The organism is Streptomyces sp. GDS52 (assembly GCF_052246875.1).
Classification (GTDB): domain Bacteria; phylum Actinomycetota; class Actinomycetes; order Streptomycetales; family Streptomycetaceae; genus Streptomyces; species Streptomyces cathayae.
In genome coordinates this window covers 57,672-113,956 of the sequence record NZ_JBQQCR010000002.1, presented here as the reverse complement: position 1 = coordinate 113,956, position 56,285 = coordinate 57,672, and the positions used below count along the sequence as shown (strand labels likewise).

Genomic DNA, 56,285 nt, shown 5'->3' with positions numbered 1-56,285 from the left:
CCCGACAGGGTGCGTGTCAGCGTCTCGAAGGCGTCGATCGAGCGGGCAAACGGGTCAGTGGTGCAGGTCGTGTCGTACTGTTCCATCCCAGGGCTCTTCTCTCCTGGTTCGTTTTGGTTGGCACCTTCGAATGTAGGGAGAAGAGCCCTGTATCTATGGGGAGTTGGACGAATCCGTCCGTCGGCGGCGGGCGGGGGTGAACAGGCCGGGATCGTTCTCGTCCAGCCAGCCCCGCTCGACCAGCCGTTTCAGCTTCGCCCGCGTGCCCTCGATCTTTCCCGACTGCACCGGCAGCCCGATCCTCGGCACGATCTGCTTGGCCCGCACCGGCCCCGGCGCATCCTCGACGACCTCCAGGATGTCCCGGTACTCCCGCGGCAGGACACCCACGTCCATGCCCGGCTGCCACTTCGGCACCGACAGCACTCCCACCACCCGCCGCTCGGCACCCGCATACGCCGACACCACCGGACTGCCAGCAGGCGAAGCCGCCGGCTCCGGCACCGGTGCCGGCGGCTCCATCTCGGCCAGCACCTCGGCCACCGTCTCCCGCGTGACCCGCAACCGCTCGAGAACCGCCCGGGCCTCCTCCAGACGCCCCGTCAGCTCGGCCAGCTCCGCCTCCAGGACATCCGCCCGCTCACGCGCGGCCGATTCCCGGGCCTCCAACTCCTCGAACAACGAGCCCATTCGCCACCCCTCCTCCACCACAACGGTAGAGACGAGCAGCCCACCCCACAGCCCGATCAGCGTTCTCCCAGTTCAGCCCTTCCCTCCAGAAGAGCCGCACCCAACTGCGTTCCACGATGTCGGCTGGATCCGGCACACCTACCCCTGAACAGGTCAACAGGGCCGTCCAGAACATCAGCATCACCACCGGCGACAACTCACCCGTCACCCTCACCGCTCCGCTCACTCACGCCGACCATGGCGCAACAGCCAGCACCTCAACCGGCGCACAACAGCGCTGGTGGCAACGGCGACGGCGCTAACCCCATGCCCGTCCACCGCAGAGGCTACTGTGGTGGACGGGTACCAACACTGCTCAGCCCCCGCACCATCGAGACTCGAGCGTTCGTCACGCAGCATCCGCTGCGGCTCCTCGCCGTCTACGCCAAAGTGGCCAAGTACCACGCCTCCCGCAGCGGCCCGGCTCGGCGCCGTGCACCCCGCTCCGCGCAGCGACGACGAGAAATGGGGCTGGTGTGAGCGCGACACAGAGCCGACCGGTTGTCAGCGGCACCTCCTACGTGTCCCGCGGTCGCCATTGCAAGCGGTAGTCCTCATGGCTGGTGTGCTCCAGGGCCAGGCGCCGGAATACCTCGTCCAGCACGGTTAGGACCGGGCCGCCGCCGATTCGCGTAAGCGCGTCGGGTGCCTGGGAAGCCTTCACCGCTCGGTCGTACATCTCGAAGAGGGCGTCCCATCCTCGCTCCTTTGGGAGTCCTCGCGATGGGTCGTTGGCGACGCGTTCAGCGCTCCGGTCGCGCAGGAACTGCACCAGGTCGTCTGTTTGCGTCATGAGCGCCCTTTGCTGTCGTCGGGACCGAGGCTGCGAGTAAGTTGGTAGCGGTCCGTGTGGCTCTTCTTCTTCAAACCGCCGGAGACCCCGGTGCCTCGGCACTTCATACGTGCCTCGGAGCCACAGGTCGGGCAAGAGACCTTCCGCGTGATCTCTTCGTCGGCTGCGAGGTATTGGTCGTCCTGGCAGCGTTGTCTCTCGGTCGCCTCTTCGTTCTCGCGCTTCCGGCCCTTCAGACCGTTGTACGCATCCATTGCTTTGGCTACGGCGATCGTCGAGTCGGTGCCAGAAGCCAACTCGTGAATCACCGTGAGAAACCGAGGGCAGCGGGGTCCTGGTGCTCGATCGGCTGGTACTCCTGCACCGAGTGTGCAAGGTCCGCCTTGAGAGTGGCGAGGTCGGAGGCGAACTGGAGAGGGTTGACTGGAGCGTCGGTCATGGCGGTCATCCTTCCGTACTGCGACGGTCCGTCAGTGCCGTTGTGAAGATCTCGCCGTACCACCGGTTGACGCCGCTTAACGTGTCGGGCTGGGGTCAGCGGCGGGGCTGGTCGGGCGTGCGGCTGCAGGAGAGGTCGGCACGAATACCCAGGTGATGGACAGACCAGTGAGCACCAGCACGGTTTCCGCGCCGACGCCGGCCCCTCGCGTGCCCGTGTACGCCCGCCGTGCACACAGGCGGCCAGGAACAGTTATGCCGGTTCTGTCCGAAGCAGGTGGCTTGATCATTACCAGCAGCGTGCAAGGGTTCTTTGTCCACCGCATGCGCGGTGGTAAGTGTTGCCTCGCTGTCCTGTGACGAGCACTCGGGGTAGGGGCGACAGGGGGAAGAGATGCTCGATGGTGACACCGAGGCGGAGTCGGCGCTTCCGCCGAAACTGATGCTGTCCGGCGCCCAGTTGCACTTCCCAAGCCAGCCGAGCCCGAAGAAGATGGTCTTCGCCTACGACCCGGACGAGTTCGAGGAGTTCGTCAAGGAGTGGGTCCCCGCCCTGGGTACACGGTACGCGCGCGTGGAACGGCACGGAGGTTCCGGAGACCACGGCGTTGACGTCGCCGCCTACCTGACACGGCAGGCGATGGAGGGGGAGTGGCACAACTACCAGTGCAAGCATTACGGTGACGCGCTGACCTGGTCGAAGGCGGCACCCGAGATGCGCAAGCTGTTCGCGGCCGTCATCCAGGGCCATTACACCCTGCCCAGCCGCTACATCTTCACCGCGCCCATCATCGGCCGGTCCCTGGTCCGGCAGTTCGCCAAGCCGTCCGAAACGCGAGCGAAGTTCCTCGACGAACTCGCTACCACCGGCGATACTGTCATCAGGTCCCTCGACCCGGCCCAGCGGCAGGCAGTGCGAGACCTCGCGGCGAACACGGACTTCTCCCGGTTCGAGACCATCGACATGGACGCCATGCTCGAGTTGCACCGCACCACCCCTCACTGGGCGGAACGGTTCAACCAGCCTCTGCCTGCCCGGCCGCAGATCATGGCGCCGCCCCACGAGCACACCCCTGACGAGACTCGCTACGTCCAGCAGCTTCTCGACGTATACCGGGAACGATGGGGAGACGAGGTTGGCACTCTGGAGAAGACCGTCGGCCATCCCCAGGCGCGCGACCATCTCCACCGGCAACGGGAGGCCTTCTACAGTGCCGAATCTCTGCGTTTGTTCGCCCGGGACTCGACGCCTGAAGGGCACTTCCAAGCCATCGTCGACGACGTGCACACCATTGTCGTGGAGGTGGCGGACGGCCTGCATCAAAACGGCTGGGAGCGTCTGCGGGCGGTGCTGACAGCGGCCGGTCAAGTCGCGCTGACGGAGACGATTCTCGCCAAACAGGTGAGACCTTTGGACCGGAAAGGGGTATGTCACCACCTGGCGAACGATGACCGGCTTACCTGGTGCCAGGGAGGTCACGCATGAACCCGCTCAACAGCCCGCTGGAGGTCGGAGTACGTGCGCTTGCTCTGCTCGCGGAGAGTCACCCCGAGCCGATGGACCTGACGCAGCTGGTGGTACTCGACTATGCCCTCCTGCACAGCGCCGAGTTCGACGGCCCCCCGAGCCTGCACCCGGACCTGCCTGCCCGCACCGGGGAACTCGGAATGAAACGCAGGCTCCTGGAACAAGGCTTGCTGGTCCTGATCCGAGCGGGCCTGGCTGGCATCGAAGCGCACCAAGACGGCCTGAAGTACCGGGCGACGGAACGAGGCCCGGCGTTCATCGACATCCTCGAAACCCCCTACGTGGAGCGTTTACGCGACCGAGCGGAATGGGCCGTCCACGAGTACGCGCCCCACATCGACACGGACACGGCCACCCGCGAGCTGATCAACCGCCCTGCCGAGAGCCGCCTGACGTCCGGGGCCACCCATGGCTGACCTGCGACTGCTCCACCTCACCTATGCCGGCTCCGGCAAGCCGACCGCACACGTATTCTTCGACGACGACATCACTGTCATCTACGGTGCCTCTGACACAGGCAAGTCCTTCATCGTCGACTCCATCGAGTACATGCTCGGCGGCGCCGACCTCACTCTCATTCCCGAGGCCGAGGGCTACAGCCAGATCCTCCTCGGGCTGCGCATGCCCGGCGGCAACCCCGTCACCCTGGTACGCCGTCCCGGCAGCACTGCGGTGCAGGCTCACTTCGCCGACCTCAGGGAGCTGGTGACCCGAACTCCCGACCGGGACCTGACAGCGGTCCACACCGCACGCAGCACCCGTAGCCTGTCGATGTTCCTCCTGGACGAGCTCGGGCTGGGCGAGGTCACCATCCGCAAGAACGAAGCTGGCGGCACCCGCGCGCTGACCCTTCCCGATCTTGCGTACCTGGCCGTGATCACCGAGACACGCATGGTCGACCCGCTCTCCCCAGTCCTGCGCTCCCACGCCTCCTCCATCAAGACCGCCGCCACGTCGGTGATCAAGTTCCTCCTCACCGGCGAAGACGACCCGGTCATCAGCACCGGACCCAACGCAGGTCAGCGCCGCGTCAACAAGGGCCAGATCACCCTCTTGGACCAGATCGTCCTCGACCTCACCGGCAAACTCACCACCCAGGAAAACGAGACACAACTCCAGCAGCGGCTGACACGCATCCAGACCACCGTCGACACCCAGTCGCAATCACTGCGCGTCATCAGTGACCGGCACGTCACCGTGGTCACCCGCCGCATGCAGACATCCCAGGAACTTGCCGCACTCGAAAGCCGCCTGACCGAAGTCACCGACCTCCTCACACGGTTCCGGCTCCTCGAACAGCAATATCGCTCCGACCTGGAACGCCTCGCCATGGTCAGCGAAGCTGGCAGCCTCCTGGGCTTCTTCCGCGTGGGAACCTGCGTCTTCTGCGGTGCCGAACCCGAACACCAGCACCCCGACCACAGCGCACAGGAGACCACCCAACTGCACGAAGCCGTTCAAGCTGAATCCGTCAAGACCACCACCCTGCTCGCTGACCTCCTGCCTACCATCACCGACCTGAGCACCCAATTCGACGCCCTCCGCGACCGCAGAGAAGAACTGCTGCGACAAGCCAGCCAGCTCGACACGGACATCGACATGGCTGAAGACCAACTCTCACCGCTACGCGCACATATGGACGAACTTCTCGCGGCTCGCTCGGCCGTCGAACGGGAACTCGAACTACACTCACGCATCAATGAACTGCAAGACCGCCGCTCGAAACTCGACGGCGAAGGCGCTGTCGCGTCCACCCGCCCGGCCGAACATATCCCCACCCGTGTGCTCAACGCCTTCGACACCGTGCTTCGGCAGACCCTGGAGGCGTGGAAGGTACCGGCTGTCGACTTCGCCGAGTACGACCAGTACGCGGCCGACATCCGCGCCGGGAGCCGACCCCGTGCCGGACGAGGCAAGGGCGTACGCTCGGTCCTGCACTCCGCCTTCACCACCGCCCTTGCCCGGTACTGCATCGAGCATGACCTCCCTCACCTGGGGTTCATCGTGCTCGACTCGCCAGTCGTCACCTATCGGGAGCCGGTGGGGGAGGACGTCGACATCACCGGACATGTCGTTGACCACTTCTACCGCCACATGGCTGTCTTCCCCGGCCAGGCAATCATCATCGAGAACGGCGACCCGCCGGCCGACGTGCTCTCCTCCGCCACCTCCTACCGCTTCACCGGCTCAGACGAGGGCAGGCTCGGCTTCTTTCCTGCAACGCACCCCGCGCCGCCGGACAACGGCTGATCGACGACGCTCCCGCGCGCCACACACTGACATGGGCGGTGCGTCTCGCGCCGACCAATGGGAAAGGACGCAGGCCATGGCGGGGCCTGAACGGACCTTGGTAGGAAGTCAGTCGGAGCCCTGGGCAGGGGCGCCGGGGTCGGCTTCCAAGGTTTTGTCGACGAACTCACTCACCAGGCGCCTGACCTGGAAGGTAGGTACGATCTGCTCCCACTGTTGCGGGGGCGTGTGTCCCCAGCAGTGGAGCCGGAAGCGGACCGAGCCGTCTTCCTGTGCTTCGCCCCATGCGGGCGGCTGTTGCGCGCAGGAACCGTGGGATTCGATGACGAGTCCGCGAAGCACGATGTCAGGGTGGTGTCGCGTGGGCACGGTCCGTTCACGCAGGCAGCCCTTGCACCGCAGGAGATGTTGCATCGCGCCCGGGCGGTCGATGAACCGGTAGCCGCCGCCTTCGTATGTGTTGCAGCTGGCGCACACCGGCCCGCGGACGAATCCGTGCTCGTGGCAGTGATCCCAGTACATGGCCTGCCGGGGACCGGTACACAGTACGCACAGGAACGCGTCCGGCTGTGAGTTCTTCGGAAGCGATGCATACAGCCTGCCCCGCAGATGGCCCTTGTACGGCCGGGCGGCGGCACTGGTGCACGACGGGCACAGTGTGGTGTAGCCGACGACGCTGGAAGTGCGCCACTCCCAGATGTCTCCGGTGGCGCCGCACCGGCTGCAGCGGGCAGCTTGTTCGGCGGACTGGGCGGTGATCTGATCCGCCCGGTCGAGGAGGGCGGCGTAGGCGCGCGGGACCATCCAGGTCGTGCCGGACCAGGTCAGCAGTGGCAGGGGCCTGGTGAACGCGATGGCCTGCTGGCCGTAGCGTGCCTCGACCTGTTCCCGGGTTGCCCCGCACCCCAGTCCGTGCTGGTTCGGCCGGGTGCGGCCGCAGGGTTGTTGGCCTTCGCAGTGGCAGCCGTTGGCAGACTGGTCCTCGTAGGCGGCGTTGACGAACCAGTTCAGGATCTGCGAACGCCACGTGCGCCCGTGTTCGGCGGATGGGAGACGTGCGTCGACCAGGTCGCCGAGGTCGATCGCGAGCGAGGCGAGCTTTTCGCCGGCCTTGCGGATGTCTCGTTCGTCCAGTCGCCACCGGTTCTTGTGCTTGTAGCCGCGGACGGCAACATCTCCGATGAGCACGTGGTCGCTGGTCTGGAAGGCGTAGCGGGACATCTCTGCAGGGGCCGCCGGAACGGGGCAGCCGGCGGTGAGTTCCTCTAGCAGCCGGCCCGCGTATTCGGGGCTGATCATCGGCATGGTGTGTCTTTCCTTGCACGTGTTGGGGGAGGAGGGCGGGCGGGGCTGTGCGGAGGGGCCCGCGGCGGTCCGCGGATGCCGGTGCTGCGCAGCCCGCGCTGAAGGGCCGGATGAACCTGCCGCGATGCCCAGAACGTCACAGACACGGTGCGGCCCCAGGCCGTTGTGGAGGCATCGGTTCCCATCCGCCGGTCAGGGAAGCGGCCCTGGCCTCCTCGACCACGGTGCGGGGGCGGCCGTCGGTGAGGAGACTGGCGCGGTCGCTGTACTCGGTAGGCCGCGCCGCAGCTCGGGCAACCGTCCACAGGCCGTCACCGCTGGTGCCGTCTGCTGCGGTGAGCAGCCACCGCCGCAGCGGATCCGTCTGTGCGGCTTCCCGGGGATGGACCCGGGTACGGGCACTCAGCCAGTCCGCGAGCCACGGCCTGCCGATCCGGCGGCCGACCTCCTGGAGGAACACCCCCGCTGCCGCGGCAGCTCCCGCGGCCGCGACGCTCGCGCGCAGGCGCTGCTGCCAGCGCCAGTCCCCGAGCAGCCGGGCGACGGCAATCGTTTCCGGATAGACCAGCAGCGCATGCGGCACCACCGCCACCGGCGTGCACCCCGTGACCGCGGCCAGCCGGCGCGCCCGGTTCCGCCAGATCGTCTCCGACTTCCATTTCTGCACCTGCCATGACCACACCACCGCTGCGGCGAGGGCCACCACGTCCCCGCCGCGCGGGTGAGTCCGCACGAGCGCGACGTGGTGCCGGTGAGCCGCAAGGATCTCGGGCAGGGGCTCCAGCGGGATATCCGCCGGCTTTCCGGCGTGCGCGAGAAGCCAGCGCCGATGGCGCCAGCAGACCTGACCGGCAGCTCCCGGGTACACCAGCACGGGCTGCTCGGGCCGCCAGGCCCGCCCGGTACACCTGAGGCAGGCCCCCACCCACGCCTCACACGGCACGGACCACATCGCTCGCGGCACCTCGTCGTCCACGAGCTGGCCGTGCGTGGCGGCGAGACCGGGCAGCAGACCGGTGAGCCGGGAGAGGGGGAGACCGGTGAACCGGGCCAGGGCTCTGCGCGCCGGCGCGTTGAGGAACAGTTCCCGACCGGTGCCCGGGGCGCCCGTCACCTGCACACGATGCGGGCCGCACAGGATTCCCCGTAGCAGGTCCTGGACCGGCAGTCCGTATGCGGCGGCCGTTCTCCGGATCCACGAGCCGGTCAGTTCCCGCGCCACGGGCGGGATCCGAACGAGCGTGGGCGCTGGAGCGGGGGAGTGCACCGGCATCGTCCTTTGCGGCAGACAGCAATGAGGGCAGGGCAAGGCGCCGACCATGGCCGGTGCACCCCGTAAAGAAGAGGGAAATGTGAGAAGAGACGAGGAGAGACCTCCCGGGCGGCGGGCACCCCGGGACGGTCGGCTAGCCGTTGCGGCGTTGCCGGCGGCTGGCGCGTGCCGCGTTCGTGGCCTGGATGTCGAGCACCACCTGCGACAGCTGCTGCTTCGTGATCGCGGTGTTCCCGTCCAGGACGGAACGGATCGCGGCCTCCCGGATGAGGTGAGAGAGGCTGGACATCACACCGCCGGTCAGCCGGTGGATGTAGTCGGCGTGGCGCGCCAGCGTTCCGGTCCGGTGACGGGCCAGCCGCAGGGCCATCTCCATATCCCCCAGCAGCTCGCGCCAGCTGGCCTTCTGTTCAGGGGTGCCGTTGAGGAGCGGGGGAGTGCGAAGGATCTTGCACCGGGCGGCGAGCTGGGCGCCGCGAGGCCCGGTCAGCAGCGGAGAGTTCTCCACGTCGACACCAGCCAGCACGAACGTCGCAGGCACCCGCTCTGCAAGCATCTTGAGCTGATCGGAGGTGTCCGCGCCGGGCCGGGTACGGGTGTTGAGCAGATGCACGTCGTCGATGAACACCAGCCGGGTACGCCGCTCGCACAGTACGTGGCACACCGCGTTGGTGATGGTGTTCTCGGTCATCCGGTCGTGGACGGGGATGCAGGCGAACCGGGCAAGGACCTGGACCAGACTCTTGGGCGTATAGGTGGGCGGGATGGAGGCGAACGCCACTGGCATGTAGCCCTCGTGGTCCGGCTGGCGGCGTCGTTCGCTCAGTTCGAAGGCCCGGCCGAGTTCCATGAGCGTCGTCGACTTTCCCGCTCCCGGCGGCCCGGACACAATGAGGCCGCGCCGGGCGGTTCCCCGCTGCCGGTTGTTCACCAGCAGCGTCAGCTTCAGCTGTGTCAGTGCCTGGTCCATGGAACGTGTCTTGAGGGTGACGAACTCGGAGTGGTAGTCCAACAGCCTCTTGCGGTTCCAGGACGGATCGTCCACCGGCGGCGCAGCCTTACGCGGGCGGGAGACGTCTGCCTGCCACAGGGCGCAGTTCGTGACCGCGCCGGGAGTGACGTCGTCGTCGAAGAAGTCGTCGCCTGCGACGGCGGTTACGGCAGCCATTGGTCGTCCTCTGGGTTCAGGTTGCTGACGATGAGCGACGGCTCATCGGGGAGACCGAAGATGTTGTCGTCCTCGTCGGGTACGGTCTCGTCGTCGACGTCGGGCGCCGCGTATACGCCGGCCAGCCCGAACGAGGGTGCGGGCACGTCCAGCACGTTGACCTCGCCCGCGGGCACCGGCACCGCGCCCGAAGCACGCGACTTCGCCACCACCCGCCGCTCCACGGCGGACAGCTTCTCCTTGCGGGCGGCCCGCCTGAGGAAACGGTCAAGGGCCAGAGCCAGTTCGGCCTCATGTTCCTCGCGTGAGCCGGTGCGCTCGACCACCTTGCAGATGTGCTCCCAGACATGATGCGTGAACGGGAGACTGACCGAAGTAGCATGGATCCACCCCACCTCACGAAACCCCTCCGGGAGCCGGACCCAGATCCGGACGGGGTCGTAGGGGTTGTAGTGCACCTCCCACAGGCCGCGCTTCGCCCGCACCCCGGAATCCTGTCCGCGGTGGCCGTTGAGGCAGGCGTCATCGTAGGTGCGGTAGCCGAACCGGATGCCGGCGTCGGTGATCGCCTGCCAACGCACCGGCAGCAGCTCCACGAAGTCCTCCGTCGACAAAGGCACCGGCACGTACCCTGTGACCGGCAGCAGCGCCGCCCACATCTGGTTGGGGGTGAGCGCCCTCTTCGGCATCAGTGGGTGACGCAAACCCGCATGCGGGCGGTGATGCCAGTGCACGAGGAACTCATCCCACAACGCCTGGAGCTCGGGCACGGTCCACAGCTGCTCCTGATCGACTTTGGAGCCGCGCTCACCCACGTTCGAACCGGTATAGCCGGGCAACCACTGACAGAACAGCGAATTGACCGAACCGAACGGCCGCTCCACATGCCCCTTGGCCGGCCCGTTGGCCGGAGGCACGGGCTGCACAGAGATCCCCAGGCTCTCGCACGCGGCCCGAGTGGCCGCCGATATGAACACCTTGCCCTGGTCGACCACGACCGTCTCGGGCATGATCACCGGCCGGGCCGCCGCATCCTTCAGACGCTCATCCACACCGGTCAGCCGCTCGTGCGGCACAACCGACGCGGCCATCGACAGCGCCGCAGACCAGCCGGGCCGCATCACCAGCGGTGTCATCATCTGGGCCAGCAGCACCGCCACGTCGGTCAGCTTGCTTCCCGCCGGCCGCAGCACCCCCCACATGCTGCGCGTCGCCACATCAACGGCGGTGGTCAACTCCAGCCGTCCCACCACGCCGTCGTCCAGGACGACCAGCACGTCCAGCGGCGTGCTGTCGAGCATCACCAACTCCCCCGGACGCAGCGCCAGCGTCGGCCGAAACGGCGGACTCGGACGCGCAGCGCGGGCACGCCGCTGCCTCACCGTCCCCTCCAAGCCGAGGGAAACCTCCACCGCATCGAGAAGCTTGTTGAACGTGGACGGCGGGGGAACCTCCACCACCTTCTCGCCGTGCCTATCCTCCAGCCACCACTGCACCTCCCGCCGCATCCGCTTCTTCCACCCCCGCGACCGAGAACGCAGAGCTTCATGGGGCAGAAGCGCACACAGCGCCTCCACGACCCGGTCATCGGCCCGTTCCAGCCGCGTCGAACCACGGCGCTTACGGACCAACCCCCATACCCCGTCCGAGTGGTAACGGGTGCGCCACCTGCGCACCGTCGCCCGACTGACGTTCTTCCAGCCCAGCGCAGCAAGTTCCCCCGCCTTGGCCTGCTCCCGCTGAGCCAGCGTCGTGGACGCAGGGTCGAACTCGAGCTTCCCCGGGCCGACACCGCCCGGGATGGGACACCCGGTCTCGACCTCACGGACGTGCTGCTCAATGGCGAACGCACGCCACTGCTCCGCTTCGGACACGGTCGACAACAACCCCATCTGCGGCACCCGCAGACGCCGCGGCCCGCCCGCCATGGCGAAGCCGGGATCGCCGAGCAACTCAGTCAGACCGAACACCGCCAAAGAACCGTCCCCGTCCTTGCCGGCCAGCCAGATCCGCGCACCGCCCGTCATGCATCCTTCGACCCCAGCGACGGTCCACTCCCGGCCGCCGTGCCGCACACCGATACCGATGTCGAGTACCGGCCGGCTCACCACACTGCCTCCGCCCCCGAGGCCACTGCGACGGTCCGCTCGTGCAGCACGCGCTCCAACGGCACACTCAGCACGCCGGCCCACAGGGCGTGAAACACCGACGGCCACACCGCAATCGGATCGCCCAGCCGCCGAACCCCCTCCAGCAAAGGCAACGGTGTGCGAAAGCACGCGGCGACCTCCTGCAACCGGCCCCCGGCACACCGCGGATGCCGATACCCGGCCAGCCAGCGCACATTGGCCTCCACCACGGGCGACGGCGGCCCGACCAACCGGTAGTGCCAGCCCGCCGCAGCGGCCGCAGCCTCAACGTGCGCAGCCCGCCGGACCAGCCGCCGGCCCGCCCCGGACTGACTCGCACAATCAACCAGCAGTCCACTGCCGTCCGTCAGACGTGCCATCAAATGGGGCGCGTGCGACACAACCTTTCCGCCCCGGCCACGCCACACCAACTCCACCGGCCGACAGGCCAACGCCGCAACCCCCGGGTCGTGGTCCAGCATCATGACCTGCGTGCGCATGGCCTTGAAGCCGTAGTGCACCAGGCGCCGGTCAGTAGCCGACCACCACCAGCCCGGCGCCGTGCGCCGGCCCTTGAGTACCGGAAACGCCCGTATCGGCAGACACCCCTCCAGCACACGCTCCCCGGCAGCCTCCAGCCACGGCACCTCACACTCGACTCCGGCAGGATCCACGAACCGGGCCGTCATACGCGCCGGATCAGCTGAGCGACGGCCGATGCCGAGTGCGGCCGTGAGTCCAGGCTGCTGCTGTGCTGCGGAAGACAAAGGGATCACGAACAACTCTCATGTACACAGGAGGAAATCAGGATGAAAGACACCGGCTGAGAGTCGAGGCAGCTGCCCAAGACACGGTGCCGCAGAAGAAACTGGCCCTGGCCCACGACGGCGAGTCATGGCCAGCACGCCGCGCTTACGCCCAAAAGCACCGCACGGCTGCGAGAAGAGAAAACAACGCGGCTCAGGCACAGGCCATTTCAACGCCGCGCAGTGGGGTCCTACCGTCGCCCGAAACATGGACAGGACTCCCACCCGAGTACCTGCAAGGGCACGCACAGCGCAGTGGCGCTCATGAGGAAGCTCTGCAGCACCCCGCTGGTCAGGCCCACCAAGAAGCCCAGCTGCCGCTCAAGCTCCTGGCCCGGCTCAGGTCACCCGGCAGGTCCTGTCGCGCAGTGGTCGTCGGCATGGGCGATCACGATAGGCACACGAAAGCCCGTTTTCGCTTACCTGACTGCCGTAGCCACAGTAGATCAGGACAGACTGCCAAAGAGCGTGTCCTGGACCGGGGGTGCATTGCGCGGGCGGGGGAGCGGGCGGCGTTGGCCCTCCGGCGGCGGGGGTGTGCCGACCGCGCCATCGGTCAGCGCGTACCGGCAGGCGGCGCGCAGATCGGGCAGCTCGAGCCGTGCGCCCATGAAGCCAAGGAAGTCCGCGACGTGCCAGTCGATGAGGGCGCCCTGGCGGGACAGGTACAGTGCCACGGATTCGATGGAGTAGCTGTCGCTGTAATCGAGCAGCAGGTAGCCAGCCAGCTGGTAGAGCGCCTCGCGGCCTATCCGCTCGGGGCGGATGGTGGCTTTGCAGTCGATCAGCTGCCGGTGGAGGATGAAGTCGGCGTCAGCCCCTCCCACATGCATGCTGCCGTCGAAGACGGGGCCACAGAGCCGCTGCGCTGCAGGCAGCTGCCGCAAGCTGTCGAAGGGCCCGGGATGTGCGGCCAACGCCATCTGCCGGCGGATGTCGTCAACGATGTAGGGAGGCACGGCATCGACGATTTCATCCAGCGTCGCTCCGGGCCGGGTGTAACCCAGGCTGTTGCCTTGCACCCACCCCCCGTTGCGGAAGATTGCCTCGAAGCTCGAGGCGACGTGGCACAGCCGTACCAGACGGTCCTCCGTCTCGGAGTCGAGTGCCAGCGGCTGGCCGTCGCTGCTTTCGTACCGGTCCAGTTCCTTCAGCAGCACCGCCCCCGCTGCCTGCACCGTGCTGATGACGTCGGGGGCCGGCCAGCAGTCGTCGTCGAGAACCGTCCGCACGACCCCGTCTTTGACCGGCTGACCGGTGGACGCTCCGAGACTGATCCGCAGCCTGTGGTCGATCGTGCGGCCCAGCATCCGGTACTCCGGTTGCCGTCCTGCACCGGCAGCGGGGCCAACCGGTGCCGGATAACGGGCCAGGCGCCTGCGGTAATCGGACAACAGGCCATCGACATCAGGCAGATGCTCGGTGAGGAACCGCGACAGCGCCGACGTCGGTTCCTTGAGGGACGAGGTGAGACTCATGGGTGCATCCTGGCGTACCTGTCCGGCAACGCTGCAGTGTCCGTCCCGGTACCGGGCGGTAGCCGAAACTTCACGCCATCCCCGCCGCGCCAGCCGCGCGGCCGCATTGTCAGACCCTACCTCTACAGTGCCCCGGCCCCTCCGTAAAGACGCGGGCCTGAGCTTGCACCTTGCTCGATAAAAGAGCGCTCTAACCTGCATCGATGGTGCTGTGAACAACAAGACGAGGCGAAACATCCAGCCGGTGGCCATCGGCGAGACGGACATCCAGCCAGGGCCCGACGACCGGAGGACAGACGGTGGACGACCGCTGCTACACGCGTTGAGTCCCGGCAATACATGGGAACAAATGACCGAAAGGATCGCGTCGCGCTGCGAGCCCGCTTTAAGTTCGAGACGTGTCCGACACGCCATCCGCGCCAGGCACATCAGGCCCGTACGCCGTCGGGCACACCTGCCCTGCTGGCGCCAAGGCCGCAACCACAACCCTTCGCATACGGCGCATCCGCCTACTCACCACCCGTGACAAGCCCGCCGCTGTGCACACCGATAAGACGCGAGGAAACCAATGGAAGCCGGCGAGGTGGGCGCAGGTATGACACAGGAGCCGTTCCGGCGAGGTGTGGGCCTCGGGCCGCAGCCAGCAGGTGACGTCGACAGTCAGGACCGGCCGGCCGTCAACGACCCGCGGCAGCGGCACTTGGGCCGGTGCTTGCCGCAGCCGGCCGGCATCGATCCGTCCACGGGCCACGGCGGCGTAGAACCTGCCGTGGCCCGTGGCGATGTTCGCCCGTCAGCGGCAGCTCGGCCAGCGACCTCGCCGGCCCGTCGCCGTACAGGACAGCATCAGCCAGCTCGAACAACGCGTCCGAACGAGCGGTGAGGCAGGAGGAGGACTCGCCCCGGAGGCATGACAGTTCCGCCAACGGTTCCCGCTGGGCATCGTGATGCAGCAGGCTTGTCCTCACGGCCCTCGTGCTGGACGTGTGTGTTCCTTGGTCGGAGCACATGTCCAGACGAAGACCGCCTCCGCGTATGCCGGTTACCGAACCGAGTGATCAAGTTCGACGCACCATTCGACGTCGGACGTTAAAGACCAAGCTGGTTGTCAGTGCCTATCTCTACCTTGTTGAAAGTGCATTACGTAAGGGAGGCGGGATGGCGGACAGGACGGCGGCCATGCAGGAGATGTGGCCGCAAGTGCTGGAAGCAGCGAAGGTACGGCGGCGGTTCACCTGGATTCTGCTGAGCCAGAACGCGGAAGTGGTCTCCTACGACGGCGCCACACTGATACTGACCTTGGTCAATCAGGGCGCATTGGACAACTTCGTCAGCTCGGACTCGCTCAGCGTGCTCGAGGAAGCGCTTGAAGAGGTCCTCAACCATCCGGTCTTCGTCGAGCCGGTCGTTGAGAAGGCACCACCTGCTCCCGGACATCCCACGCCGGAAAGCCCAGCGACGCCAGTACACTTGTCCGTCGCCGTCACGGCTCCTGCCCCGTCCCCGCGGCCGGAGGAGCCAGTGAAATCCACCTTGCATCGCGTTCTAGGCCAGACGGCGTTCCTGATGCATGAGCAGGGCAACAACCGGGCCGCTGCCTTCCTGGCGGATGTAGAGGACGTGGAACTAGTCCGCAAAAACCGGTCCGGGGACCGAGAAACCGCCATCCTCATCGTGCCGCCATACCTTGTTTCCCGGTTCACCGACGACGTCAACGCAGCCATCCAGCCGGTGTTCGAGCATGTGGCAAGGCGGCATGGCCTGGAGATCAATGGCATTACCGCCGCGCCTGCGCTTCCCGAGATCGGTGACGACTGGCGACAGATCCTGCAAGCGAGGCTGGCCAAGGAAGCGACATCCAGCCAGACATCTAAGACCCACGCCAAGCAAGCTTCCCCCACCCCTAGCAGCGAGGACGTCGTTGAGGGCTGGCTGTCAGGGTGCACCCGTTACGGCAAGACCACTGGTCGCCGATGCCGCCGCGCGGCTGCCGAATGGCCAGCTTACGACGACCTTCCTGCTCCTGTAGCCGCCTGCGCCGGTCACCTCACCTCTGAGGAGTGGGCGGCCTGCCAGCAGGCCCGCGACCGGTCCGGGACAGAGAACGGGGCCCGCTGGAGGGCAGAGCTCGCTGGGCGCGAGACCCACGGAGACATGCCAAAGCCTGCAGCGGATCTCAACTCCACGTCGCGGCCGTGCATCGGCGAGTGCATTTCGCAGGAGCGTGCATTGGCCCATGACTCCGACGGAGCCTTGGTGACGTGCGCAAATTGCGACGGGTGGGTGTGCGTGAGCTGCGGGCAAGCGCAGGTCGAGGGGATTCTCGAGTTCTGCACCGACTGCGAGAAACAAGAGTCGATGGACGACGCTGAACCCGAGTGGCACTGGGAACATGAGGGTGAAACTGACACTGGGCCACATCCCCACGCCCGGCTGGTGGCTATGGTCAACGAGCTGGTCAAAGCGACAGGCACCACACATCGGCAGGTGAACGCGCGCCTCAACCGCAGCGTCGGGGTGATCACCAGGGTCGGCGCCGACGAACAGGTCATCCGCCGTGCAGCCAGCGCAGCCCGCGCCTGGCTCGACCGCCTCAGCTCTTCCGGCTGACGGGAAGTTATCGTCGTTGCAGCTTGGTCGTTCTCTGCCTCAGGGTGAATGCCGGGGAGAGGACGAAGGCTGGGCGAAACGACCTCATCAGCTGGGAGGACTGTATGCGGTGGACGACTGAGGAGCAGGCCGCCATCCGTGAGAATGCCGCCGTGCTGGGCACGTCGGCGCAGGAATACGTTCGTCAATCCGCCAGTAGCCGCGCTTTGGACTGGCAGCGGTAACGGGACGCGTTTTGCGAGATGGCCCGGCGACATGGAACGAGCGTCGAGCAGCTCCTCCAGCGAGGCATGCTCACGGACGACACAGCCTGGTCGCTGCTTTGCACGCAAATGTCACCGCGGCCATTACACATCGGTAGTAACGGCGGAGTGCGCCAACGGGGAGCGGGTGTCGGCTGTCGACGACGGGCACGCAGACCTCATACCGCGGGACACGGTCAAAGAGGGGGGCTGCGCCCGAGACGAATGGCTGGTTCGCGGCGGGCGTACCGCCACGAAAAAGGGTGCACATGTTCTATTTAGGGGAAGCTGTGACGGCCTGCGGCGGCGAATGGTTGGATGCCGATGACTAGCGGCCTGATGGCTCGTTGGACACGCCACGGGCTGTACGACCAGGCTTGCGGGCGGCCGTGACCGCAGGGGATGGGGAGCCGACGGGTGAGTGACCGCAGTTCGATCGAGTGGACCGAGGCGACGTGGAATCCCACGACCGGCTGCGACCGGGTCTCGGACGGATGCGACAACTGCTACGCCCTGACGCTGGCGAAGCGGCTCAAGGCCATGGGGTCGGCGAAATACCAGAACGACGGAGACTCCCGCACCTCCGGCCCCGGCTTCGGCCTGACCGTGCACCCGGATGCGCTGCGGGTGCCACTGGGCTGGAAGGCGCCGCGCACGGTGTTTGTGAACTCGATGTCGGATCTCTTGCACGCCCGCGTCCCGCTGGACTACGTCGAGCAGGTCTTCGACATCATCGCGCAGACCCCGCAGCACACTTATCAGGTGCTCACGAAGCGGGCGCGCCGACTGCGGCAGGTCGCCGACCGACTGAAGTGGCCGGCCAACCTGTGGATGGGCGTGTCCGTGGAGAGCACGAAGGAACTCCCGCGTATCGATGACCTGCGGCAGGTTCCGGCCGCGGTGCGGTTCCTGTCGTGCGAGCCGTTGCTCGGGTCTCTGGACGGGCTGGATCTGGCGGGCATTCACTGGGTGATCGCTGGAGGCGAGTCCGGCCCCCGCTTCCGCCCGATGGAGCAGGAGTGGGTCACGGGGATCCGGGACGTCTGCCTACAGGCCGACGTGGCCTTCTTCTTCAAGCAGTGGGGCGGTCGAACCCCGAAGGCATCCGGTCGACATCTGCAGGGCCGGACCTGGGACCAGATGCCTATGCCCGAACCTGTGCCTGCAGGCTGATCCGGCTCTTCGTCGTGAGCTTGCCCGGGGACAGGACGGCGATCACGCCGTCCTGCCGCATCTGCCGGGCCGCCTTCAAAGCGTGCTTCGGCATCCAGCGGGCGGTCTCCGTTAGCAGCCACTCGCCGATTGCCTCCACCGCGGTGGCTCCGGCAGCCAGGCGCTGGGCGACCAGTTCGACCAGCTCGTCGTCGATCAGACCTGCAGCCTGGAACAGGTCAAGCTGGCCGTCAGCTTTGGCACCTCGGGTGCGGGGGTCGCGAAAGCTCTCGCCATCGAGGCCGTCGACCTTCCACATGGCGTCCTTCATCGCCTTCAGGCCCGCGGGGCTACCGGTGCCGAAGACGAGGTAGAGGGGCTGCCCAGTGCGGGGGACGAGCTCGAACTGCAGTTGGTAACCGAAGCCGGCCCGGCGCAGCGCGTCCCGGTAGGTGCGCAGCCACGCACGCCACTTCTCGTCGGGGTGTAGCTCGTCGGCGGCCGCGGACCAGAAGCCGCGGCCGCCGAAGACCGTGTCGAGGATGTCGGCGTTGAGCTCCTCGCGGCGGCTGAACCAGTTGGGTCCGAAGGTCGTGATGACTTCACTGGAGCGGTTGCGGGCAATGCGGGACATCACGTGCAACGGCACGTTGACGCTGCCCCAGCTGTCGAAGATCCCCAGGATCGGGTTGCCCCAGGCCCCGAGCTCATCAAGGACTGCGAGACTGTCGCGGCCCGCCTCGCCGCGTCGGACCTCCACCCGTACCGGAAGGTCCTGCAACGGCCCGAAGCGGGAGATGAGTTCCGCCAGGAGGTGCTCGTGGCGCGCTCGGTCCTTCTCGATGAATATCAAATGCACCCGCCGAGGGCTGAGGTGCATGCGGTCGACCGCGTCATGATGCAGCAGGCGGTCCAGGACGAACATCGGCGAGCCGGGCTCGCCGTCCTCGTAGCGGCCCGGGCCGGCGAACGCGTCCAGGAGCGTGACCCGGGGCCGGGAGTAGCCGGTGCTCTGGGAGGTTTGCAGCAGGATCGGCCACCAGGCGTCCAGGTACCGCTGGTACAACCGGTGTTTGGCCGCGGTCGCTGGCTCCAGCTTCCACAAGACGCCCATCCGTGCCCCCTGTTCAGGATCGCCACGGTCGGCGGCCGGCACGTGCCAGCCGCATCCCCTGTTAACAGATGGTGAGCGCAGCAACATTCAGCGTAAAGACCGCCGCCTGGCGGCATACCCGCACGCCGCCAGCGGAGGACGCGCAGCTGGCCATGCTTGCTGGATTCAACAGACAGATCAGGTGGAGCGGCGTCGGGCAAGGGAAGGCGCGCGATGAGCATTTGACGGGTCGGTAACCCAATCTCTAACATGCCTAATCAGATAACAGAGTCCGCTATGAAAGAGTAGGGCAGTGCTGCTGACAACCGGCCAAGCGGCAGAGGAACTGGGGTGCGCCATCACGACCTTCCGGCGTCTGGTCCGCTCCGGACTGCTGCCCGGCCTGTCCCAGCGCGGCGTACGCGTCATGACCCCTCTCGCCGTCGTGCAGGCCCTCGATGCCCGCCCACACGCTGCACTGAACCGCCTGGATGCCGAAGAGATCGCAGTACTGCGCGTCGACACCGCACAGCCGGCCGGTGAACCCGACCGCGACTGGATCGGCTTCGCCGCCACCCTCGGCCCCGACGATCTCCTGAAGGCCTTGCGTGGCTGGTGGCGGTGCGACGCGGCCAGCGTCGCGGCCGGGGGAGTGCTCCCGGTCACGCTTGCGGGCTACGTGGTGGCCGTCCTGACCGGGCTGGAACGCTGGGAGAGGAACAGCGAAGGCCGTCACGCCTTCCCCGACGCCCGCCTGGCCGGCTACGTCACCGATCTCACCATCCCGACGACCACCATCACCTCCCGCGTGGGCGACGACCAAAAGCTCGCCGAACTGCTCCTGGGCACCCGGCTCGCTTCCCACTCCGGCGGCGCGATCGCCTACGTCCCCATCCACACTGCCAACTGAACGCCAGGCCCGGACAAGGAAGCCCCCATGGACGCACAGAGCTACAGCACCGCGCTCGCCGACCTGCGCACCGTGCGCGACCAGATCAAAAAGGCCCGGGCCGCGCTGGCGAAGCTGGAAGCGGACCGGGACAAGCGGATCATCCAGCTGGCCTCCTACGAAAAGGCAAAGGCGGAGCGGATCGCCCCGGCGGCCGGACTGGGCGTGGCCGACGTCGTCGCCCTTGCCCCAGCACTGGCCCCCGGCAGCCTTGCTGCGAACGACGACCCGCAGCCGCCTGCTCCCGCGCCGTCCACACCCCAGGCCACTGCTGATCCGGCACCGCCACCGCCGCGGCAGCGAGCGGCCGCCCCCGCGATGACCGATGCTGCCGCGCGCCCTGCTCCGCCACCGCCCCCGGCCGAAGCCGTGGCCCCCGAGCCGCCTGTAGCCCCTCAGGCACCGAGAGACCTGCCCTCCATCCCCACGGGCGCCAGCGGTGACGCTTGGTTCGCCCACACGTCCGGCCTGGCCTCGACCCGCCCGAACTTCACCCAGCAGGCGCGTTCCACCGTCTTCCTCGACACCACCACCGGCGTTCTGGTGCACCGCAGCCAGACCTACCACCTCGACCTCGCCGGCCGGTCGGCCGCCGACATCCTCACCGCCGTCTTCCACACCCTCCCCGAGGGCGTGGAACGGATCTACATCACCGCCGGTGACCCCTGGCACCGCGACGCCGACCGCTACCCCTACCTGCGCGACGCGGTCGCCGCCTGGCTGAACGCCCCCACGCCGGGCTGGCGCACCGACACCGGCCGCGGCCGCGACCGGATGGCCGGGCACTTCGTCCACGCCCGCAACCCCGTCGGCCGCTACCAGCGCGAGAGCGGCGAGCAGCACGTGGAGATCCGTTCGGTGAGGGAGTGGTTCGACACCGACGGGGACGACCCCGCCATCGTCCGGGACGCCTTCGTGCTGCTGTGGCAGGCCCTGCGCCGCCACTGGAACGACGCGGTCATCATGGGCTCCCCGTCCCAGACCGGCCGCGACCTGTGGACCCGCACCATCCCCACCCGCGGCCAGTACGCCGACGGCTTCCCCGTCCTGTCCGAAGAGCTGCGCGGCCTGCTCCACGCCACCGCCGGCCAGGGCCGCAACGAACTTCTCACCCCGCCCCGGGTGCCTGAGCAGCTGCCTCAGCTGGTCGAGTACGACCGCACCTTCGCCTACGCCAAGCACACCTGGAAGTCCCCGGTCGGCATTCCCCGCCGCATCACTGCCACCACCTTCGCCGCCTGGTCCGAGAAGGAGCAGATCCACGCTCTGTACGGGTGCGGGCACTGGCAGGTGCGGGTCACCGTTCCCGACACCTGGAACCACGTCGGCCTGCTGCCCGCCCCCGCGCCCGGCGACCGTGCCTGGCACTACCCGCACGCACCCGGTGCCACCTTCATCACCTGGGCCGGTGGCCCCGAACTCCACACCGCCCTGGCCAACCCCCTCCAGCCGTGGAAGATCGAGATCCTCGACGGCATCCTGTGGGAGGACGGCAAACCCCTCGACGACTGGGCCAAGAAGCTCAAGGAGACCTGGAGCAACCTCTCCGCCCAGGCCCAGTTCCAGGGCGACCCGCAGCAGGCGAGGGCCGCCCACCTCGCCTCCCGCGCGGTGCGTTCCATCCTGCTTTACGGCATCGGCGCCTTCGCCCAGCGCCCCCGCATGGTCACCGGCACCACCCCCCGTACCCTGGAGCGCGACGTCCCTGCGGATGCCGAAATCATCGGCTTCGACGACGAGCTGATCACCTGGCAGAAACCCACCGGGTTCAGCCGCGACCCCCACGCCCACCCGGAATGGGCCGCCGCGATCTGGTCCGGCGCCCGCGCTGCCCTCCTCAGCCAACGCCACCGCGACGAGGGCACCTACGTCGGCGCCCTGCACACCCCGCCCGGCAGCGTCGTCGCCTTCCGCACCGATGCCCTCTACCTCACCCAGCCCCAGCAGTGGCCGCACCACCACCAGCCCGGCGACTACCTCCTCAAGGGCCGCCTCACCCACCCCGTGGCCGCCCCCACCACCGAGGAAGAACTCCTCGCCCTGCGCGACGCCGGACGCACCGCTCTTGCCCAGAACGGGGGACAGAACTGATGCCGCCACGTCCCCTCCGCAACCGCCCCACCCCACTACGCCAGTTGAACGAGGCCGCCCAGCTTGCCGACCAGCTCCAGGCAGCGGGCTACACCAAACGCGACATCGCCCGCATCATCAACCGGGACCCCTCCCTGGTCTCCCAGTTCTACACAAAGAACAAGGGCGCCGCCTTCGTCCCCGCCCTCCAGCAGGTCTTGGCCGCCGTCCGGACCGGCGGCATCACCGACCTGCCCGAACTCACCTCCCTCGCAAGCCGGCACATCACCCGCCGCACCACGGCCAGCGGCACGAAAGCCCGCGTCCGCAGCAAAGCCGTCCTGATCACCCCCACCGGCTCCGGCACCGGCCGCGTCGGCGCCCAGGCGATCGCCTCCGGCTCCTCCCGCCTGCGCCCGCTGATCGCCGAAGCCGCCCGCCAGGATCTGCGCCTGGCCTTCACCGTCCGCCTGGCCAAAACCGGCTACCTGCACCCCTCCGGCAGCCGCACCGACTCACCCGGCATCCGCCGCGACGTCACCCAGCGCGCGGACCACACCGAGGAACGCTCCTACGGCTCCGCGCAGACCGGCGGCCACGACGCAGCCGACTTCGCCCGCCGCGTCGACGCGGCAGGCGGAGACGTCACCGCCGCCGTCCACCAGTGGCTCGTGGAGACCGGACGCATCCGCCCCGATGCCCACATCCTCCACCTGGAAGTGCGCACCTGGCGCCCGCGCTGAGCCTGCCGCCGTTGTGCCGCAGCTGCGACGGAGCACCGAATGGTGGCCGCCGTACGCGGGCCTACCGCGTCTGCGCGCCGCGCGTTTACGGGCGCCGCTGAATGGCGCCCCGCTGGGGGGTGTAGCCGATCAAGGCGCCGGAATCTGCGGGTCGGAGATGGTGGATCCGCCGTCCCGGGGATTCAACTCACCTCAGCGGGGCGTCTCGTGGACTGCCCCTCTACGGAGATCGTCAGGGGCCTCGTACCGGAACGCGTAACGCTTGATCCCCTACACCACGACGCGGGACGCGACCCGGCCCAGTGCTCCCATCTCGGACACCCGCCGCAAGGTACGGCGTCGACATGGGCCAGCGCGCTGGCCAGCGATAGGCCCCCCTACCTTGCGGCCTGGGTCAGAGATAGAAGTCCCAGGCCGAACCGGCCTGGGAGGGGCAAGCCCGTGCGGCCGGGCTCCCGGTGAAGCACGTAGACGAGCTGCGGCGCGAGCTGGGCGAGGCCCAGGCGCTGCCCACGCTGCCGGGTCGTCGCGCGGTCCTGCTGACCCTGCGGCACCCTGCCGCAGTTCCGGCCGAGTCTGGCGCGGCCGATAGGATGCTCGGGCCCGCCCGCCACCCCGGCGGCGGGCGCGTTCAGCGAGAGGGCCCCCAGTGAGCCAGCACCGTTCCGCCCGTGCGGCGGTGTTCTCGGCCGGGTCCTGGGGAACCGCCGTCGCCAAGATCATGGCCGACGCCGGCACCGACGTGGTCGTGCACGCCCGCCGCAGCGAGATCGCCGACGCGATCAACACCCACCACCGCAACCCGGGCTACTTCCCGGACATCGAGCTGCCCGCTTCCGTGACGGCCACCACCGACCCGGTCGTCGCGCTGGAGGGCGCGGATTACCTCGTGCTGTCCATCCCCGCGCAGTCCCTGCGGGCCAGCCTTGCTGCGTGGACTCCGCATATCGGGCCCGACACCGTGATCGTGTCGTTGATGAAGGGCATCGAGCGGGGCAGCGGGCTGCGGGCGAGTCAGGTCATCACCGAGGTGACCGGCGTGAGCGCGGACCGGGTCGCGGTGCTGTCGGGGCCGAACCTCGCTCCCGAGATCATGGACGGCCGGCCCGCCGCCGCGACTGTCGCCTGCCCTGACGAGGACGCAGCCCGCCGCTTCCAGCAGACGTGCCACACCACCTACTTCCGGCCCTACACCAGCACCGACGTCATCGGCTGCGAGCTGGGCGGCGCGGTGAAGAACGTCATCGCCCTGGCGGTCGGCATCGGCTCGGGCATGGGCCTGGGAGACAACGCCGCGGCCATGCTCATCACCCGCGGGCTGGCCGAGACCACCCGACTGGCCACGGCCATGGGCGCCCACCCGGCCACCCTCGCCGGTCTGTCCGGCCTGGGCGACCTGGTGGCAAGCTGCACCTCCCCGCTCGCCCGCAACCGCACCTTCGGCGTCCACCTCGGTCACGGCTTGAGCGTCGAGGAGGCGACGGCAACCACCCGGCAGACCACCGAGGGCATCAAGTCCGCCGAAGCGGTCCTCGACCTGGCCCGCGCCCACGGCGTCGAGATGCCGATCACGGAAGTGATCTCCGCCCTGCTCAACGACAAGGTCACCCTCAACGAGGCCGCCGCCGCGCTGATGCAGCGACCCCCCAAGACCGAGCGCTGACTCTCGCGGCGCCCCACCCCGCTGGGCCAACCACCACTTTCACCCTGGAGTACGTGCGCACTCCCTCGAAGTGTGGGCAAACGAGGACCTGCCGACACTCGAACCGGCCACGGTGAAACCCCAGGTCGGCAGTGTCGACAGCCCGCGTAGGGAATCAACGTCGGCAAACGGCCCATGCCGACGCCGTACCTTGCGGCGGGTGTCCGAGATAGGAACACTGGGCCGACCCTGGTCGTCTTCCCGGCTCGAAGAACAAGCACCGGGTCAAGCGTCACGACGTCGGCAGAACGGTCGAACACGCAGAGTTGATCAAGGGACACCAAGCGTACCGACGTTAAACGTCAGGCTGAGGCGCAGGGCGAATCACACGCCAGAAGGCGCCATGCAGGTTTTCGGCAGCCGAGGGCCGTCCCTGCGGGCCCAAGGGATGTGAGCATTCCCCGGCAAGCCCCTCTGCCCCCCAGGGGCGTATCCGGCTTGATGGAGTCCGGCTGCCGCGGTCACGGCCCGTGCCTGGGCGGCCTCTGGGCCGGCGGGTGGGCGCATTTGCATGTGCATGGCAGCGGAGGTTGTGCGCCGGTAGCGGGGGAGGGGCGCGGGAGCATACCCGATCCGCCGCCCCGCGCAACGCGCGTTGCCTGCGGAGTGGAACACGCGTAGCAGCGCACACGATTGAGCCCCGGTGTCCTGAACTCGACGCCAAGTAGCTGGATGAGAGCTGGATGTGGCGGATCTCGGAAAGTGCGCGATCAGTTGCGATCATTTCCGCAGCAGTGATGAGGGCGCTGCAATTGCATTCGAAGCATGCCGTGTGCGATGGCCATTGCATTCGTCTTTCCGGAGACGCAAGGTTTGCTTAATGAACCGAACCGAATGGCGGAGGAGCGCGCCGAGCCGCTAGCGTCCATGAACACGAGAAGACCCCGGGCGGGCTACCAACCAACTCCGGGGCCTCTCATATGCGTTGACCGACCAGCAAGAAACAGAGGTCTCTCAGTGATCCGTCTCCTTCCCGATCCAGGCTGGATTCAGAAGCCGGAATCGGGTTACGAAGCTAACATTCCGCACAGTCTGACTGCCCAAACCCGCCTCGTGAGTGCCTGGGCTGGCACGCTGCAGTTCAGCGCGTTTCTTGCGCTGCTCGTTCTGCCTCTCATCCTCATCACCGGGGTACGGCAGACCCCCGAAGGCGCCGTGGTCCTTGCCTTGGTCTGTGCTGCCGCACGCCGCTCTCACCTCCGCTACCTGCGAGTTCAGGTCAGCTGAGGACTTCGTGACGGCCGGCGGCCGGCGCTCGCACAGCCCGGCCGCCGGCCGCCACGGCGCGAAGCGCTGTCCACAGCAGATCCGGAGACCGCTCCTCCTCTTCACCAGGGAGTGACGAAGATCTGCGGTGGCCCGGAGAGAAACACCCCTCGTGCCTCCCTGGAGGAAGCAATGCCGAACAGCGGCCCTCAGTACGGCAAGTGCCGCTACTGCAGGCAGCGTTTCGAGCGGACCGGCAAACCTGGACGAAGGCAGGAGTACTGCACTCCTGCGTGTCGCCGCCGAGCTCAGCGCGAACGCAACCCCAACACCGCCCCGCCCACAGCGACCCCCTTGCCGCTGGCCCGCAATATCGCCGAATCTGTGCAGGCTCTGGCGCAGAGCCTGCTGGCTTCCGAGTACGGCGAGCAGGATCTCGAGACGCTGCTGCGCCAGGCCGGGGACCTGACGCGGGAAGTGGATTACTACATATGCGCCGCGGTCCAAGACGCGCGCAGAAAGGGAACCAGTTGGGATACGGTCGCGGCGGCTGCCTCCGTCAGTGCTGCGACAGCGCGGTCTCGTTGGGCGGAGAAAACCGTACGACGCAGGCTCGAAAGGCGCGCCACCGAGCAGGTGGCGCTGCGACAGCGTGATCCGGCGACTCCGCCTGCCCCGCCCCGAGCAGCCGGGCAGAGCGGCGTCCAGCCGGGCGAGCGCTCCGCCAGCAAACTGGCCGCAGCGCTGTCACACCTGCACCGCAGCAGCGGTCTGACCAACAGACAGGTCGCTGAATCGACAGACCTGTCACCGTCGTATGTGTCCCGGATCATGTCCGGTGAACGCCTGCCGAACTGGCCCGTCGTGGAGATGCTCGCTGCCCTCTTCGACGGTGACCCGGACGAACTCGCCGTCCTCTGGGAGAACGCGCACGGCATGACCCCGCCGGCCCGCCAGCCGCTGCCCGACGCGGCCGCCCGCCTCAATGCCGCGCTGCGCGGGCTGTACTTGGCCGCTGCTTCGCCCTCGCCCACGCGCATTCACAAGGCCAGCGGCGGCACGCTCAGCGTGCGGATCATCAAGGAGATCCTCGCGGGCCGCACCGTCCCGGACTGGCGGACCACCGCATCCTTCGTCCAGGCCGTCGGCGGCACGCCCACCGACATCCGCCCGCTGTGGGAGTCCGTCCACTACGCGTTCCTCGTCTTCCTCGACCCGGTCGACGGCGACGCCCCCCTACCGTCCCCCCTTGGCACGGACAGAGGGGGCCGCACGATGCACCAGGACCAGGACCAGGACCAGGACCACGGCGAGCAGTGATGAGACGACGAACCCGCCCACGATTCAGGAGCACCGTGATGGCCCACCGGCCGTCCCCGCGGCATACGCCCGCACCCCTGGTGCAGCCCCGGTGTGCCATCGCGCCGCCTTCCGGGCCCTGCGGCCTCCAGGTTGCCCTGCCCGCGGACTACGTCGCCTTCTGCATGCACTACCAGGACCGCTATCTGCGCTACACCCGTGTCCGCGTGGCCGATCCGGGTCTCAGCCGCGAACTGGTCGAGGCGGCGCTGGGGAGTGTGGCCATCAACTGGGCCGGCCTTCTGGCCAGCCGCTGCCCCGCGGCAGAAGCGTGGGACATCCTCGGTTCAGTCATTGCGCAGGCCATTCGCGGCCAGGCGGCGGCCAGCCTCTGCAACGTCGTGTACCGCATCCTTCCCCAGATGCAGGCTGACGTCGTCGTCCTGCGCCATCGCCTGTCCCTCAGCGACGAGCAAGCCGCCGACCTCTTAGGAGTGGAGGAACCCGTCGTGACCAGCCAACTGCGCATGGCCCACCGCACCATGTCCCGGCATCTCGAGTATTCTCCGATCCCTGCGGACACCATCGTCTGAGCCGGCTGATGCGCCGCGTATGGTGCCGCAACGCGGAAAGGGAAAACTCTCACCCTAGCGTTCCAAGTCTTGTCCCCGCCGGACAATGGCCCACGGCATCAGCCGCTCCCTACGATGGACACCACTTAGTCCGCGTGCCGTGTTAACACGGCGGTGAGGGGACGGATGGACGAGCACAGGACCCGGCTCTCCCGCACCATCGACGTGACACGGCCCAACGTGGCCCGTATGTGCAACTACTACCTCGGCGGAAAAGACAACTACGCAGCTGACCGCCGGGCCTGCAGGGGGCTCCTCGAACATGCACCCAGCACTCAGACACTGACCGTCAATAACCGCCGCTTCCTCCAAAGAACCATCCGCGCACTGGTGTTAGATCACGGTGTCCGCCAGTTCGTCGACATCGGGGCCGGACTGCCCACCCAGGACAACGTGCACGAGATCGTCCAGCGGCACGCTCCCCAGGCGACAGTCATCTACGCCGACAACGACCCCATGGTCCTGGCCTACGGCCGGGTTCTGCTGGAGGACAACGACCAAACAGCCGTCATCCAAGCGGATCTCCGCGTCCCCGAGACCCTCCTCGGCCATCCTCGATTGACCCGCCTGCTCGACCTCAGCGAGCCCGTGGCCGTGCTGTGCGTCTCTGTCATGCACTGCATTCCGGACCGCGACGATCCCGCCGCCCTCATTCAGCGTGCTGCCGCCGACCTGCCGGCCGGCAGTTTCCTGGTGATCAGCCAACTCGTCAGCGAGAACGCGGCAACCCGCGAGGTCATCACCGGCTTCATGCACGAAAGCACAGGTGGCCACTGGGGGGCAGTACGTCGCCCTCAGGACGTTGACGGCTTCTTCACGGGGCTGGACCTCCTCGACCCTGGACTGGTGGACGTCTCCACCTGGCGGACGCCCGCCCTCCCGCCCTCCAGCAAGCGCACCCGGGAGTGGATCGAGTACGGAGGCGTCGGCCGTGTCCCCTGACAGAAAAACACCAGCCGCCTGCCCCGTCTGCGCCTCATCTCTCAGGCATACCGTTCAGCGGCAGCCTGGATCCGCAGTGCCGAGGACTCGGGGCACTCCGCTGCGTTCAGCAGTCTGTCCAGGATGGAACGGTACTGCTCCGCCTCCTCCGGCTTGCTCAAATAGACGGCATCGTCCACATGCTCCAGGTAGACGATCTCCGGCAGCTCCGGCGGGTCGAAACGCAGATGAGTGATCGGGAAGCCGGAGCTGACACACGCCACCGCGTCAAACGGAATCACCTGCACCCGAATGCTCGGGCGCTGCGCCATCACCGCCAGGTGACGCATCTGATGCGCCATCACCTCACGTGGGGCAACTTGCCGGTGCAGCACGGCCTCCTCCAGTACCACCCACAGCTTCGGGGGATCTGGATAGTCCAGCAGCTCCTGCCGCGCCAGCCGCAGCTCGGCCCGCCGGCTCGCCATCTCCTTGTCGTACACCAGGTCGCTCCCCTCACCGACGGCTCGTGCATACTCCGGCGTCTGAAGCAGCCCCGGCACCAGCAGCACTTCGTAACTGCGGATGACGGACGCCGCCTCCTGCAGACCGATGAACTTGTCGAACCATTTGGGCAGCACGTCCTCGAAACAGTGCCACCAGCCGGCCTCGTTGGATCGCCGTACCAGCGCAAGGAACTCCTCCGTTTCCTGCGCGCCGGCGCCGTAGAGACGCAGAAGGTCCGCGACGTCCCGCTCCTTCAGTTGGACCTGGCCACGCTCCAGACGGCTGATCTTGGAATCAGAGCAGTGCAACGCGTCACTGGCCGCTATGGGGCTCAGCGACGCGGTCAGCCGCATCCGGCGCAGCTGCGAGGCCAGAATCAGGCGAAGCGCCGTCGGGTTGTGCCGGGGAGAGGAGAGGTATCGCTCCAGCCTGGGCAGCCGATTCTGCTCGGCAGCGAACATGAGGGCTCCTGCAAGGGACCACGAAAGCGAAGACCAGTTTCCCACCAAGGAGCCCGCACGTTCCCCAAGTTAGGTATGTTCCCTCGGAGGTCAACCCACAAGTGCGTCGAACTCGCCGCTCCGTGCCCCCTCCAGGAAGGCCGCCATCTCGGCACGGGTGTAGATCAGAGCGGGGCCATCAGGCTCCCGCGAGTTACGGACAGCCACACTGCCGCCCGGCAGAACGGCGAGCTCCACGCAGTTGCCCTCGATCGCACTGCGCCGGCTCTTGACCCAGGTGACGTCCTGGAGCGTGTTCGCGGAAACCCCATTGAAGGTCTGCTGCATTGCCGCCTCATTTCGCTGATGCGTGCGAATACCCTTCTTACTGGCGGATCGTTGGTAAGTCACTGTGGGTACATGCCCTCCTCCTTCATCGTGTGGATGCAATTTCGGAAGCAATTGCATCCACGGGTGCGGAGCGACGATACTGGCCGGGACCAGGCATTCTTATGGCCGCCGATCTGGGCGGCTGCGGGGAGATGAGTAGTGCCGACACATGCGACGACTACAGCGTGTCACGCCAAGAATGTTGATGATGCATCGAATCCGGTCGAACCAGCAGCCTCAGCAGGAGCTATGCCCGCCATCTCCGGCGAGGGCGACTGGGGGCTTCTGCTGGGTATCAGCGCAGCCGAGTTCAGTGCCCACCGCTTCAGTGCAGACTCGGCCGGCCTGCGCTCTGCACGGATGTTCGCCCGAAATGTCCTGGAGGAATGGGGGCTTTCCTCCTGCATCGACGACGCGGTCATCGTGGTCGGCGAACTGATTGCCAACGCTGCCAGGCATGCCCTTGAACCAGAAGACCGCAACGGAAGCGCCGCCACCGCCTGGCTGGGACTTGTCCGCAGACAGCAGGCCGTCATATGCGCCGTGGCGGATCCGAGCCCTTGCGCTCCCGAACCTCAACAGCCAGAACGCCTCAGTGAATCGGGGCGAGGACTGCATATCGTCGAAGCCATCAGCTCATCCTGGGGCTGCTCGCCGCCGCAGCGCTCCGGAAAGATGGTCTGGGCGCGTGTTCTGGCAGCGCCGGACCTTTGACTGGTGCCTCTGTGAGCAACGGTGGTGATCGCAGTTGCGGCGTTGCTGAGCGCCATCAGCACGGCAGCATTTTGGCCCCGACATTTTCTTTCCGATGAGGATCTACCTTCAGATGTGCCCTACCGCCGGCAGATGGAGGCGAGTGACGGGGAATGTCCCCCCACATTTCAGCGGCCGGCGTCTTCGGGGCGCGTCTCGGCCTGGGCGGCAGCCGTGGGCTCCGGTGAGGTGGGGGGTGCAGAAGACCGAGGCGCCCCGCTTGGCGCGCTGGGCTTGGCCCTTGGCCACGAGTCATTCGAGCGCGACACGGACGACCTTGGTCTTGATGCCGCGCTCTCCGCTCGCTTCGGAAATCACCAGGACGGCGTGAAGGGCGGCACGGACACCGTGCCGTCCTCGCCCACCACGATCCGCTCGGCAAGCTGGGCCAGCACCTGAGAGGGACGCAGCCCCGTCCGGCCGGCCACCGTCTGGATCAGCCGACTGGACGCGGCGGACAGCCGGACCTCCGCTCGCAGTTCATCCGCTTTCTCCCCCTGCCGTTCCCCAAAGGCGGCCTGTGGCGCAAGAGCACCGGCAAGTCGTTCCTCACGCTCGCGTACCCACACCGAACCCTGAGCGTCCCGTTCCGGCTCGTACACGCTCCAGCCGGCTGCAGTCATCAAGTCCCTGACGCGCCGCCACTCAGCATGCTGGGCCAGCCAGATGACAGCCAACCGCTCCCGGTCCATCTCGAACGCGTAGAAGGAACCGTTCCCCCTCAACCGCTCCGCGGTCTCCCGCTCACGGACAGCGGCCTCCGCGACCTTTTCCGCAACGGCGGCGACGTCCAGGCCATTCGCCTGGCGCCGGACCTGATCCCGTGCCACGTCCTGAGCACTCCACATGCGTTTTCCCTTTTCCGAAAGGCGCGGGCATCTGGACCCGAATCCGACAAATCCGTTAACGATCACTAGGTGAGCGAAGGGCTGACCTGGGAGTCTAGTGATCGTTTCAGGGCTCGCGACTGTGGTGCGGTGCGTCCCTGAGCTGGGGTTTTCGTGGAGCTGCGGTAGCCAAAAAAGTCCTGACGTGCAAGTTCAGTGATCGAGCCTTTTCCCCCTTCACTCTGAGCTGGTCAGATGAAGGGTGAGGACGGCCTGCTCGACGAGGGCCCGGATCTTCACGTGAGACCGGTTCACCGCCTGCTGGCCCGCGGAGAGGGCCTCCCACCGTCCCCAGCACGGGATGCGAACCGTGCCGCCGACACCCCGATAACTCTTGCCGGCCCAGCGCCGGAGGCCGGCCTCGGCGAGGGCACCGACGATGCCGTGTGTGCGGGCGTCGTGGACGGCGCCGGGCAGGGCCGGCGAGGCCCACAGCAGCCGGCCGAAGGGATCCGCGAGGACCTGCACGTTCATCCCGTGCTTCATGTGTTTGCCGGAGCAGTACGGCCGGTCCGCAGCGATGTCCCCCAGCCTTCGGCCGGGAGGTGCCCCCAGTCGATCGGCAGCAGCGTGCCGTCCAGGAGCAGATACGCCTTCGCCGACGCGGTGCGGACGGCGTCGGCCAGGGCGGGCGCGAGGGTGGCCAGGAGGTCGACGGCCTCGGTGACATACCGGTAGGCGGTGGTGGTGCCGACGCCGAATCCGGCCGCGAGCTGGGCATACGTGTGGCCTACCCGCAGGTGGGCGAGCGTGAGAAGGGCCTGACGGCCGGCGCTCAGCCGCCGGCGGGAGCCGATCGCATGGCGGTGCCGCCGCACCTGCTGCGTGAGGAAGCGGAGGGCAGAACTGGACACGTCGACGCGATGGGGTCTCCCCTGCTCTGGGGGTACCTCCCAGCGGTAGCCGGGAAGAAGCCGAGGGCTTGGGGAAGGGCAGGCAAGCACGTGAAGCCTCTGGCGGAGACGGTTCTCTTGGTCGAAAACCCACCTACCAGAGGCTTCACCACGTTGTCAGCCCAACTGCCGAACTTCAGAGGCAGGCTGGGAACGGCCCAGTGTCTGTGCCCCGGCTTGTGGGGGCGAGGTCGGGGCATACGGGCTTCACCCGTTCGAGAGGAGCCTGCTCATGCTGGGCATAGTGGCTGCGGTGCTGTTCTTCTTCGCGTTTTTTATCAATGCGGCGGACATCGGCACCAATGATGTGTTCTCTTCGACGAATGTGATGCTGCTGGGCCTGACCGCCCTGGCGCTGCATGTGGCGGGGATCGGTGCCGGCTGGGCTTCCAGGAGCCAGCGCTGACCCCGGACCCCGTGACCCGCTGACGGGGGGCTCGGGGCAGCGCCAACACCCCGAGCCCCCTTCGTGGCCGCCCTCGCCCGCGTCAGCCGGTCCCCATGAGGCGCCTACTTATTGATCTTGATTGCGGGCCCGCTGTCGCTCCGCCGCACCGAGCGGCGCGTTCGGCCCGTGGTGTGGGAGGCCTCGCTCGGGGCCGAGTGGGACGGCGCGGGTGATGCGCGGGCTGAACTCGCCGTTGGTGCCGCGCAGGCCAGGCGGTTCAGTCGGCGGTGTGGCGCGCAGGCCGAGTTCGGTGCTCGGGTGGCGGCAGGTGACCCGCCGGGCGGCCCGATCCGGTCCTGCCGCCGGCAGAGGGAGGCGGGTGACGGGGAGTGCCTCTCCACATTTCAGTGGTCGGCGTCTTCGGGGCGCTTCTCGGCCCGGGCGGCAGTCGTGGGCTCCGGTGCGGCGGGGGCGGTGTAGAAGACCGAGGCGCCCTGCTTGGTGCGCTGGGCCTGGCTCTTGGCCACGAGTCCCTCGAGCGTGACGCGGACGACCTTGGTCTTGATGCCGCGCTCGGGATGGGCCTGGCCGAGCGCGGCGGAGATCTCGGCAGCGGAGCGCGGTTCGCTCTGCTCGGCGAGGTGGTGGCGGATGAGGTCGACCAGGGTGGGCCGGGCCGTCTTCGCGGTGCCGGACGCCTTGGCCGCAGCCTTTTTGGCAGCAGGCTTCCTCGCCGTGCGCTTGTCGGGCTCGGCGGCCGCTGCCTTCCGGGGAGAGGGCAGGGCGGCGCTGTCGGGCCCGGCTGCGGGCTTGGCCGGCGCCGTGGTGATGCCGAGTGCCTGCTGCATGGTCACCAGCACGGTGTGGTCCTGCCGCAGGGCGGTCAACCGCTCCTGAAGAGCGGTGATTTCCTCCCCGATGCGCTCCTGCTCCTGGACGTTGCGCTCGAGGTCGCCGGTCACCTGGGCACGGTATTGCGACGCCAGTTCGGTGGCGGGGGGCTGGGTTTCTGGCATGACGGGGCCTTTCGTCGGCTCGCCGGCCACATCGCCGGGAGGTGTCGGTGTCTGCGCGCGTGGTCGGAAAGCGGGCTGTCCGCGCACTGGACCGTGTGCGGGACCGCAGGGGCTGCGGCCTGCGCCAGCGTAGACCCGGCAACGGTGAGGGGAACCGGACGTTGCTGTCGAGAGAGGTCTGCCCCTGGCTCTTCAAGGGGGACAGCTGTCTGCCGGCCGGTGTCAGTGACCTGTCCGGGGCAGTGCCGGTAACTGCCAGGAGATCTCGTCGGTTTCCCGGTCATGCTGCCAGCCGGCCAGGGTCCGTGATGCCATCAGCCGGTCGAGGAGTTCTCCGGTCTGCTGCGGGGAATGCCCGCACAGCCGGGCCAGGATGTCCATCTCGACGCGGTGTTCGGCCTGGGCGGAGGCGTGCGCGGCCAGCACCAGGGCGGTCAGCCGCAGCGCAGGCGGCGCGGCCGGCAGGGACAGGGGCACGGGGTGCAGTGCCCAGTGGGCGGCGCGGCGGCGGGCGCGGCGCCCGGGGGCCTGGTCCAGCACCGCGGCATCGAGCAGCCGCAGTTGTACGGGGGCCGATTTGAAGTCCGGCAGTTCCAGCCAGCCGACGTGGGCCAGTTCCTGCCACAGTTCGCGATGCCCGTGCAGGCGCATGCCGCGCAGCAGGCCTACCGGAAGCCGGACCCGGGCGTGGGTGTCGGTGCGCAGGGCGCACTGCAGGGCCAGGAGCCGGGCGGCGGGGGAGGTGAACCGGGGCAGTGCGGCGGCGAGGTAGGTGAGCGTCTCCCGCACGCGCACCTGTTCCTTGAGCCCTGGACGGAACCCGTGGTGCGCGGAAGGCGGCCGGCCGGGGGAGGGGTGCGACCCGGGGGAGCCGAGCAGTGTGTCGGGCACGGCGGCGGTGTGGCTGGTTGCCGCCGCGCAGGCCGCGCAGGTGTCGGCCAGTCGCCAGGTGCGGCCGCTGCGGTCGCGGGTGAGGGCGAGCAGTACCGGCCCGGCACACCCGCGGTGCCGCGGATGCCACCAGCAGCCCTGCGTCCGGCACTGGCAGCTGCGCAGGTACGTCGGCAATGCGTCGGTGCGGGCATGGCGGGCCAGATGCGTCAGGACGGCGGATCGTGCGGAGGCGGCCTCCAGGGGAGCGGCGGGAGGAGTGCAGGAGAGGCAGGCGAGCGTCAGGCCGCCCGCTCGCGGGCGCAGCTCCACTGTCCAGATGCGCCGCACCGCGGTATGCGCGCCGGCAAGCCTCATCGGCTGGTCGTCCTCCCCACTGTCCGTACTGCGATGGCCGGTGCCCCGGCACCAGGAGGCCGGAGACGGACGCACGGTAGTGCGGGTCCTCGTACCGCGCGCCACCCACCCTCCAGAAAATAGTGCAGAAATCTGCACTGACAGGGCGGATATCGGCACCATCGGATGGTGGGGTGACGATCTTGCCGCCCGACCCCGACACCACCGCACTGCGCCTCCAGCTGGCGCGCCTACGGGTCGAACGCGGCTGGAGCTTCGACGAACTCGCCAGCCGCAGCGGCCTGGCCCGACGCACCCTCATCGACCTCGAACACGGCCGCGCCGCCGGCAATGTCGCCACCTGGCACGCCCTCGCCCACGCCTTCGACGTGCCGATCGACCACCTGCTGGGCACCCTGTGCTCCGACCACACCCCGCCCGGCACCCACACCCCCTGACACCGCCCGCTCCCCATGAACTGGGGAGCACAGGAAATCACCCGAATCGACGAGCAGAGGCCGAACGTCCGATCGGATACCGGCTGACCTGTTCGGGCGCGCTGGGCCGGCCGGGGGACATCCCCGCCGCAGCATCGCCCATGACCGCGTGCCGCCTGGCACTTTGCCCGCCATGCGCCCCCACACCACCCCCGGCCGTCACTGGGACGGCAGCCCCAGCCACCGGCCCCGCCGCTCCCTGCAGGTCGCCGCCCACAGCCCCAGCCGCCTGCTGCGCGCCGGACAGACCGGACGCTGCCGCAGCTGCGGCAACCGCATCGACTGGCACCAGCGCACCGACCACCGGCCCATCGCCCTGCACCCGGCGGAAGTCGCCACCATCGACGTCCCCGAAGCCTGCCGCTGGCACCTCAGCGGCGGCATCGCCCACCCCCATGACGACGGCAGCGGCTGGTGCCGCATCCCGCACGCCGCCCTCTGCCCCCGGCCCACCACACACCCCCGCGCCACCGGTCCCCGCCTCGTGGCGCTGCGCCGCCGGCTCGCCGTGCGCTCCCGCCGCCTGATCGACACCGGCACCTTCACCCCCGCGCCCGCCACCACGCTCCCGAACACCGACCGGAGCCGGCCGGTCCGACCCGTCGTGCGGATCCTTCTGACGCATTACCTCGGCGAACGCCCCGTCGAAGACATCCGCTGCCTCGCCCAGACCCGTCGGCGCCACCGCTGTACCCAGCCGATCCTCGACCCGGCTCACCCCGCAGGGCGCTGGACGCTGCTGCCCGTCCAGCCCCACCGCGGCCAACTCGCACTACCGGGCGGAAGCATGGCCGTCTACGACCTCAACCACCTGCCCTACGCCGAGCAACTGCGCTGGCGCGCCCAACGCTGCACCACCCACACCGCCGCCCCCGCCGCTGCCGACCTGGCCCTGGCCGACTGGCAGCCCCTCGACCCGCTCCTGCATGCCGCCCACCTCCACACCCGGCTGCCGCATCCCGCGCCGCCCCAGCCTCACCGGCGGTGAAGGATGCCGCACCACGCCCTGGAGATCACCCTCACCCGCCCCCTGCACCCGGCCGAACTCGACGCGGCCTGCCGCAGGATGCCGCTCGCCGCCAACTGCGACACCACCCGCCTGATGGCACTCGTACCCGCCAAGACCCCCGACCGGGCCGCCCACCGGCTGCGCCGACGCCTCAAAGACCGGCTCCCCCTCGACGTGATCACCACCCACTACCCGGACGCGAGCGGACAGGTGCTGCTCAACGTCGCCCTCCCGCCCGCCGCACACGCAGCCCTTCGGACGACGGCCCTCCAGACAGGACAGAAGCCCGAGTGCCTCCTGGAACGAGCCGTCCACCGGGCCCTCGCCGAGCACGCCGATCACGAAGTGAAATGCCTCGAGCATGAAGTGCGCCGGCTTCTTGCCCACACCGCCCCCGCCCACCTTTTGGCCGCGATGGGGCACGCGCTCACCCGAGACTCTCAAGGAACCACGCCATGAACCCGACCGACGAGCAGACCGCCGCAGCCGACGCCTTCACCACCGGCGACCACCTGACGGTCCAGGCCGGCGCGGGCACCGGCAAGACCACCACCCTGACCCTGCTCGCCCGCACCACCGCCCGCCGCGGCCGCTACCTCGCCTACAACCGCGCCATCGCCCAGGACGCCAGCCGCCGTTTCCCCAGGAACGTCCTGTGCAAGACCGCCCACGCCCTGGCCTACGCCGCCGTCGGCCACCGCTACACCCGCCGCCTGAACGCACCCCGCCGCCCGGCCTGGCAGACCGGACAGGCCCTCGGCCTCACCAAAGCCCTCCGCATCGGCGACCGCGACGTCACCCAAAAGGCCCTCTCCAACGCCACCCTGCGCACCGTGATGCGCTTCTGCCACACCGCCGACACCACGATCACCCGCCACCACGTCCCCCGCCTGCGCGGCCTGGAAGACAGCGACCTCCACGCCCAGCTCGCCGCCCACATCGTGCCCTTCGCCCGCAAGGCCTGGGCCGACCTGCAACACCCCGACGACGGCGCGGTGCGCTTCGCCCACGACCACTACCTGAAGACCTGGGCCCTCACCCAGCCGAAACTCGAGGCCGACTTCCTGCTGCTGGACGAGGCCCAGGACACCAACCCCGTCGTCGAACAGATCTTCCTCGCCCAGCGCGGCCACGCCCAGCTGGTCATGGTCGGCGACTCCGCCCAGGCCATCTACCACTGGCGCGGCGCCAAGGACGTCATGACCGGCTTCGACGGCACCCAGCTCGCCCTGTCGCAGTCCTTCCGCTTCGGCCCCGACCTCGCCGCGGAAGCCAACCGCTGGCTCCACCTGGCCGACGCCCCCATCCGCCTGACCGGCACCCCCACCGTGCCCACCGAACTCGGCCCCGTCGCCCGCCCGGACGCCGTGCTGTGCCGCACCAACGCCGGCGCCATGGCCCAGGTCATGGCCCTCATGGCCGCCGGACACTCCGTCGCCCTGGCCGGGGGAGGAGACAGCCTGCGCGCCCTCGCCCTTGCCGCCCGCGACCTGAAGGAGGGCCACCGCACCCACCACCCCGAACTGACCCTCTTCCCCTCCTGGGGCGACCTGCAGGACTACGCCGCCCACGACCCGGCCGGACGCGACCTGCAGCCCCTGGTCCACCTCGTCGACACCCACGGCACCGAGGCCATCCTCACCGCCGTCGACCACCTTGTCCCCGAGTCACACGCCCAGGTCACCGTCTCCACCGCCCACAAAGCCAAGGGGCGCGAATGGCCCCGTGTGCTGATCGCCGACGACTTCGACCGGTCCCGGGACAACCACTTCGGTGAGCGCACGGGTGTTCCGGCGCCGCCCGACCCCATTGACGATGAGGAAGCCCGCCTGGCCTACGTGGCCGTCACCCGCACCCGCCGGCGCCTGGATCTGGGAGGCCTGTCCTGGATCCACGACCACCCCTACGGCCACCACGACCTGCCAGAACAGCCCTCCCAAAACGAGACTCCTGCCCGGGAACAACTGCCTGGCGCACACGGTTGAAAGGAACGTGGTTGTGGAGGGGACAGTGTCCCCGGGCCTCACCTATCGCCTGCAGGGACGATCGTTCGGCTGAAGCCCTGCAGAGCCTTTCGCCGCGTAGGCGACCGCCCTTCACGGCTACACATACTGATCAGCCCCGCCCGGCCGTCTAACCGGGCGGGGCTGACTGCTGAGACGACCTGGCTCGTCGAGGTCTAGGTGTAGGAGGTCATGACGTTGGTGACGCCGTGCGGTAGTCGTGCTGCAGGTGGTTGGTTCCCGAGCGCGGTGTGCGGTCGGTGGTAGTGGTAGTGGACGATCCAGCGGCCCAGGAGATGAGCGCGTTGGGCTTCTGACGTCCACGTCCGGGCGTAGAGGAACTCTTCGGCCGATGCGGTTGTACCGCTCGACTTTGCCGTTGTGGCGTGGGGTGTAGGGCGCGATGCGCTGGTGCCTGGCGCCGAGAAGGGCCCGGGTGAAGCTCTCGGCGCGGTAACAGGCGCCGTTGTCTGTCACGATTCGTTCGATGCGTGCGATCCCGTGTGCGGCCAGCCAGGTGCGCGCACGGTGGAGGAAGGCGATTGCGGTGGTGGCCTTCTCGTCAGGCAGCGCTTCGGTGTAGGCGAGGCGGCTGTACCTGTCTACGGCTGAGTGTAGGTAGACGTACCCGCCGCGCTCCGTCTTTTTTCTCCGGTTGACGGCTTTGGCCTGGTCGCTGCCACGTCCGTGTGCGCGCCAACCTCCGCCGTCGGGGATGCGGCCTACCTTCTTCACGTCGATGTGGACCATGTGGCCCGGCCGTTGGGCTTGAATTCTCCGCGGTTGTCGGTTGACCTCACCATTCGGGTCGACGAATCGGCGTCGGCTGATGCCGAGCTCAGCCAAGTGCCTGCTCACAGCCCGTCGGCTGATTGGCGTGCCGACCTGGGACAGCTCGAAGGCAATCCGGGACGCGGACCACTTGTGGGTCCGGCGCAGCTGTTCGATGAGTACGAGGACCTCGGACGATGTCGCGATCGGCTGGTGATGCGGCGCAGAGGAGCGGTCCTCCAGCCCGAGTTCGCCGTGGCGCCGATACCGATTGACCCACTTCGACGCGCACGCGCGGGAGATCCCCATCTCGGCTGCAACGTGCGCGATCGGCCTCGTCCGGCAACGCTCGACCAGTCGACGGCGTCCCTCGACGATGAGGGGTACGTTCCGGTGCGTCACGTAGTGGGACCGGGCGCGGAGGGCCGCTTGGCGGTGTTCCGCTGGGAGATTGCCTCTGCCACCTCGTCCAGGGCGGTGCGCAGGACGGCACCGTAGGCGTCCTGCGGGAGGTCGGGCGCGTGTTCTTTGGCTGCGTTGATGTGCTCGGTGGCAGCGTCGAAGGAACCGAGTCGGCGGTAGTTGTCGGCCAGGTTGAGGTGGAGGGAGGGGTAGAACCCGGCGATGTGGAGGCTGGCATGGTGCTCCTGGACGCGCTGCTCGGTCACGGCGTCGGCGGCGTCCAGGGCCCGGACGTCCCAGGCGAGGGCCTGGGCGGGATCTTCGTAGAGATCCGCCAGGTAGTGGGCGAGTGAGCAACGGTGCAGCGGATCGCCGGTGACGCCGATCTGCGACCACAGGTTCAGGAGCTTGTGGCGGGCCGAGGCGGTGTTGCCCGTTCGGCCTTCGATGACGGCTTGACCGATGGCTTCCATGGTCGGGTCGGGGGTGACAGGTGTGGTCGTCATGAGGTTCCTCGTTGTCGTTCTCAGGCTGAGCGGCCGAACTGGACGGGCATGGCCAGGGTGGTGAGATCGCCGCGATCGGCGGAGCGAATCGTGACGGGCTGGTCATGTCCCCTCAGGTCGAGCATCACTTCGGGGCCGAGCGCCGTGCTCACGGCGGGATAGAGCGTGATCATCTCGAACCAGACTTGGACGGCCTCGCCCGTCACGGTGGCTGGGATTGAGATACCGGAGTGCTCGTTGTGTGCTGACCGGACGTTCACTTCGTGATCGTCGATGTGCAGTGCGATGCGTTCGCCGGGGTGTTCTTCCAAGGCGCGCAGCAGCAGGTCCTTCGAGACCGTCGCGCGAGTGGTGGCTTCGCCCAGTGACGCGAGCATCAGTCGATAGTCGGGAAACTCCTCGGGCAACAACCGGCAGTGCCGGTCCTCCCGCTCGGGCATGCGCAGCCAGATCCCGTGCGGCACCACTTCGATGCGGACCAGCGCACTGCGCCGGACCTCAGAGACCGCAGCCCGCATATCGTCGCCGCCGACCGTACCGGCCCACGTCTGCTCCGCCGACCGCGCCGGCACCATGGTCCGGGTGGAAAGCCGGTACCGGTCGGTTGCCGTGAGGACGATTGCCTCGTGACTCGCCTCGATGTGCAGTCCGGCGAGCACCGCCATCCCGGGCTCGTGCACGGTCGCGGTCAGGACCTGCTCGACCGCCTCCGCCAGCACGGGCCCCCTCAGCGCGGCAACCTGCGGACCGGGCAGGTTGCCACCGAGCGCGGACTTGATGACCGCAGCCTTCTGCCGTGCCGCCGCCGCGTCCCCTTCCATCCTGGCGACATGCTCGTCGAGCAGCCCTGCCGCCTCGTCGGGCCCGGCGTCGAGAACCGCCTCGACCGCGGCGAGGGGCATGGCGATCTCGCGGAGCTGACGCAGCGCGGTCGCCCGCGCCACCTGGTCAGCGCCGTAATAGCGGTAGCCCGTGACCGGGTCTACCTCGGCAGGGGGCAGCAGCCTGGAGTCGGCGTAGAACCGCAACGCACTGGAGGTCAGCCCACTGCGCTGGGCAAAGACGCCGATCGGCATCAGCTCAGAATCTGGCACCTCGCCATCATTGAGCTTCAACCAACTCGAAGGTCAACATCGATGCGGGGCGTCACCAACGTCATGGCCAGCAACACCTAGCGCTCGACTCTGCTTCACACCGTACGGTCCCTGTCCGCCGCGCTCCCTGAGTTTCCCGGCCAGCCGTCGATATCCTGGCGGGAGTGGTTTGGGGTCACCTCGTGGCCCAGGTCGCTGCGCGGCGTGTTGCCATGCAGACGACTTTGGGAGGCGGCCGGGGGCGTTCGAATTGTTCGCGAGTCTCGGCAGCACCGGATGCGGCAGAGTGGCTCGGAGAGCCTGACACAGCAGCACGGCGATGGAGCATCCCTGCCAGAACACCAGCCGCGAGAGGTTGCGATCCTCGGCCGCCGGCGATCGTCAGGCCGACGAAGCCGAGGTAGCGGCCCTGAGTGAGGTGGCGGCTGGCTGCCCGGGTCAGACCGTGACCTACGAGCCGGCTCCATAGCTCCTCGGATGGCCGACGCCCAGGACGTCGGTGGCCCAGGATGGGGGTGGCCGAGGGGACCGGGCGTGACCGCCCGCTGTGGGAGTCGTCGTTGTCAGCCGGCTACGACGTCGCGTAGTTCCCGTACAGCGCGCTCGCGGTGGTGCTGAGCGGGGATCGCCTCGTACAGGTCCAGGGCGCGGCGGCGGACCAGGCCGGTGAGGTAGTCCGCAGGCAGCGCGGTCAGGGCGGTGACCGTACGGCGGCATGCCTGCTCGGTGTCGCCGTCGTGATGGGAACATGCCGCCGCGTCGATGTTCAGCAGGGTGCGCGTCATGGTGCTGGTCGGCGTGGACAGCTCCAGGGCGTGCTGCTGGCTCTCGTTCGCGCGGCGGGTGTCCCCGAGCGTGGTGAAGGCGTGGCTGAGGTGGACGTGGTGCTTTTGCTCGCCGTACGTCAGCCAGGTGTCCGACCGCTCGCCTTCGGGGAGCCGGTCCATGAGGGCGTCGGCGGCCTCGAGCGCGGTGTGGGCTTGCTCGGTCTGCTGGTTGAGGGCGTAGGCGCGGGCGGCGACGGCGGCCGCCAGTGTCGCCGCGGCGGTCGGTCGGTGCCCGGCGACGTGACGGGCCCGTTCAGCGAGGCCGGCCGCCGCCTTCGGGGCGCCGTAGTTGAGCGGCACCATCGCCTCGCGGGCCAGGACCCAGGCGTGCAGCTGGGGATCGCCGGATTCGGCGGCGGCCCGGGCGGCGGTGACGAACCAGACGCGGGATTCCCGGCGGCTGCCCAGGTCGTGTAAGACGATCGCGGTCATCCCGGCCATCTGCCCGGCCGTCCGGCACAGCCGCGCTCGTACGGGGGCGGGCTGAGGGACGGTGAGCAGCGGGCGCAGGGTCGTGAAGTCGGTGACCAGGTCGGCCAGGACGCGGGTGGGCGCTTGTCCGTGGTAGCCGTACCCATAGCTCTCGGCTGCCGCTTCCAGGTCCGGCAGGTCCCGGGGTACGTCGGGGGAGAGGGTCTGGTCGACGTCGGTCCAGGCGGCGGTGAGGACGGCGAGGGCCGGGGCGGTGAGGCCGGCGGCCAGCGCGCCGTGCAAGAGGTTGCGGCGCTTCATCGGGTCATCTCCATGAGGGGACTCCGTGCGGGGGACGGTGGTGTCCTCCCAGGGTTACGCAGCAAGGCCCAAGAGGACACCAGGAATGTGCAGCCCCCAGCGTTCGCTCGGCAGTGGCCAGCGCGGTGACAGACGTCGTGCCCCGGGCTATAGCCGCAGGGACGCCCTCATCCTTGAAGGGCCGCTCCGTTACTGGTCCGAAACACTCTGCAGCCGCTGACTCCCTTCCGGGGGGAACCGGCTCTCTACACTGCGCCCGTGTACGCGAAGGAAAATCACCGCTCGGGTGCCGCCGCGGACCGGGCCGGACCGACGTGGTGGGGCCGACCACGTGCGGCGCGACTCCGGCGCCGTCGGAGTCGCCTTGGGTCAAGGCCTGTCCGTGTAGCACCCTCGGGATGGGGCCGGAGGGATGATGGAGGCCGGTGCGGCGGACTCGCCGCACGAACTGTTGGGGGACAAAGAGCTTATGGCATGGGATGAGTGGGAGCAGCTGAAGGCCCAGGCGGCCGAACGGCATTCGGCGCGGATGCAGCTCAATCAGTATCCCACCGGCACCGGAACCGGCGGGGGCGGCGGTCAAGGCGGCAAGGGGGATGAGCTCGGCGTCAACCACGACTCACTCAACGGGAACTCGAACTCACTGATCGAACTGGCAGGGCTCCTCTACGAGGGTCGGCCCGACGGTGACCTCTGCACAATGGCGCGCGCGCCACGCTCACATGCGGACGTCGCGGCGAAGGTCGATCGTTTTGCCCGTTTCGCGGACGACCAGTACCAGGACGTCACATCGCTGCTCGCCGCGTTGTCCACACGTCTCAGGGAAGCGAATGGCACGTTCGTCGACTGCGACGGCGAAGTTGCCAGCGGCATGATGAACGCCATCCTCGAGCTCGGGCAGTACACGGCCCCGGAAGACAGGTGAGACTCCCGTGGCCTACACCTACCGACAGGACGTCAACTTCCTTGACGACTGCAACCCCGCTCTCGTGGAACGCAACGCCCTGGAGTTCAAGAGGCTGCGTGACCTGCTGCTTGATATCGAGCCCGGTGCGAAGCGGGCGGCCACCCACACGCAGTGGGTGAGCGAAAACCGCAAGCCCTACGACAATCGGCTCCGCGAGGCACGCGACCTGATCACGCACCTGGCCGACGGCTATGACAAGGCGCAGACCGCGCTCCTGCACTATGCCTCGGCGCTGCAGACCGCCAAGTCCCACTACTCGGACGGCAAGTCGGCGGAGCAGACGCTGGCCGGCCTCATCTCCCAGGTCGCGGACGCCGTAACACGTCAGGCGCAAGAGGCCGGGCCGATGCGTCAGTGGGAGGACCTGCGGGGCACGACGGGCTTCCTGGACTGGGCCGCCGAACTCACGGTGGACATCGACGACATCAAGGATGACGCGAACCGTGCCCACGATCAGGCCAGCGCGGCCTATCACCGCGCCAAGACCGTAGAAAGCGAAGCACGGCACACATGCACGGCGGCACTCGACAAGGCATACAACGCCCTGCCCGACTTCCACGGCGGTGACTTCGCCGACGCGAAGAGCCTGATCGACGCCATTCCCGCGCTCAGAGCCGAAGCCGCCGAAGCCAGCAGGGATCCACTCGCCCACCTCCCCGGCAGCGGATCCAAAGCGGAATTCACCAAAAAAGTGGGGAACGACGACGTATCGCCGGCTCTCATGGACATCAAGATGCGCCTCACCGCGCTACCCGAGGCCACCGACGCTTACTGGGCTGTGCCAAGGAACGCTGAGGAACGCCGCGAATGGATCGCGGCGAACAAAGACATCATCTCCGAAGCGGCACAGCGATCCGGCCTGCCCCCCGACATGGTTGCGGGGATCGCCTGGCAGGAGGTCGGCGGACAATGGGGCTGGATGGACGACGGCGTCGACACCATCCGCGAACTGGCCGAGGACGGCTGGTTGGACAGCACCCCGGAGAACCTGCCCTCACGGCTCGGCGGCTCCCCGGACGAGACGTCCTTCGGCCCCATCGCCATCCAGGTGAGGCGGGCGGCGGAGGTCCTCGGATACGATCCGGCAAACCTCACAGAGGGGCAACGGAACACCATCGAAACCTCACTCCAGGACCCCGGACAGAACATCTTCATCGCGTCCGAGTACCTGGCCATGCTCAAGGAAGAGAGCGGCTTCGCCGACGTACCGTCGGACGAAATGACACGAGAACAGCGCCAGGAACTCGCCGCCCGCTACAACGGCGGTCCCTACTGGCAGGATGAAAAGGCCCAGGCCTACGGCCGCGGCTTCGACAGGAACCTGGACGACGCAAGGAGCGCCCTGAAGTGACCGGCCTGCTACGAGGGCCCTGGGGAGCAGCCCTTATACTTGCCAACCTGCTCAGCGCCTACGTCGCCTACGGCGCACTCGTCACTCAGCCGCAGGGTTCCTGGGACGAAAGCACCCTGACAGGGATCGAGTTCGCGTCAGCACTGCTGATCACGCTCGGCGTCATCACCTTCCTGCTCGCACTGGTCCCCGTGCGGCGGCAGACCCTCAGCCGCGGATGGCTGGCCCCCCCGCTGATCTTCCTGGTAGTGGGCGTAGCACGCTGGGCGTACATCGTGCACACCTATCCGCAGGGCGTCGGCGGCTGAGCGGCACAGCAGCCCCATGTACCGCTGGACGGTGCATGGGGTCTCCTGCCAAATCACTCCCCCGCACCAACGCCCCCCAGGCGCGCCACCGGCCGTGCTCATCCTTCAAGTACTGGGGCGACGCTGCCGACCGCACGATGTCTGGACCCTGGCGGGGCACTCCGACCCGGTGCGTGTACTCGCGGCCCTGCTCCGGACTCCGCTCGCCGCCCTGGACGTCGGCGAGGACGGGACGGCAGCGCGTACGCCTCCCAACCTCGGTGGAAGACATCCTTCTGCTGGTCGTCGATGGGCAGCCAATCAGCCGCGTCGAGCCCGCTCACCACGGCGAGTTGATGGATGCGATCGCCGAGCGGCTTTCCGCTGCCGTCCACGCTTAGGAGAGCTTCACGCCGCCGCCCGGCCGGTGAGCCACCCAGAACGTCATCGAACGCGTCGAGCCCAAGGACACCCAGTTTCCGAAGGACTCCAGACAACGCCCCACCCAGGCCCCTCCAGTGAGCTTCGGCCGAACATCACCGATGATCAGGCCCGTCGGCGTGCCAGCGGGCGGACCCACAATGCGGCTCCGTCCACGAGTTCGATCCCGCTGGGCTCCGTCCTAACAGTGCCTGTCGCGTTGGAGCTCCGCGTCATAGGCACCCATGAGACATCGGCTGGGTGATACACGCCGGCAGGTCACATAACCCGTCCAGCGCGGTCGTGTCCGGCAGCTGTGCGACCTCCGCCACGATCTCCGGGAACGCTGGCCCCGTCTCTGTGCCGCACCTGGAGCGCAGCACCACCCAGCTTGCGTCGACGGAGACGGCCGCCCGGAGGAACCCGTCCCACTTCGGCTCGCCCGCCCAGCCTGGCGGCAGATCAGCTCCGGGACGGGGCGCTCAGCACTGGTCCGGCAGCGTCCAGGAAGTCACTCGTATGCCTTCCTCATCTACGAGTCGGGCTGCTGCCGCAGGTCCAGGAAACAGCGCAGCCGTACACCCGGCTCGCCCGGTTCGTGGATCGTGCGGTCCGTCGGCGCAACCGCCCACCGCGTGGCGAGCAGCTCCTGGACCGCGAACGCCGTCTCGTCATCGGCGGCCGCGACCTCCACCACCGCAAGTCCCGGCTCTGCCACATGCGCATCGTTGATCGCTCTCATACCCGGCACGACGCCCCGACGTCCTTCGAAGTTCTCCCGTCCGGGCAGCGTCACCCGACCGGGTACAGCCGGACATGCGTGCTGACTTCCCGCAGCCTGCTCGCCCGGCCGTACGGGAAAATGATCAATACGCTGTTCTCCGGTAGCCGGAGCGTACGGACGCGCTTGGGCGCGATGCCCTGCAGGCAGGCTGATCGGCCCGGTTCCCGGTACGACCATTGCACCCACATGGGCGGCGCATTCGGCGAACAGTTGATCGCGCCCCGCCGTGGGCCGCTATGAACGGCTCATGCTCAAAACTGTGTTGCGCGGCCTGGCCGCCGCCTCCCTCGCCGTCCTGCCCCTCACCGTCCCCACGCCCGCCCACGCGGCAGAGACGCTTCCCCTGACCGAAGCCGTCACCCGCCTGCCGGTGGGCACCGAGTCCCGGGACGGCTACGACCGGGACGCCTTCCGCCACTGGAACGCCGGCGCCACCCCGTCCGATGGCTGCAATACGCGCGCCGAAGTCCTCATCGCCGAGGCCGTCGAACCCCCCACGATCGGGCCTGGCTGCCGTCTGACGGGCGGGCGCTGGTGGTCGTACTACGACCAGGTGTGGGTGACGTCGGCCTCCGGCCTGGACCTTGACCACATGGTGCCCCTGGCGGAGAGTTGGGACAGCGGGGCGTCGGCGTGGACGGCACAGCGCCGCGAGGCGTACGCCAACGACCAGGGCGCCGACGCCAGCCTGGCTGCCGTCACCGCCCGCTCGAACCGGTCCAAGGCCGACCAGGACCCCGCCGAGTGGCTGCCACCGGCTGCAGGGGTGCACTGCCGGTACGTTGCTGAGTGGGTCGCCACCAAGCTCCGCTGGAGCCTAACGGCCGACGAGACCGAGGTGGCGGCCCTGCGCGAGGTGGCGGCCGGCTGCCCGGACCAGACCGTGACGTACGAACCGGCCGCATAGCCCGTCGGGCGGCTGACGCCCAAGCCGTCGGCCACCCGGGACAGGGCCGCGCCCGGTGGTGAGGGTGGCCGGCGTCGTGAAGCACCAGAGCAGGGCAGTGCTAGGGCCGCCGGTGACGCCAGCGCTGGTGGACTTTCAGGACTTTCGTAACTCCATGTTGTTTGCCGCTGAGCGGTGTTCGCGCCGCATGACAGTCCGAACTGTTCGGCGACGGCGGGGAAGCGCGGGTGCATCTGCCGGTTGCCGACCGTCACGAGTGCCGCCAGGAACGGTTCTCCGTCCTGGCGGTCCTCGTCGACCAGCCACAGGATCACGCATTCGTCGTCGCGGTGAAGCCGGGGCAGTCCGGGCAGCCGCTTGCGGATCAGCGCCCGGCTGGGGGTGGCGCCGGCGCGTGCCGTGTCCTCCAGGAGCGGCCGCAGACCGGTCGCGATCTCATCCAGCCGCGCGGACTCCAGCGGTGCCGGCCGCTCGGAGCGGGACGGCCGGTGGGCCGGCGCGGCGGACATGCAGGACAAGGGAGCATCGGTGACCCGAGAGACCGGACGCGGGGGCCTGGCCCTCGAACAAGGCCCGCTCACTCGTTCGCACGCGGCGCCACCCTCCTGCTCGCGCGTCCCCTGGTCGGTCCCGCATTTCCTCGTCCTGCGGAATGACAATGGCCTCCGACGCACCCCCCCCACGCCACTGGAGACATCCATGCCCACGCCCATGCCCATGCTGGCAATCAAGGGGACGTACCGGATCATCAACACCCGGCCCGACGGCGACACCGTCTCCTTTCTGCCCCAGGACCCGGGCTTCTGGTGCGACGTGCCCGGCAGAAGCCGGGTCGAGCGCAACAGTCGTGGCGGCGGTACGGTCCGGATGGACGCCATCGACGCACTGGAGACCCACTACAAGGGGGTTGGCCCCGAGGAGGTTCACCAGCCACTGAACCTGGGAGCTCGCGCCGCCCGCGACGAGTTGCTGTCCTGGCTGGGCTTCGGCACCGTCCTCATGGACGAGAGGGAAAAGGTCACCGCCTCGACCCCGGAGACCGTGCCCGGCTTCATCCTCGCGAGCGGCGCCGACATCTTCGGCCGCTGTATCGCCCTGGTCGGCCGAGGCGACTTGCCGCCAGGTCTCAAGAACGGCAGGCGCACCATCGTGACCACCGACCACCTGCACCAGACTGCCAACCACCGGCTGCTTGAACTCGGCCTGGTCTACCCGACCTTCTACAGCAGACTCCCCGAAGAACTGCGCGATGACATGGCCAGAACTACCCGGCAGGCACGCGCCGACAAGGCCCTCAACAGTGTGTGGGCCAGGGACGTGACCTTCGAGGACGGCGCCAAGATCGAGGACCTCGAGTCCATCACCGCGCGCCAGGTGATCCTCCCGAAGCTGTTCCGCCGCCTCGCGGACTACATCCGCCTCTTCGGGCCCTCCCTGACCTGCTTTCCCGCCTACCTGGCCGGCGAGTACGAAGAGTTCCGCCTCTCCGGGCAGGAGAAGTCCATCCATGGACTGCAGCACGTCATCGAGATCGCCGACAACACCATCAGGATGACCAGGCCGATCGAGGACATCACCATCGTCGAGAAGTGACCCCGCTGACCTTGAGCCCCCCGACTGGTCACTGACGAGCTCGTGCACGGTGGGCAGCAAGGCGTCGAGGACGGCGGTGGGGCCGATGCTCATATCTGCTGTGCCGACGTCAGCTCCGCGCTCTGCTGAGGGGCCGGCAGTCCGGCGACGGCCCGGACGATGTCGCTCATGTGCTCACGGCGGCCAAGAGGGCCAAGCACACGCCCGGTGGTCCTGCGACGCAGGTCTGTCTGCCAGGAGAGCCGCCGCTCAGCCGTACCCGGTTCTCCGCCCCACCCACTTCCCTCGACGACCCGCACCACAACGTCCCGCCTTCACATTTACTTCATCATTTGACCATATCGTGATCACGGGTTCGGTATGCTCCCCGGTGCTCCATACGCACCATCAGGGGGGAACCCGCATGCGCATCAGCCGTACCCTGCCCGTCGCCGCGGCCGTGGCCGCCGTCGGCACGCTCAGCCTCACCGCCGCGCCGGCACACGCCGCCGAGTACTCCTCGGCGCTGAAGATCAAGGGCGTCCAGTACGACGCCCCCGGCCGGGACTCCAACAAGTGCTCCGGTGGCAACACCCACAAGGAGTACCTGACGATCAAGAACTACTCGAAGACGGCGAAAGTGAACCTGAAGGGCTACGTCGTCAAGGACGCCGCCGGCAACACGTTCACCTTCAAGAACAGCCACACCCTCGAGCCCGGTGACTACGTCCACCTGCGCGGCGGCCGCGGCACCGACTCCGACGCCAAGAACGTCGCCTACCGCCAGAACTGCAACTTCATCTGGAACAACGACAAGGACACCATCTACTTCTACAAGCCCTCCGGCGCCCGCGCCGACGTCCACGCCTACACCAAGAAGGCCAACGACCGCGACGGCAACGGCTACATCACCTACCACGGCTGAACCAGCCCTCATCGCCAGACACAGCGGCGCCCCACCCGGCTTCACCGGCGGGGACGCCGCCCGTCGCCTCCGGCCGTGTGCACCTCATGCCCGACTTCCAGGACAGGGCGTCCCGCCGGAGTGACCTGCCGCATTACGCCAGGACTGACCGGCCCGAACCTGGGCCGGTCATGACGCCCAGGACGCAGTCGCCGGCTGCTGAATCGTCAGCCCCGGTCTGCGAGGCCGGGTCTCGAGCATGATGCGCCCGACGGTGTCGGTAAGGGTGCTGGCGGCTCCGATGACGGTCTCCAGGCTGCCGGGCAGGAGGTCGCGCTGGCGGGACCAATCGCGTAGGTGTCGCTCGGTGACGTGGGCCAGGTAGTCGGCATCGGCCTTCGAGACGTGCCGGGCCAGTGTTTCCTCGAGGGGAATGTCGAGGTAATAGCATCGGGAGACGCTGCGGTGGTCGGCGACCAGGCCCGCGAGCATGTCACCGTACCGGTCGGCGTACAGGATGCCCTCGACCACGACGTGGTAGCCGGCGTCCAGTGCGTAGCGGGCGACGGTGTCGATCAGTCCGATATTCGCGCCGCCAGGCACATCGTGCTCACGCAGCACGGTCCGCCTCAGGTTGTCCTGCCAGACCAGGGCCAGGCCGCGGCCGAACCGGTCACGGATCTTTGCTGCCACGCAGGACTTTCCGGACGCCGAGTTCCCTCGAACAACGACGAGCCGGGTGATTTCACTTCCCACCATCACCAGGCCACGCTACCGGCCTGCAGACAAACCACAGGTGCGCTGCGGGCGACGGCGCGGGCACGGGCCGTGCCATCGAGGCCGGGGAACGTGGGCGGTTCACGAAACGTCTCAACATCCGTCGGCACACGCGCTGCTGAGCGCCCGCGTAGTCCTCGCTCGGAATCACGGGCGCGAGGTCTGTCTGGCACTCGAGGAAGAAGGACCCCGTGTAGTACTTCCGAAACTTGGCCACGGGTGGCTTCGTTCATCTTCAGGGGTTCTGGCTCGCTTTCCGTGAAGGCGGCACGCTGAGTGACGACTGATGCTCGGATCGGCCTCCCGGAGGTTGCCTGAAAATGATCAGTACCGACCTTGGGGTGGCCGACAGTTCAGCGTCGTGGAAGAGACATCGCTCCGGCTGGAGGGGCTGTTGTTCCCGTCGATCGCGGACGTGGTGGTGCTGTGGGTGAACGTGAACCACGAGGCGATACGCATCGAGGCCCGCAGTACGGCGGCCGAGGCGGGGTGTCCGAGCTACGCGAGCCAGTGGAGCCGAATACACAGCTCCTGCCTGCGGTTTCCCGCCGATGTTCCCAGCGCGGGGCGGCGGGTGGTTCTCTGCCTGTGGGTCCGCCGGTTCTTCTGCCGGAACGCTGCGTGCGGACGGCGGACGTTTGTCGAGTAACTACCGGGGTTGCCCCGGCGGCACAGCCGGGGGACCGAGCGCCTGCGTTCGACGCCGGCCGCGGTCGGCCTCGCCCTGGCCGGCCGGGCCGGTGCCCGGATGGCACGAGTCTTCGGGGTGTCCGTCAGCCGCAGCACGGTGTTGCGGCTGGGACTGGCGTACCCGGGTATGACGAACACGTTCGCGATGCTGCGGCTGCTGCCGACGAGCGACCGTGAGAAGGACATCGAGATCTTGGCCCTGCGCCATCAGAGCGCCGTCCTGAAGCGGCAGCTGGAAGGGCGGCGTTGTCACGTTGTTGGGTGCGTGACTGTCTGATGGTGCGTCGGGGCGTGGTGGGCCCGCGGCCCGGGCCTGTGCTCAGGCCGCGGCAGGCAGGCCGGCGACGCCGATGACCTGATCCCAGACGGCGAAGCGGACGGTCATCTCGGCGCGGTATCCGGGGGCGGTCATCAGGTGGCGGCGGGGCCGGAAGTGGGGCGAGATACCGCTGAAGGCGGACAGAAACCGCTGCGCCCCGCCGGTACTGCGGAAGCCCTTCATCGCCCGTTCGCGCTGCCTCGTCGGCTGGTGGGAGTTCTCCGCCCGGTTGGTCAGGCCTTTGTGGGAGCGGTGCTCGACCGAGGGCATCACCTGGCGGTGGGCCGCGCGGTAGGAGCAGAGCTGGTCGGTGACGATCATCCTCGGCACGGCCCCGATTCCTTTGAGGAGCCGACGGAAGAAGCGCCTGGCCGCGGCCTTGTTGCGCCGGTTCTGGACGAGGACGTCCAGCACGTTGCCGTCCTGGTCGACCGCGCGCTAGAGGTACTTCTGCTCGCCGTTGATCGTGATGAAGACCTCGTCCAGGGGCCACGTGTCCCCGGGCCGGGGCCGGCGGCTGCGCAGCGCGTTGGCGTAGGACTGCCCGAACTTCAGACACCACCGGCGGATCGTCTCGTGGGACACGATGACGCCGCGCTGCAGCATCAGCTCCTCCACCTCACGGAATGACAACGGGAAGCGGAAGTACCGCCACACGCAGTGGGAGATCACCTCGACCGGGTACCGGTGGCCCTTGTACGACGGCGGCGCGCTGTCCACGGACAACCCCCTCCACCATGATCAACCCGAAGATCATTCCACCCCGCCAGCCAACGTGACAGCGCCCCGTCGGCGGAGCCCAGCGCTTCCTGGCCGCGTTCAGCGGCATCTCACCCCACTTCCGGCCCCGCCGCCACCTGATGACCGCCCCCGGATACCGCGCCGAGATGACCGTCCGCTTCGCCCTCCGGGACCAGATCACCGGCGCTGCCGATCGGTCCACCACGGCCTGGCCCCAGGCCTGAAGCGCAAGCCCACCACGCCCCGACGCGCCATCAGGCACTCACATACCCAACAACGTGACAGCCCCGTGCGGGCGAAATCCTGACGCTGAAGCGGCGCGCGATTGACGGTCAGGAGTCTGGCTGTGGGGTCTTCACCTCCAGCAACTGAACCTTGTGCGAGGCACGTGGCAGGGTGCCCGCCTCGACAACGGTGACTTTCGGGCGGATGCTGAGTCGCTGGTGCATCGCCGATGCGAAGGAGCCCGCCAGTTCCTCGTACCGCGACGGCGGAGTGCCTGCGCCCGCCTCGATCGTCACGCACAGCGGAGGGACCACCCTCGGCGGCGGCTGGTCGAGGACGATGCGCAGCTCGCCGGAGAGCTCGGGCACGAAGGAGGCCGCCACGTCCTTGACCGCGCTTGGGTACACCTTCACGCCCTTGACGATCAGCAGGTCGTCGACCCGGCCGATCACCTTGATCCGCTCGGCGCCGAGGCCACAGGCGCACGGCTCGGTGAAGACCTGGTACATGTCGCCGACCGAGTACCGGAACGGGGGAGCGGCCTCCCAGCGCAGCGCTGTCTTCACGCGTTCGCCAATCGCGCCGTCGGTGACCTCGACGCGCTCCTTGGTGGTGGGGTCGACGAGCTGGGTGGTGACGGCGTAGTCGGGCGAGAGCACATGCATGCCCTGGTACTCCTCGGCGTCGCAGGAGACGTTGATGACTCCGTGGATGCCGCCGAGGATGTCGTGAACCCGGGCGCCGCCCCAGCCGTCGGAGAGCTTGCGGCGCACCGCAGGGAGTCCGGCGCCCGGCTCGCCCGCGCAGAGCAGGATCTCGATGCCGAGATCGGCGGCCGAGCGGCCCAGCACCTCGGGGGAACGCTCGATCAGATGCTCGGCGTAGCTGGGGGTGCAGGCCAGCACGCGTGGCCGCATGATGTCGATCAGGCGCAGCAGTTTGACGGTGCCGGACTCCGCGCCGACGGCGACCGTGCGCATTCCGGCCGTCTCCAGAGCGCGCACCAGGGGGATGCCGGCGAGGTACATGGACAGGCCGAAGCCCACGACGGCGCCGTCGCCCGGGCGCATGCCGATGAACCGGAAGGCACGCTCCCAGGTTTCGTTGGTGAGGGCCACGTCCGCCTTGGTGGAGGCGTAGAGGATCGGGGTACCGGTGGTACCGGAGGTGGAACTGACGGAGACCACGTCGCGTACATCGGCGCACAGGAAGTCGCCGAAGGCGTGGCCGTCTGCCTCCAGGGAGCGTTCCTGCAGGGCGCGGTGCTCCTGCGGACGGAGGAAGACGGGCAGCTCGTCGAGGTCGGCGATGGTCCGCACCGTCGCCGGGTCCACACCGAGTTCGGCGAAGCGGCGACGGTAGAACGGGCTGCGCAGGTTGTACGCGATCTGGTCGCGCAGCAGCGCGTCGCGCCGGTCCGCCGCGCGGCCGGAGAAATGGTTCGGGTCAGTCATCACTGGCTCCTTCACTGCGGACGGCCTCCAGAGCCGCGGCAACCGTGGGCACCGCCGCCACCAGTCGGGGTATTCCGACGATCACGGCGAGCGCCTCGAACACCCCCCAGATCTCGCCCTCCGACAGGCCCAGTCGACGGGCTCTGACGGTGTGGGCATGAAATGCCTCGGCGGGCGCGCCGAGGGCGAGCAGCGCCGCGAGCGTCACCATCTCGACCTGCGTGTCCGGAAGGCCGGACAGCGTCTGCAGCCCGACCCTTGCCTGCCGCAACAGGGGCAGGGCCTCGGGATGGTGGGCGAAGAGGGGCGTAAGGGCGTCGGGGACTCGCACGGGTGCCCGCTCGCGCGGCCCGGACGGCATCGGCGCCGGGTGCTCACGGGAGGTCATGAGGCGGGCCCCCCGGCGAAGTGCGCCACCACACTCTCGGCCGCCCTGCGGCGCAGCTCGACCAAGGCCTCCTGGGAGTAGAACGCCACATGCGGGGTGAGGATCACGTCGCCTCGGGAGCGCAGCGGGCTGTCTGCCGGCAGTGGCTCCGTGTCGAACACGTCCAGCGCGGCACCCGCGAGCTGCCCACTGTCCAGAGCGGCGACGACCGCATCGGTGTCCACCACCGGGCCACGGCCCGTATTGACGAGTACTCCGCCGGGGCGCATCGACGACAGCACTTTCTCGTCGATGCTGCGCCGGGTCTGGTCGGTGAGCGGCAGATGAAGGGACACGATGTCCGCGTCCACCGGGGTGTCGGAGACCTCGAGGCCGAGCGCCGCCCAGCGGCGGCCCACCTCGCGGCCGATGCGCCCGCGGCCGAGGACCGCGACCCGTGCGCCGGACAGGCGGCGGACGGGCAGGGCCTGCGGGTCGGTGCCCCAGGCGCCGGAACGCAGGGCCGCGTCGTACTGCTGGAGTCTGCGCCACAGCGCGAGGGCCAGTGCGAGGGAGTGGGTGGCGACCTCGTCCACGCAGTAGTCGGGTACCCGGGTGACCTCGACCCCGAGGCCCGCGCAGACGGCGGTGTCGATGTTGTCGAGTCCGGCGCCGAGCCGGGCGACCACGCGCAGCTTCGGGGAGCTGCGGATGACACGCTCGGAGACGGTGGCGAAACAGGTCAGGATCGCGTCGGCGCCCTCGGCTGCGGCGGTGAGGGTGTCCTCGTCGCCCGAGGGTGCGAGCGCGACCTCGAATCCGGCGGCTTCCAGAACCCCGCGCTCCACGGCGTCGTCGGGCCAGGCGATGTCGGTGATGAGAGCCCGCCTGGCGGGCTGGGTGGCGGCGCTCATCGGGGCCACCCGCCGTAGCGGACGCCGTCGACGGCTTCGATCTCCAGGAGGCGGTTGTACTTCGCGAGACGTTCAGAACGCATGATTGACCCCACCTTGATCTGCCCGGCGTTCCAGCCGACGGCGAGGTCGGCGATCATGTCGTCCTCGGTGTCACCGGAACGGGCGGAGACCACTGTGGCGTACCCGTGGTGGCGGGCGGCGGCGACGGCGTCGGCGGCCCGGCGGAGGCTGCCCACCTGGTTCGGCTTGACCAGGACCGTGTTGGCGACGCCGAGCCCCGCGGCCTTGTCCACGCGCGCCGCGGAGGTGGCGAACAGATCGTCACCGACGAGCTGGAGGTGGCCGATCCGCCGGGTGACGTCCGTCCAGCCGTCCCAGTCGTCGTCGTCGAGCGGATCCTCGACGGAGACGATCGGATAGCGCGAGCACCAGCGTTCGAGGGTGCTCAGGAACTCCTCGGGCCGCTCGATCTGGGTGGCGGCCACGTCGATGGCGATGCCGACGTTCTCATCGACGTCCTCGATGGCGCGGGCGAGGAGTTCGAGCGGCTCGGCATCGTCGCCCGCGAGCACGGCGAGTCCGCCCTCGTCGGCGACGAGACGGGACATCAGCGTGCCATACCGCTCCTCGGTGAGCTGCGCGGCCCGGCGGCGCACCCGCCACACCACCTCGATCGCCTCGGCGAAGCTGCCCGCCGCCAGGGGGATCGCCAGGAAGTCCTGGACACGCACTCCGCCCTCGGCGT

General features: G+C 68.4%; 50 protein-coding genes and 5 pseudogenes (2 of these 55 cut by a window edge). 26 read left to right on the top strand and 29 right to left on the bottom strand.

Annotation, left to right across the window (positions count from 1 at the left end; all coding sequences use genetic code 11):
* From ACTWJ9_RS31180 to ACTWJ9_RS31165, 4 genes are all read right to left on the bottom strand, one after another.
* Window positions 1–86, bottom strand: partial view of an ISKra4 family transposase gene (locus ACTWJ9_RS31180; RefSeq protein ID WP_443296029.1) — the start only. Its footprint begins 1,450 nt before the window's first position; only the first 86 of its 1,536 coding nucleotides appear in the window; it begins with the start codon at window positions 84–86; its stop codon lies off the left edge, out of view.
* 67 nt (window positions 87–153) lie between these two features.
* Window positions 154–690, bottom strand: coding sequence for a hypothetical protein (locus tag ACTWJ9_RS31175; RefSeq protein WP_384213063.1), 537 nt, complete (start codon window positions 688–690; stop codon window positions 154–156).
* An 828-nt stretch (window positions 691–1,518) separates the two neighbouring features.
* Window positions 1,519–1,830 (bottom strand): zinc finger domain-containing protein, encoded by a 312-nt coding sequence (locus tag ACTWJ9_RS31170; RefSeq protein WP_443296028.1) that lies wholly within the window; start codon window positions 1,828–1,830, stop codon window positions 1,519–1,521.
* Complete coding sequence (locus ACTWJ9_RS31165; protein ID WP_443296027.1) at window positions 1,827–1,961, bottom strand: hypothetical protein; 135 nt, start codon at window positions 1,959–1,961, stop codon at window positions 1,827–1,829. Before ACTWJ9_RS31165 ends, ACTWJ9_RS31170 begins: the two co-directional genes overlap by 4 nt.
* A 393-nt stretch (window positions 1,962–2,354) precedes the next feature.
* Here ACTWJ9_RS31165 and ACTWJ9_RS31160 point away from each other — a divergent pair, with 393 nt between their 5' ends.
* The 3 genes from ACTWJ9_RS31160 to ACTWJ9_RS31150 are packed head-to-tail and all read left to right on the top strand — an operon-like array spanning window position 2,355 to window position 5,738.
* Window positions 2,355–3,446 (top strand): ABC-three component system protein, encoded by a 1,092-nt coding sequence (locus tag ACTWJ9_RS31160; RefSeq protein WP_443296026.1) that lies wholly within the window; start codon window positions 2,355–2,357, stop codon window positions 3,444–3,446.
* Window positions 3,443–3,904: an ABC-three component system middle component 2 gene (locus tag ACTWJ9_RS31155; protein WP_443296025.1), complete on the top strand. Its 462-nt coding sequence runs from the start codon at window positions 3,443–3,445 to the stop codon at window positions 3,902–3,904. Before ACTWJ9_RS31160 ends, ACTWJ9_RS31155 begins: the two co-directional genes overlap by 4 nt.
* Window positions 3,897–5,738 carry a hypothetical protein gene (locus tag ACTWJ9_RS31150; protein ID WP_443296024.1) on the top strand — a complete coding sequence of 614 codons (1,842 nt, stop codon included), beginning with the start codon at window positions 3,897–3,899 and terminating at the stop codon, window positions 5,736–5,738. The genes ACTWJ9_RS31155 and ACTWJ9_RS31150 overlap by 8 nt, the downstream gene beginning before the upstream one ends.
* A 108-nt stretch (window positions 5,739–5,846) precedes the next feature.
* On the opposite strand, the gene ACTWJ9_RS31145 is transcribed toward ACTWJ9_RS31150, so the two are convergent.
* The 7 genes and pseudogenes from ACTWJ9_RS31145 to ACTWJ9_RS31115 all read right to left on the bottom strand — a co-directional run.
* On the bottom strand, window positions 5,847–7,043 hold the full coding sequence (locus ACTWJ9_RS31145) for an endonuclease domain-containing protein (RefSeq protein ID WP_443296023.1): 1,197 nt from the start codon (window positions 7,041–7,043) through the stop codon (window positions 5,847–5,849).
* A gap of 136 nt (window positions 7,044–7,179) precedes the next feature.
* Complete coding sequence (locus ACTWJ9_RS31140) at window positions 7,180–8,316, bottom strand: TniQ family protein (RefSeq protein ID WP_443296022.1); 1,137 nt, start codon at window positions 8,314–8,316, stop codon at window positions 7,180–7,182.
* A gap of 133 nt (window positions 8,317–8,449) precedes the next feature.
* Window positions 8,450–9,484 carry an AAA family ATPase gene (locus ACTWJ9_RS31135; RefSeq protein ID WP_443296021.1) on the bottom strand — a complete coding sequence of 345 codons (1,035 nt, stop codon included), beginning with the start codon at window positions 9,482–9,484 and terminating at the stop codon, window positions 8,450–8,452.
* Window positions 9,472–11,592, bottom strand: coding sequence for a transposase (locus ACTWJ9_RS31130; RefSeq protein ID WP_443296020.1), 2,121 nt, complete (start codon window positions 11,590–11,592; stop codon window positions 9,472–9,474). The genes ACTWJ9_RS31135 and ACTWJ9_RS31130 overlap by 13 nt, the downstream gene beginning before the upstream one ends.
* Window positions 11,589–12,302, bottom strand: a complete 714-nt coding sequence (locus ACTWJ9_RS31125; protein ID WP_443296019.1) for a TnsA-like heteromeric transposase endonuclease subunit — start codon at window positions 12,300–12,302, stop codon at window positions 11,589–11,591. The genes ACTWJ9_RS31130 and ACTWJ9_RS31125 overlap by 4 nt, the downstream gene beginning before the upstream one ends.
* 563 nt (window positions 12,303–12,865) lie before the next feature.
* Complete coding sequence (locus ACTWJ9_RS31120; protein WP_443296018.1) at window positions 12,866–13,897, bottom strand: hypothetical protein; 1,032 nt, start codon at window positions 13,895–13,897, stop codon at window positions 12,866–12,868.
* Window positions 13,898–14,489: 592 nt separating this feature from the next.
* Window positions 14,490–14,907: pseudogene (locus ACTWJ9_RS31115) on the bottom strand (transposase); the annotation flags it as partial.
* A gap of 148 nt (window positions 14,908–15,055) precedes the next feature.
* Between ACTWJ9_RS31115 and ACTWJ9_RS31110 the strand changes: the two are divergent.
* Together ACTWJ9_RS31110 and ACTWJ9_RS31105 are read left to right on the top strand one after the other, a co-directional pair.
* Complete coding sequence (locus ACTWJ9_RS31110; RefSeq protein ID WP_443296017.1) at window positions 15,056–16,507, top strand: hypothetical protein; 1,452 nt, start codon at window positions 15,056–15,058, stop codon at window positions 16,505–16,507.
* Window positions 16,508–17,166: 659 nt separating this feature from the next.
* A complete protein-coding gene (locus ACTWJ9_RS31105; protein WP_443296016.1) occupies window positions 17,167–17,922 on the top strand; it encodes a DUF5131 family protein in 756 nt (251 codons plus the stop codon).
* Here ACTWJ9_RS31105 and ACTWJ9_RS31100 read toward each other — a convergent pair.
* Window positions 17,894–19,057 (bottom strand): three-Cys-motif partner protein TcmP, encoded by a 1,164-nt coding sequence (locus tag ACTWJ9_RS31100; RefSeq protein WP_443296015.1) that lies wholly within the window; start codon window positions 19,055–19,057, stop codon window positions 17,894–17,896. The genes ACTWJ9_RS31105 and ACTWJ9_RS31100 overlap by 29 nt on opposite strands.
* Before the next feature lie 250 nt (window positions 19,058–19,307).
* On the opposite strand from ACTWJ9_RS31100, the gene ACTWJ9_RS31095 reads away from it, so the two are divergent.
* From ACTWJ9_RS31095 to ACTWJ9_RS31065, 7 genes are all read left to right on the top strand, one after another.
* The gene (locus ACTWJ9_RS31095) at window positions 19,308–19,904 is read left to right on the top strand and encodes a helix-turn-helix domain-containing protein (RefSeq protein ID WP_443296014.1); all 597 of its coding nucleotides are present in this window, start codon (window positions 19,308–19,310) and stop codon (window positions 19,902–19,904) included.
* Between the two features lie 27 nt (window positions 19,905–19,931).
* A complete protein-coding gene (locus ACTWJ9_RS31090; RefSeq protein ID WP_443296013.1) occupies window positions 19,932–22,034 on the top strand; it encodes a hypothetical protein in 2,103 nt (700 codons plus the stop codon).
* Window positions 22,034–22,756, top strand: a complete 723-nt coding sequence (locus tag ACTWJ9_RS31085; protein ID WP_443296012.1) for a helix-turn-helix domain containing protein — start codon at window positions 22,034–22,036, stop codon at window positions 22,754–22,756. The genes ACTWJ9_RS31090 and ACTWJ9_RS31085 overlap by 1 nt, the downstream gene beginning before the upstream one ends.
* Window positions 22,757–23,405: 649 nt before the next feature.
* Window positions 23,406–24,419, top strand: coding sequence for an NAD(P)H-dependent glycerol-3-phosphate dehydrogenase (locus ACTWJ9_RS31080; protein ID WP_443296011.1), 1,014 nt, complete (start codon window positions 23,406–23,408; stop codon window positions 24,417–24,419).
* Between the two features lie 1,599 nt (window positions 24,420–26,018).
* Window positions 26,019–26,984, top strand: a complete 966-nt coding sequence (locus tag ACTWJ9_RS31075) for a helix-turn-helix domain-containing protein (protein WP_443296010.1) — start codon at window positions 26,019–26,021, stop codon at window positions 26,982–26,984.
* Between the two features lie 164 nt (window positions 26,985–27,148).
* On the top strand, window positions 27,149–27,556 hold the full coding sequence (locus ACTWJ9_RS31070) for a hypothetical protein (protein WP_443296009.1): 408 nt from the start codon (window positions 27,149–27,151) through the stop codon (window positions 27,554–27,556).
* Between the two features lie 165 nt (window positions 27,557–27,721).
* Complete coding sequence (locus ACTWJ9_RS31065) at window positions 27,722–28,537, top strand: SAM-dependent methyltransferase (protein ID WP_443296008.1); 816 nt, start codon at window positions 27,722–27,724, stop codon at window positions 28,535–28,537.
* Window positions 28,538–28,578: 41 nt separating this feature from the next.
* On the opposite strand, the gene ACTWJ9_RS31060 is transcribed toward ACTWJ9_RS31065, so the two are convergent.
* Both ACTWJ9_RS31060 and ACTWJ9_RS31055 read right to left on the bottom strand, forming a co-directional pair.
* Window positions 28,579–29,484 (bottom strand): helix-turn-helix domain-containing protein, encoded by a 906-nt coding sequence (locus ACTWJ9_RS31060; RefSeq protein WP_443296007.1) that lies wholly within the window; start codon window positions 29,482–29,484, stop codon window positions 28,579–28,581.
* A 90-nt stretch (window positions 29,485–29,574) separates the two neighbouring features.
* Window positions 29,575–29,811: a DUF397 domain-containing protein gene (locus tag ACTWJ9_RS31055; RefSeq protein ID WP_148014822.1), complete on the bottom strand. Its 237-nt coding sequence runs from the start codon at window positions 29,809–29,811 to the stop codon at window positions 29,575–29,577.
* A gap of 291 nt (window positions 29,812–30,102) precedes the next feature.
* On the opposite strand from ACTWJ9_RS31055, the gene ACTWJ9_RS31050 reads away from it, so the two are divergent.
* On the top strand, window positions 30,103–30,567 hold the full coding sequence (locus ACTWJ9_RS31050) for an ATP-binding protein (protein ID WP_443296006.1): 465 nt from the start codon (window positions 30,103–30,105) through the stop codon (window positions 30,565–30,567).
* Between the two features lie 353 nt (window positions 30,568–30,920).
* Here ACTWJ9_RS31050 and ACTWJ9_RS31045 read toward each other — a convergent pair whose 3' ends face one another.
* Window positions 30,921–31,436, bottom strand: a complete 516-nt coding sequence (locus ACTWJ9_RS31045; RefSeq protein WP_443296005.1) for a hypothetical protein — start codon at window positions 31,434–31,436, stop codon at window positions 30,921–30,923.
* 255 nt (window positions 31,437–31,691) lie between these two features.
* Window positions 31,692–32,347 (bottom strand): annotated as a pseudogene (locus ACTWJ9_RS31040) (transposase family protein); the annotation flags it as partial.
* A gap of 271 nt (window positions 32,348–32,618) precedes the next feature.
* Between ACTWJ9_RS31040 and ACTWJ9_RS31035 the strand changes: the two are divergent.
* A complete protein-coding gene (locus tag ACTWJ9_RS31035; RefSeq protein ID WP_443296004.1) occupies window positions 32,619–32,792 on the top strand; it encodes a hypothetical protein in 174 nt (57 codons plus the stop codon).
* A gap of 386 nt (window positions 32,793–33,178) precedes the next feature.
* Here ACTWJ9_RS31035 and ACTWJ9_RS31030 read toward each other — a convergent pair whose 3' ends face one another.
* Both ACTWJ9_RS31030 and ACTWJ9_RS31025 read right to left on the bottom strand, forming a co-directional pair.
* The gene (locus ACTWJ9_RS31030; RefSeq protein WP_443296003.1) at window positions 33,179–33,736 is read right to left on the bottom strand and encodes a hypothetical protein; all 558 of its coding nucleotides are present in this window, start codon (window positions 33,734–33,736) and stop codon (window positions 33,179–33,181) included.
* Between the two features lie 276 nt (window positions 33,737–34,012).
* Window positions 34,013–35,038, bottom strand: a complete 1,026-nt coding sequence (locus ACTWJ9_RS31025) for a hypothetical protein (RefSeq protein ID WP_443296002.1) — start codon at window positions 35,036–35,038, stop codon at window positions 34,013–34,015.
* 173 nt (window positions 35,039–35,211) lie between these two features.
* Between ACTWJ9_RS31025 and ACTWJ9_RS31020 the strand changes: the two genes are divergently transcribed.
* The 4 genes from ACTWJ9_RS31020 (at window position 35,212) to ACTWJ9_RS31005 (ending at window position 38,508) form a co-directional block, all read left to right on the top strand.
* Complete coding sequence (locus ACTWJ9_RS31020) at window positions 35,212–35,475, top strand: helix-turn-helix transcriptional regulator (RefSeq protein WP_443296001.1); 264 nt, start codon at window positions 35,212–35,214, stop codon at window positions 35,473–35,475.
* A 172-nt stretch (window positions 35,476–35,647) separates the two neighbouring features.
* A complete protein-coding gene (locus ACTWJ9_RS31015; RefSeq protein ID WP_443296000.1) occupies window positions 35,648–36,502 on the top strand; it encodes a DUF6083 domain-containing protein in 855 nt (284 codons plus the stop codon).
* 3 nt (window positions 36,503–36,505) lie between these two features.
* Entirely contained in the window at window positions 36,506–36,982 is a 477-nt protein-coding gene (locus tag ACTWJ9_RS31010) for a hypothetical protein (protein WP_443295999.1), read from the top strand.
* A complete protein-coding gene (locus ACTWJ9_RS31005; protein ID WP_443295998.1) occupies window positions 36,979–38,508 on the top strand; it encodes a UvrD-helicase domain-containing protein in 1,530 nt (509 codons plus the stop codon). The genes ACTWJ9_RS31010 and ACTWJ9_RS31005 overlap by 4 nt, the downstream gene beginning before the upstream one ends.
* Window positions 38,509–38,702: 194 nt before the next feature.
* Here ACTWJ9_RS31005 and ACTWJ9_RS31000 read toward each other — a convergent pair.
* From ACTWJ9_RS31000 to ACTWJ9_RS30985, 4 genes and pseudogenes are all read right to left on the bottom strand, one after another.
* A pseudogene (locus tag ACTWJ9_RS31000) lies at window positions 38,703–39,699 on the bottom strand (IS481 family transposase).
* Window positions 39,696–40,205: a hypothetical protein gene (locus ACTWJ9_RS30995; RefSeq protein WP_443295997.1), complete on the bottom strand. Its 510-nt coding sequence runs from the start codon at window positions 40,203–40,205 to the stop codon at window positions 39,696–39,698. Before ACTWJ9_RS30995 ends, ACTWJ9_RS31000 begins: the two are co-directional and overlap by 4 nt.
* A 20-nt stretch (window positions 40,206–40,225) precedes the next feature.
* Window positions 40,226–41,299, bottom strand: a complete 1,074-nt coding sequence (locus tag ACTWJ9_RS30990; protein WP_443296125.1) for a MerR family transcriptional regulator — start codon at window positions 41,297–41,299, stop codon at window positions 40,226–40,228.
* 563 nt (window positions 41,300–41,862) lie between these two features.
* Window positions 41,863–42,858: a hypothetical protein gene (locus tag ACTWJ9_RS30985; protein WP_443295996.1), complete on the bottom strand. Its 996-nt coding sequence runs from the start codon at window positions 42,856–42,858 to the stop codon at window positions 41,863–41,865.
* A gap of 412 nt (window positions 42,859–43,270) precedes the next feature.
* Between ACTWJ9_RS30985 and ACTWJ9_RS30980 the strand changes: the two genes are divergently transcribed.
* From ACTWJ9_RS30980 to ACTWJ9_RS30970, 3 genes are read left to right on the top strand one after another with little or no spacing between them, the layout of a single operon-like run.
* A complete protein-coding gene (locus ACTWJ9_RS30980; protein ID WP_443295995.1) occupies window positions 43,271–43,783 on the top strand; it encodes a hypothetical protein in 513 nt (170 codons plus the stop codon).
* Between the two features lie 7 nt (window positions 43,784–43,790).
* Window positions 43,791–45,176: a hypothetical protein gene (locus ACTWJ9_RS30975; RefSeq protein WP_443295994.1), complete on the top strand. Its 1,386-nt coding sequence runs from the start codon at window positions 43,791–43,793 to the stop codon at window positions 45,174–45,176.
* Window positions 45,173–45,484, top strand: coding sequence for a hypothetical protein (locus ACTWJ9_RS30970; RefSeq protein ID WP_443295993.1), 312 nt, complete (start codon window positions 45,173–45,175; stop codon window positions 45,482–45,484). The genes ACTWJ9_RS30975 and ACTWJ9_RS30970 overlap by 4 nt, the downstream gene beginning before the upstream one ends.
* 931 nt (window positions 45,485–46,415) lie before the next feature.
* Here ACTWJ9_RS30970 and ACTWJ9_RS30965 read toward each other — a convergent pair.
* Complete coding sequence (locus tag ACTWJ9_RS30965) at window positions 46,416–46,601, bottom strand: DUF6207 family protein (RefSeq protein WP_443295992.1); 186 nt, start codon at window positions 46,599–46,601, stop codon at window positions 46,416–46,418.
* Between the two features lie 313 nt (window positions 46,602–46,914).
* On the opposite strand from ACTWJ9_RS30965, the gene ACTWJ9_RS30960 reads away from it, so the two are divergent.
* The 3 genes from ACTWJ9_RS30960 to ACTWJ9_RS30950 all read left to right on the top strand — a co-directional run bounded on the left by ACTWJ9_RS30960 (window position 46,915) and on the right by ACTWJ9_RS30950 (window position 50,071).
* On the top strand, window positions 46,915–47,574 hold the full coding sequence (locus ACTWJ9_RS30960; RefSeq protein ID WP_443295991.1) for an HNH endonuclease family protein: 660 nt from the start codon (window positions 46,915–46,917) through the stop codon (window positions 47,572–47,574).
* Window positions 47,575–48,273: 699 nt separating this feature from the next.
* Complete coding sequence (locus ACTWJ9_RS30955; protein WP_443295990.1) at window positions 48,274–49,167, top strand: nuclease; 894 nt, start codon at window positions 48,274–48,276, stop codon at window positions 49,165–49,167.
* Between the two features lie 403 nt (window positions 49,168–49,570).
* On the top strand, window positions 49,571–50,071 hold the full coding sequence (locus ACTWJ9_RS30950) for a lamin tail domain-containing protein (protein WP_443295989.1): 501 nt from the start codon (window positions 49,571–49,573) through the stop codon (window positions 50,069–50,071).
* Between the two features lie 168 nt (window positions 50,072–50,239).
* Here ACTWJ9_RS30950 and ACTWJ9_RS30945 read toward each other — a convergent pair whose 3' ends face one another.
* Window positions 50,240–50,809 (bottom strand): AAA family ATPase, encoded by a 570-nt coding sequence (locus tag ACTWJ9_RS30945; RefSeq protein ID WP_443296123.1) that lies wholly within the window; start codon window positions 50,807–50,809, stop codon window positions 50,240–50,242.
* An 835-nt stretch (window positions 50,810–51,644) separates the two neighbouring features.
* Here ACTWJ9_RS30945 and ACTWJ9_RS30940 point away from each other — a divergent pair.
* Window positions 51,645–51,794, top strand: coding sequence for a hypothetical protein (locus ACTWJ9_RS30940; protein WP_443295988.1), 150 nt, complete (start codon window positions 51,645–51,647; stop codon window positions 51,792–51,794).
* 42 nt (window positions 51,795–51,836) lie between these two features.
* On the opposite strand, the pseudogene ACTWJ9_RS30935 reads toward ACTWJ9_RS30940, so the two are convergent.
* Window positions 51,837–52,556: pseudogene (locus ACTWJ9_RS30935) on the bottom strand (IS6 family transposase).
* 62 nt (window positions 52,557–52,618) lie between these two features.
* Between ACTWJ9_RS30935 and ACTWJ9_RS30930 the strand changes: the two are divergent.
* A pseudogene (locus ACTWJ9_RS30930) lies at window positions 52,619–52,801 on the top strand (IS6 family transposase); the annotation flags it as partial.
* 108 nt (window positions 52,802–52,909) lie between these two features.
* Here the strand turns inward: ACTWJ9_RS30930 and ACTWJ9_RS30925 are convergent.
* The 4 genes in view from ACTWJ9_RS30925 to eno are tightly spaced (each overlapping or abutting the next) and all read right to left on the bottom strand, a layout consistent with a single transcriptional unit that may run on beyond the window.
* Window positions 52,910–54,256, bottom strand: coding sequence for a phenylacetate--CoA ligase family protein (locus ACTWJ9_RS30925; protein WP_443295987.1), 1,347 nt, complete (start codon window positions 54,254–54,256; stop codon window positions 52,910–52,912).
* Window positions 54,249–54,644 carry a carboxymuconolactone decarboxylase family protein gene (locus tag ACTWJ9_RS30920; RefSeq protein WP_443295986.1) on the bottom strand — a complete coding sequence of 132 codons (396 nt, stop codon included), beginning with the start codon at window positions 54,642–54,644 and terminating at the stop codon, window positions 54,249–54,251. The genes ACTWJ9_RS30925 and ACTWJ9_RS30920 overlap by 8 nt, the downstream gene beginning before the upstream one ends.
* Window positions 54,641–55,537: a C-terminal binding protein gene (locus ACTWJ9_RS30915; RefSeq protein WP_443295985.1), complete on the bottom strand. Its 897-nt coding sequence runs from the start codon at window positions 55,535–55,537 to the stop codon at window positions 54,641–54,643. Before ACTWJ9_RS30915 ends, ACTWJ9_RS30920 begins: the two co-directional genes overlap by 4 nt.
* A protein-coding gene (gene eno, locus ACTWJ9_RS30910) for a phosphopyruvate hydratase (RefSeq protein WP_443295984.1) crosses the window boundary here: on the bottom strand, window positions 55,534–56,285 show its 3' portion. Its footprint extends 472 nt past the window's final position; the window shows 752 of its 1,224 coding nt (coding positions 473–1,224); its start codon lies off the right edge, out of view; the stop codon is at window positions 55,534–55,536. Before eno ends, ACTWJ9_RS30915 begins: the two co-directional genes overlap by 4 nt.

Excerpts from the sequence above, each read along its gene's own strand:
- ACTWJ9_RS31065 (WP_443296008.1), top strand. The coding sequence starts at position 27,722 with ATGGACGAGCACAGGACCCGGCTCTCCCGCACCATCGACGTGACACGG.
- ACTWJ9_RS31140 (WP_443296022.1), bottom strand. The coding sequence starts at position 8,316 with ATGCCGGTGCACTCCCCCGCTCCAGCGCCCACGCTCGTTCGGATCCCG.
- ACTWJ9_RS31035 (WP_443296004.1), top strand. The coding sequence starts at position 32,619 with ATGCTGGGCATAGTGGCTGCGGTGCTGTTCTTCTTCGCGTTTTTTATC.
- ACTWJ9_RS30995 (WP_443295997.1), bottom strand. The coding sequence starts at position 40,205 with ATGACGACCACACCTGTCACCCCCGACCCGACCATGGAAGCCATCGGT.
- ACTWJ9_RS31010 (WP_443295999.1), top strand. The coding sequence starts at position 36,506 with ATGCCGCACCACGCCCTGGAGATCACCCTCACCCGCCCCCTGCACCCG.
- ACTWJ9_RS31120 (WP_443296018.1), bottom strand. The coding sequence starts at position 13,897 with ATGAGTCTCACCTCGTCCCTCAAGGAACCGACGTCGGCGCTGTCGCGG.
- ACTWJ9_RS31135 (WP_443296021.1), bottom strand. The coding sequence starts at position 9,484 with ATGGCTGCCGTAACCGCCGTCGCAGGCGACGACTTCTTCGACGACGAC.
- ACTWJ9_RS31165 (WP_443296027.1), bottom strand. The coding sequence starts at position 1,961 with ATGACCGACGCTCCAGTCAACCCTCTCCAGTTCGCCTCCGACCTCGCC.
- ACTWJ9_RS31005 (WP_443295998.1), top strand. The coding sequence starts at position 36,979 with ATGAACCCGACCGACGAGCAGACCGCCGCAGCCGACGCCTTCACCACC.
- ACTWJ9_RS31070 (WP_443296009.1), top strand. The coding sequence starts at position 27,149 with ATGCACTACCAGGACCGCTATCTGCGCTACACCCGTGTCCGCGTGGCC.
- ACTWJ9_RS30985 (WP_443295996.1), bottom strand. The coding sequence starts at position 42,858 with ATGAAGCGCCGCAACCTCTTGCACGGCGCGCTGGCCGCCGGCCTCACC.
- ACTWJ9_RS31025 (WP_443296002.1), bottom strand. The coding sequence starts at position 35,038 with ATGAGGCTTGCCGGCGCGCATACCGCGGTGCGGCGCATCTGGACAGTG.
- ACTWJ9_RS31060 (WP_443296007.1), bottom strand. The coding sequence starts at position 29,484 with ATGTTCGCTGCCGAGCAGAATCGGCTGCCCAGGCTGGAGCGATACCTC.
- ACTWJ9_RS31155 (WP_443296025.1), top strand. The coding sequence starts at position 3,443 with ATGAACCCGCTCAACAGCCCGCTGGAGGTCGGAGTACGTGCGCTTGCT.
- ACTWJ9_RS30950 (WP_443295989.1), top strand. The coding sequence starts at position 49,571 with ATGCGCATCAGCCGTACCCTGCCCGTCGCCGCGGCCGTGGCCGCCGTC.
- ACTWJ9_RS31055 (WP_148014822.1), bottom strand. The coding sequence starts at position 29,811 with ATGCAGCAGACCTTCAATGGGGTTTCCGCGAACACGCTCCAGGACGTC.
- ACTWJ9_RS31050 (WP_443296006.1), top strand. The coding sequence starts at position 30,103 with ATGCCCGCCATCTCCGGCGAGGGCGACTGGGGGCTTCTGCTGGGTATC.
- ACTWJ9_RS31125 (WP_443296019.1), bottom strand. The coding sequence starts at position 12,302 with ATGACGGCCCGGTTCGTGGATCCTGCCGGAGTCGAGTGTGAGGTGCCG.
- ACTWJ9_RS30960 (WP_443295991.1), top strand. The coding sequence starts at position 46,915 with ATGCTCAAAACTGTGTTGCGCGGCCTGGCCGCCGCCTCCCTCGCCGTC.
- ACTWJ9_RS31160 (WP_443296026.1), top strand. The coding sequence starts at position 2,355 with ATGCTCGATGGTGACACCGAGGCGGAGTCGGCGCTTCCGCCGAAACTG.
- ACTWJ9_RS30940 (WP_443295988.1), top strand. The coding sequence starts at position 51,645 with ATGACGAACACGTTCGCGATGCTGCGGCTGCTGCCGACGAGCGACCGT.
- ACTWJ9_RS30945 (WP_443296123.1), bottom strand. The coding sequence starts at position 50,809 with ATGGTGGGAAGTGAAATCACCCGGCTCGTCGTTGTTCGAGGGAACTCG.
- ACTWJ9_RS30915 (WP_443295985.1), bottom strand. The coding sequence starts at position 55,537 with ATGAGCGCCGCCACCCAGCCCGCCAGGCGGGCTCTCATCACCGACATC.
- ACTWJ9_RS30980 (WP_443295995.1), top strand. The coding sequence starts at position 43,271 with ATGATGGAGGCCGGTGCGGCGGACTCGCCGCACGAACTGTTGGGGGAC.
- ACTWJ9_RS31110 (WP_443296017.1), top strand. The coding sequence starts at position 15,056 with ATGGCGGACAGGACGGCGGCCATGCAGGAGATGTGGCCGCAAGTGCTG.
- ACTWJ9_RS31015 (WP_443296000.1), top strand. The coding sequence starts at position 35,648 with ATGCGCCCCCACACCACCCCCGGCCGTCACTGGGACGGCAGCCCCAGC.
- ACTWJ9_RS31090 (WP_443296013.1), top strand. The coding sequence starts at position 19,932 with ATGGACGCACAGAGCTACAGCACCGCGCTCGCCGACCTGCGCACCGTG.
- ACTWJ9_RS31175 (WP_384213063.1), bottom strand. The coding sequence starts at position 690 with ATGGGCTCGTTGTTCGAGGAGTTGGAGGCCCGGGAATCGGCCGCGCGT.
- ACTWJ9_RS30925 (WP_443295987.1), bottom strand. The coding sequence starts at position 54,256 with ATGACTGACCCGAACCATTTCTCCGGCCGCGCGGCGGACCGGCGCGAC.
- ACTWJ9_RS31150 (WP_443296024.1), top strand. The coding sequence starts at position 3,897 with ATGGCTGACCTGCGACTGCTCCACCTCACCTATGCCGGCTCCGGCAAG.
- ACTWJ9_RS31145 (WP_443296023.1), bottom strand. The coding sequence starts at position 7,043 with ATGCCGATGATCAGCCCCGAATACGCGGGCCGGCTGCTAGAGGAACTC.
- ACTWJ9_RS30955 (WP_443295990.1), top strand. The coding sequence starts at position 48,274 with ATGCCCACGCCCATGCCCATGCTGGCAATCAAGGGGACGTACCGGATC.
- ACTWJ9_RS31085 (WP_443296012.1), top strand. The coding sequence starts at position 22,034 with ATGCCGCCACGTCCCCTCCGCAACCGCCCCACCCCACTACGCCAGTTG.
- ACTWJ9_RS30920 (WP_443295986.1), bottom strand. The coding sequence starts at position 54,644 with ATGACCTCCCGTGAGCACCCGGCGCCGATGCCGTCCGGGCCGCGCGAG.